General features: G+C 70.0%; 55 protein-coding genes, 1 tRNA gene and 2 CRISPR repeat arrays (1 of these 58 only partly in view). Of the genes, 33 read left to right on the forward strand and 23 right to left on the reverse strand.

All coding sequences use genetic code 11. The features are described 5' to 3' along the window. The first annotated feature begins 155 nt into the window (after positions 1–155). Positions 156–848: a CRISPR direct-repeat array (repeat unit 37 nt; unit sequence GTTGCGACCCTCGGTCGCCCCGAAGGGCGACCGCCAC). A 428-nt stretch (positions 849–1,276) separates the two neighbouring features. The 7 genes from cas3 to cas2 are packed head-to-tail and all read left to right on the forward strand — an operon-like array spanning position 1,277 to position 8,757. Further along, positions 1,277–3,451, forward strand: a complete 2,175-nt coding sequence (gene cas3 / locus ACWEVS_RS35485) for a CRISPR-associated helicase Cas3' (RefSeq protein WP_452555085.1) — start codon at positions 1,277–1,279, stop codon at positions 3,449–3,451. Then, entirely contained in the window at positions 3,448–4,137 is a 690-nt protein-coding gene (gene cas5c / locus ACWEVS_RS35490; RefSeq protein ID WP_452555087.1) for a type I-C CRISPR-associated protein Cas5c, read from the forward strand. Before cas3 ends, cas5c begins: the two co-directional genes overlap by 4 nt. A 3-nt stretch (positions 4,138–4,140) precedes the next feature. Continuing rightward, positions 4,141–5,874, forward strand: coding sequence for a type I-C CRISPR-associated protein Cas8c/Csd1 (gene cas8c, locus ACWEVS_RS35495; RefSeq protein ID WP_452555089.1), 1,734 nt, complete (start codon positions 4,141–4,143; stop codon positions 5,872–5,874). Positions 5,875–5,911: 37 nt separating this feature from the next. Further along, a complete protein-coding gene (gene cas7c, locus ACWEVS_RS35500) occupies positions 5,912–6,772 on the forward strand; it encodes a type I-C CRISPR-associated protein Cas7/Csd2 (protein WP_354919586.1) in 861 nt (286 codons plus the stop codon). Next, positions 6,769–7,434, forward strand: coding sequence for a CRISPR-associated protein Cas4 (gene cas4, locus ACWEVS_RS35505; protein WP_452555091.1), 666 nt, complete (start codon positions 6,769–6,771; stop codon positions 7,432–7,434). Before cas7c ends, cas4 begins: the two co-directional genes overlap by 4 nt. Next, complete coding sequence (gene cas1c, locus ACWEVS_RS35510; protein WP_452555093.1) at positions 7,427–8,455, forward strand: type I-C CRISPR-associated endonuclease Cas1c; 1,029 nt, start codon at positions 7,427–7,429, stop codon at positions 8,453–8,455. The genes cas4 and cas1c overlap by 8 nt, the downstream gene beginning before the upstream one ends. After that, positions 8,455–8,757, forward strand: a complete 303-nt coding sequence (cas2, locus tag ACWEVS_RS35515) for a CRISPR-associated endonuclease Cas2 (protein WP_452555095.1) — start codon at positions 8,455–8,457, stop codon at positions 8,755–8,757. The genes cas1c and cas2 overlap by 1 nt, the downstream gene beginning before the upstream one ends. Before the next feature lie 118 nt (positions 8,758–8,875). Beyond that, positions 8,876–10,806: a CRISPR direct-repeat array (repeat unit 37 nt; unit sequence GTGGCGGTCGCCCTCCGGGGCGACCGAGGATCGCAAC). 420 nt (positions 10,807–11,226) lie between these two features. Here the strand turns inward: cas2 and ACWEVS_RS35520 are convergent. The 3 genes from ACWEVS_RS35520 to ACWEVS_RS35530 are packed head-to-tail and all read right to left on the reverse strand — an operon-like array spanning position 11,227 to position 12,304. Next, positions 11,227–11,550, reverse strand: a complete 324-nt coding sequence (locus ACWEVS_RS35520; protein WP_452555097.1) for a hypothetical protein — start codon at positions 11,548–11,550, stop codon at positions 11,227–11,229. Positions 11,551–11,558: 8 nt separating this feature from the next. Continuing rightward, positions 11,559–12,107 carry a hypothetical protein gene (locus ACWEVS_RS35525; RefSeq protein WP_452555099.1) on the reverse strand — a complete coding sequence of 183 codons (549 nt, stop codon included), beginning with the start codon at positions 12,105–12,107 and terminating at the stop codon, positions 11,559–11,561. Beyond that, complete coding sequence (locus ACWEVS_RS35530; RefSeq protein WP_452555101.1) at positions 12,104–12,304, reverse strand: hypothetical protein; 201 nt, start codon at positions 12,302–12,304, stop codon at positions 12,104–12,106. The genes ACWEVS_RS35525 and ACWEVS_RS35530 overlap by 4 nt, the downstream gene beginning before the upstream one ends. 620 nt (positions 12,305–12,924) lie before the next feature. Between ACWEVS_RS35530 and ACWEVS_RS35535 the strand changes: the two genes are divergently transcribed. Then, entirely contained in the window at positions 12,925–13,143 is a 219-nt protein-coding gene (locus tag ACWEVS_RS35535; protein WP_452555103.1) for a hypothetical protein, read from the forward strand. A 170-nt stretch (positions 13,144–13,313) separates the two neighbouring features. Here ACWEVS_RS35535 and ACWEVS_RS35540 read toward each other — a convergent pair. Next, positions 13,314–13,395 (reverse strand) — tRNA-Tyr (locus ACWEVS_RS35540). Positions 13,396–13,537: 142 nt separating this feature from the next. On the opposite strand from ACWEVS_RS35540, the gene ACWEVS_RS35545 reads away from it, so the two are divergent. After that, positions 13,538–14,029 carry a YajQ family cyclic di-GMP-binding protein gene (locus ACWEVS_RS35545; RefSeq protein WP_452555105.1) on the forward strand — a complete coding sequence of 164 codons (492 nt, stop codon included), beginning with the start codon at positions 13,538–13,540 and terminating at the stop codon, positions 14,027–14,029. Positions 14,030–14,062: 33 nt separating this feature from the next. On the opposite strand, the gene ACWEVS_RS35550 is transcribed toward ACWEVS_RS35545, so the two are convergent. Beyond that, entirely contained in the window at positions 14,063–14,761 is a 699-nt protein-coding gene (locus ACWEVS_RS35550) for a site-specific integrase (protein WP_452555107.1), read from the reverse strand. A 226-nt stretch (positions 14,762–14,987) separates the two neighbouring features. Between ACWEVS_RS35550 and ACWEVS_RS35555 the strand changes: the two genes are divergently transcribed. Beyond that, a complete protein-coding gene (locus tag ACWEVS_RS35555; RefSeq protein ID WP_354919621.1) occupies positions 14,988–16,091 on the forward strand; it encodes a hypothetical protein in 1,104 nt (367 codons plus the stop codon). Positions 16,092–16,102: 11 nt separating this feature from the next. Beyond that, positions 16,103–17,122 (forward strand): UDP-N-acetylmuramate dehydrogenase, encoded by a 1,020-nt coding sequence (locus tag ACWEVS_RS35560; protein ID WP_449914720.1) that lies wholly within the window; start codon positions 16,103–16,105, stop codon positions 17,120–17,122. A 20-nt stretch (positions 17,123–17,142) separates the two neighbouring features. On the opposite strand, the gene ACWEVS_RS35565 is transcribed toward ACWEVS_RS35560, so the two are convergent. Next, positions 17,143–17,514 carry an ester cyclase gene (locus tag ACWEVS_RS35565; RefSeq protein WP_354919626.1) on the reverse strand — a complete coding sequence of 124 codons (372 nt, stop codon included), beginning with the start codon at positions 17,512–17,514 and terminating at the stop codon, positions 17,143–17,145. Positions 17,515–17,701: 187 nt separating this feature from the next. Between ACWEVS_RS35565 and ACWEVS_RS35570 the strand changes: the two genes are divergently transcribed. Beyond that, on the forward strand, positions 17,702–18,268 hold the full coding sequence (locus ACWEVS_RS35570) for a TMEM165/GDT1 family protein (protein ID WP_449914717.1): 567 nt from the start codon (positions 17,702–17,704) through the stop codon (positions 18,266–18,268). 44 nt (positions 18,269–18,312) lie between these two features. Here the strand turns inward: ACWEVS_RS35570 and ACWEVS_RS35575 are convergent, their stop codons facing one another. After that, positions 18,313–21,177, reverse strand: coding sequence for an ATP-binding protein (locus ACWEVS_RS35575; RefSeq protein WP_452555109.1), 2,865 nt, complete (start codon positions 21,175–21,177; stop codon positions 18,313–18,315). A gap of 90 nt (positions 21,178–21,267) precedes the next feature. Continuing rightward, positions 21,268–21,420 carry a hypothetical protein gene (locus ACWEVS_RS35580; protein ID WP_449914712.1) on the reverse strand — a complete coding sequence of 51 codons (153 nt, stop codon included), beginning with the start codon at positions 21,418–21,420 and terminating at the stop codon, positions 21,268–21,270. A gap of 153 nt (positions 21,421–21,573) precedes the next feature. On the opposite strand from ACWEVS_RS35580, the gene ACWEVS_RS35585 reads away from it, so the two are divergent. The 5 genes from ACWEVS_RS35585 to ACWEVS_RS35605 are packed head-to-tail and all read left to right on the forward strand — an operon-like array spanning position 21,574 to position 26,058. After that, positions 21,574–22,626: a hypothetical protein gene (locus tag ACWEVS_RS35585; RefSeq protein WP_452555111.1), complete on the forward strand. Its 1,053-nt coding sequence runs from the start codon at positions 21,574–21,576 to the stop codon at positions 22,624–22,626. Positions 22,627–22,678: 52 nt separating this feature from the next. Beyond that, entirely contained in the window at positions 22,679–23,620 is a 942-nt protein-coding gene (gene deoC, locus ACWEVS_RS35590) for a deoxyribose-phosphate aldolase (RefSeq protein WP_452555113.1), read from the forward strand. 5 nt (positions 23,621–23,625) lie between these two features. After that, complete coding sequence (locus ACWEVS_RS35595) at positions 23,626–25,047, forward strand: aldehyde dehydrogenase family protein (RefSeq protein WP_354919643.1); 1,422 nt, start codon at positions 23,626–23,628, stop codon at positions 25,045–25,047. Further along, positions 25,037–25,213, forward strand: a complete 177-nt coding sequence (locus tag ACWEVS_RS35600) for a hypothetical protein (RefSeq protein WP_354919646.1) — start codon at positions 25,037–25,039, stop codon at positions 25,211–25,213. Before ACWEVS_RS35595 ends, ACWEVS_RS35600 begins: the two co-directional genes overlap by 11 nt. After that, positions 25,210–26,058 carry an aldehyde dehydrogenase family protein gene (locus ACWEVS_RS35605; protein WP_452419031.1) on the forward strand — a complete coding sequence of 283 codons (849 nt, stop codon included), beginning with the start codon at positions 25,210–25,212 and terminating at the stop codon, positions 26,056–26,058. The genes ACWEVS_RS35600 and ACWEVS_RS35605 overlap by 4 nt, the downstream gene beginning before the upstream one ends. 109 nt (positions 26,059–26,167) lie before the next feature. On the opposite strand, the gene ACWEVS_RS35610 is transcribed toward ACWEVS_RS35605, so the two are convergent. The 6 genes from ACWEVS_RS35610 to ACWEVS_RS35635 form a co-directional block, all read right to left on the reverse strand. After that, positions 26,168–26,548, reverse strand: coding sequence for a hypothetical protein (locus tag ACWEVS_RS35610; protein ID WP_452555115.1), 381 nt, complete (start codon positions 26,546–26,548; stop codon positions 26,168–26,170). Then, on the reverse strand, positions 26,545–27,102 hold the full coding sequence (locus ACWEVS_RS35615) for a MarR family winged helix-turn-helix transcriptional regulator (RefSeq protein WP_452555117.1): 558 nt from the start codon (positions 27,100–27,102) through the stop codon (positions 26,545–26,547). The genes ACWEVS_RS35610 and ACWEVS_RS35615 overlap by 4 nt, the downstream gene beginning before the upstream one ends. Before the next feature lie 51 nt (positions 27,103–27,153). Continuing rightward, the gene (locus ACWEVS_RS35620) at positions 27,154–27,423 is read right to left on the reverse strand and encodes a hypothetical protein (RefSeq protein ID WP_449914696.1); all 270 of its coding nucleotides are present in this window, start codon (positions 27,421–27,423) and stop codon (positions 27,154–27,156) included. Between the two features lie 48 nt (positions 27,424–27,471). After that, positions 27,472–27,726: a hypothetical protein gene (locus ACWEVS_RS35625; RefSeq protein WP_449914694.1), complete on the reverse strand. Its 255-nt coding sequence runs from the start codon at positions 27,724–27,726 to the stop codon at positions 27,472–27,474. A gap of 75 nt (positions 27,727–27,801) precedes the next feature. After that, complete coding sequence (locus ACWEVS_RS35630; RefSeq protein ID WP_452555120.1) at positions 27,802–30,264, reverse strand: ATP-dependent RNA helicase; 2,463 nt, start codon at positions 30,262–30,264, stop codon at positions 27,802–27,804. After that, positions 30,264–30,572 carry an ArsR/SmtB family transcription factor gene (locus tag ACWEVS_RS35635; RefSeq protein WP_354919663.1) on the reverse strand — a complete coding sequence of 103 codons (309 nt, stop codon included), beginning with the start codon at positions 30,570–30,572 and terminating at the stop codon, positions 30,264–30,266. The genes ACWEVS_RS35630 and ACWEVS_RS35635 overlap by 1 nt, the downstream gene beginning before the upstream one ends. A 65-nt stretch (positions 30,573–30,637) precedes the next feature. Between ACWEVS_RS35635 and ACWEVS_RS35640 the strand changes: the two genes are divergently transcribed. Both ACWEVS_RS35640 and ACWEVS_RS35645 read left to right on the forward strand, forming a co-directional pair. Next, on the forward strand, positions 30,638–31,771 hold the full coding sequence (locus ACWEVS_RS35640) for an MFS transporter (protein ID WP_452555122.1): 1,134 nt from the start codon (positions 30,638–30,640) through the stop codon (positions 31,769–31,771). Between the two features lie 46 nt (positions 31,772–31,817). Then, positions 31,818–32,189 carry a hypothetical protein gene (locus ACWEVS_RS35645; RefSeq protein ID WP_452419039.1) on the forward strand — a complete coding sequence of 124 codons (372 nt, stop codon included), beginning with the start codon at positions 31,818–31,820 and terminating at the stop codon, positions 32,187–32,189. A 46-nt stretch (positions 32,190–32,235) separates the two neighbouring features. Here the strand turns inward: ACWEVS_RS35645 and ACWEVS_RS35650 are convergent, their stop codons facing one another. Next, positions 32,236–33,060: an undecaprenyl-diphosphate phosphatase gene (locus ACWEVS_RS35650; RefSeq protein WP_449914684.1), complete on the reverse strand. Its 825-nt coding sequence runs from the start codon at positions 33,058–33,060 to the stop codon at positions 32,236–32,238. Between the two features lie 354 nt (positions 33,061–33,414). Here ACWEVS_RS35650 and ACWEVS_RS35655 point away from each other — a divergent pair, with 354 nt between their 5' ends. Genes ACWEVS_RS35655 through lipB form a run of 3 tightly spaced genes read left to right on the forward strand, consistent with a single transcriptional unit; the run spans position 33,415 to position 34,821 of the window. Further along, positions 33,415–33,924: an HAD domain-containing protein gene (locus tag ACWEVS_RS35655; RefSeq protein WP_449914681.1), complete on the forward strand. Its 510-nt coding sequence runs from the start codon at positions 33,415–33,417 to the stop codon at positions 33,922–33,924. A 59-nt stretch (positions 33,925–33,983) separates the two neighbouring features. Then, positions 33,984–34,166, forward strand: coding sequence for a PspC domain-containing protein (locus tag ACWEVS_RS35660; protein WP_354919678.1), 183 nt, complete (start codon positions 33,984–33,986; stop codon positions 34,164–34,166). A 19-nt stretch (positions 34,167–34,185) separates the two neighbouring features. Beyond that, positions 34,186–34,821, forward strand: a complete 636-nt coding sequence (gene lipB / locus ACWEVS_RS35665; RefSeq protein WP_449914678.1) for a lipoyl(octanoyl) transferase LipB — start codon at positions 34,186–34,188, stop codon at positions 34,819–34,821. Between the two features lie 25 nt (positions 34,822–34,846). Here the strand turns inward: lipB and ACWEVS_RS35670 are convergent, their stop codons facing one another. The 4 genes from ACWEVS_RS35670 to ACWEVS_RS35685 all read right to left on the reverse strand — a co-directional run bounded on the left by ACWEVS_RS35670 (position 34,847) and on the right by ACWEVS_RS35685 (position 37,963). Further along, complete coding sequence (locus tag ACWEVS_RS35670; RefSeq protein WP_452555124.1) at positions 34,847–35,233, reverse strand: type II toxin-antitoxin system VapC family toxin; 387 nt, start codon at positions 35,231–35,233, stop codon at positions 34,847–34,849. After that, on the reverse strand, positions 35,230–35,457 hold the full coding sequence (locus tag ACWEVS_RS35675) for a FitA-like ribbon-helix-helix domain-containing protein (RefSeq protein WP_354919687.1): 228 nt from the start codon (positions 35,455–35,457) through the stop codon (positions 35,230–35,232). Before ACWEVS_RS35675 ends, ACWEVS_RS35670 begins: the two co-directional genes overlap by 4 nt. A 63-nt stretch (positions 35,458–35,520) precedes the next feature. Continuing rightward, positions 35,521–37,059 (reverse strand): amino acid permease, encoded by a 1,539-nt coding sequence (locus ACWEVS_RS35680; RefSeq protein WP_452419045.1) that lies wholly within the window; start codon positions 37,057–37,059, stop codon positions 35,521–35,523. A 19-nt stretch (positions 37,060–37,078) separates the two neighbouring features. Next, a complete protein-coding gene (locus ACWEVS_RS35685; protein ID WP_452555127.1) occupies positions 37,079–37,963 on the reverse strand; it encodes a phosphotransferase in 885 nt (294 codons plus the stop codon). 162 nt (positions 37,964–38,125) lie between these two features. Here ACWEVS_RS35685 and ACWEVS_RS35690 point away from each other — a divergent pair, with 162 nt between their 5' ends. Then, the gene (locus tag ACWEVS_RS35690) at positions 38,126–40,558 is read left to right on the forward strand and encodes a GcvT family protein (RefSeq protein WP_452419047.1); all 2,433 of its coding nucleotides are present in this window, start codon (positions 38,126–38,128) and stop codon (positions 40,556–40,558) included. Here ACWEVS_RS35690 and ACWEVS_RS35695 read toward each other — a convergent pair. Continuing rightward, positions 40,527–41,423, reverse strand: coding sequence for a zinc-binding dehydrogenase (locus ACWEVS_RS35695; protein ID WP_452555129.1), 897 nt, complete (start codon positions 41,421–41,423; stop codon positions 40,527–40,529). The genes ACWEVS_RS35690 and ACWEVS_RS35695 overlap by 32 nt on opposite strands. A gap of 83 nt (positions 41,424–41,506) precedes the next feature. Here ACWEVS_RS35695 and ACWEVS_RS35700 point away from each other — a divergent pair, with 83 nt between their 5' ends. Together ACWEVS_RS35700 and ACWEVS_RS35705 are read left to right on the forward strand one after the other, a co-directional pair. Then, positions 41,507–42,028 (forward strand): TetR/AcrR family transcriptional regulator, encoded by a 522-nt coding sequence (locus ACWEVS_RS35700; protein ID WP_452555131.1) that lies wholly within the window; start codon positions 41,507–41,509, stop codon positions 42,026–42,028. A 355-nt stretch (positions 42,029–42,383) separates the two neighbouring features. Then, entirely contained in the window at positions 42,384–43,586 is a 1,203-nt protein-coding gene (locus ACWEVS_RS35705) for an MFS transporter (protein ID WP_452555133.1), read from the forward strand. Positions 43,587–43,812: 226 nt separating this feature from the next. Here the strand turns inward: ACWEVS_RS35705 and ACWEVS_RS35710 are convergent, their stop codons facing one another. Beyond that, positions 43,813–44,346 (reverse strand): type 1 glutamine amidotransferase domain-containing protein, encoded by a 534-nt coding sequence (locus tag ACWEVS_RS35710; RefSeq protein WP_449914660.1) that lies wholly within the window; start codon positions 44,344–44,346, stop codon positions 43,813–43,815. Between the two features lie 97 nt (positions 44,347–44,443). On the opposite strand from ACWEVS_RS35710, the gene ACWEVS_RS35715 reads away from it, so the two are divergent. Then, a complete protein-coding gene (locus ACWEVS_RS35715) occupies positions 44,444–44,713 on the forward strand; it encodes a heavy-metal-associated domain-containing protein (protein WP_449914658.1) in 270 nt (89 codons plus the stop codon). A 132-nt stretch (positions 44,714–44,845) separates the two neighbouring features. Here ACWEVS_RS35715 and ACWEVS_RS35720 read toward each other — a convergent pair whose 3' ends face one another. Beyond that, positions 44,846–45,187, reverse strand: a complete 342-nt coding sequence (locus tag ACWEVS_RS35720; protein ID WP_452555135.1) for a ribosomal maturation YjgA family protein — start codon at positions 45,185–45,187, stop codon at positions 44,846–44,848. 21 nt (positions 45,188–45,208) lie between these two features. On the opposite strand from ACWEVS_RS35720, the gene ACWEVS_RS35725 reads away from it, so the two are divergent. The 7 genes from ACWEVS_RS35725 to ACWEVS_RS35755 all read left to right on the forward strand — a co-directional run bounded on the left by ACWEVS_RS35725 (position 45,209) and on the right by ACWEVS_RS35755 (position 53,810). Next, on the forward strand, positions 45,209–46,840 hold the full coding sequence (locus ACWEVS_RS35725) for an ABC-F family ATP-binding cassette domain-containing protein (RefSeq protein WP_449914656.1): 1,632 nt from the start codon (positions 45,209–45,211) through the stop codon (positions 46,838–46,840). A gap of 122 nt (positions 46,841–46,962) precedes the next feature. Beyond that, a complete protein-coding gene (locus ACWEVS_RS35730) occupies positions 46,963–48,792 on the forward strand; it encodes an ABC transporter substrate-binding protein (protein ID WP_452555137.1) in 1,830 nt (609 codons plus the stop codon). Then, positions 48,792–49,847 carry an ABC transporter permease gene (locus ACWEVS_RS35735; RefSeq protein WP_354919722.1) on the forward strand — a complete coding sequence of 352 codons (1,056 nt, stop codon included), beginning with the start codon at positions 48,792–48,794 and terminating at the stop codon, positions 49,845–49,847. Before ACWEVS_RS35730 ends, ACWEVS_RS35735 begins: the two co-directional genes overlap by 1 nt. Next, positions 49,844–50,728: an ABC transporter permease gene (locus tag ACWEVS_RS35740; protein WP_449914652.1), complete on the forward strand. Its 885-nt coding sequence runs from the start codon at positions 49,844–49,846 to the stop codon at positions 50,726–50,728. The genes ACWEVS_RS35735 and ACWEVS_RS35740 overlap by 4 nt, the downstream gene beginning before the upstream one ends. Further along, the gene (locus ACWEVS_RS35745; RefSeq protein ID WP_452555139.1) at positions 50,725–51,879 is read left to right on the forward strand and encodes an ABC transporter ATP-binding protein; all 1,155 of its coding nucleotides are present in this window, start codon (positions 50,725–50,727) and stop codon (positions 51,877–51,879) included. The genes ACWEVS_RS35740 and ACWEVS_RS35745 overlap by 4 nt, the downstream gene beginning before the upstream one ends. Further along, on the forward strand, positions 51,876–52,862 hold the full coding sequence (locus tag ACWEVS_RS35750) for an ABC transporter ATP-binding protein (protein ID WP_449914647.1): 987 nt from the start codon (positions 51,876–51,878) through the stop codon (positions 52,860–52,862). Before ACWEVS_RS35745 ends, ACWEVS_RS35750 begins: the two co-directional genes overlap by 4 nt. 114 nt (positions 52,863–52,976) lie before the next feature. Beyond that, positions 52,977–53,810: a CPBP family intramembrane glutamic endopeptidase gene (locus ACWEVS_RS35755; RefSeq protein ID WP_452555141.1), complete on the forward strand. Its 834-nt coding sequence runs from the start codon at positions 52,977–52,979 to the stop codon at positions 53,808–53,810. 96 nt (positions 53,811–53,906) lie between these two features. On the opposite strand, the gene ACWEVS_RS35760 is transcribed toward ACWEVS_RS35755, so the two are convergent. Then, on the reverse strand, positions 53,907–55,089 hold the 3' portion of the coding sequence (locus ACWEVS_RS35760; RefSeq protein WP_452555143.1) for an amidohydrolase. It continues 527 nt past the right edge of the window; only the last 1,183 of its 1,710 coding nucleotides appear in the window; its start codon lies beyond the right edge, outside the window; the stop codon is at positions 53,907–53,909.

Below are 55,089 nucleotides of genomic sequence, written 5' to 3' on the forward strand. Positions count from 1 at the left end.
GACCCCGCGACCGGCGAGACGATCGTCAAGCGTAACCTCATCCCCGGCCACAGCATCATCGGCCTGGCCTACCGCGACGGCGTCATCTACGGCACTCGCCCCGAAGGGCGACCGCCACCTCTCCTGGAGCGCGGCCGGCAGCTGGAGCAGACGTTGTTGCGACCCTCGGTCGCCCCGAAGGGCGACCGCCACACTTGTCCAGGACCAGGCCCACGTTGGAGCCCGCAGTGTTGCGACCCTCGGTCGCCCCGAAGGGCGACCGCCACTTGCGGCTGATCGGGTCATCTCTCCGGCCGGGGCCGTTGCGACCCTCGGTCGCCCCGAAGGGCGACCGCCACCCCGGTAACGCGATCACTCCAGACCCGACAAAGTCGTTGCGACCCTCGGTCGCCCCGAAGGGCGACCGCCACGACGTCTCGACGTCTCAGAGAGGAGATACGGCGTGGCCGTTGCGACCCTCGGTCGCCCCGAAGGGCGACCGCCACCCCCACCACTGCCCGGTCTCATGCTGGCCCTCAAAGTTGCGACCCTCGGTCGCCCCGAAGGGCGACCGCCACCGTCCGACTGTTGCTCGATCACGGCATGCCTGAGGTTGCGACCCTCGGTCGCCCCGAAGGGCGACCGCCACATTCGTGCGGGGGGCGTTTTCTTTTGCGCTCACAGTTGCGACCCTCGGTCGCCCCGAAGGGCGACCGCCACCTCTTTCCCGGGCCGCTTTAGAATTCTCTTCAACATCAGTTGCGACCCTCGGTCGCCCCGAAGGGCGACCGCCACTCGGCCGGATCGTCGCCGAACGGCTCGGCGGCGAGTGGTTGCGACCCTCGGTCGCCCCGAAGGGCGACCGCCACGGCATCTGAGCAGGCATGTCGCCTCTCCAGCGCCGACAAGGAAGACCTACGAATTCACTTATCAAGGAACATCAGGGGTGATAACTCCTTAGGAACCTGCCGCGTGTCGCGTGAGCACTTCAGGTTCCGAACCGCAGCCTCGTGCTGTACCGCAGTGATTCCAGCCACGAAGTTACTCCAAGGAGACTTCCCGGGCTGGGCGTCCCAGGAGTAACGGGATGCTTCGCAGCCGCGAGGCTGTGGACTGCAATGATGATCACGGTTGGTCGGGGAGGGATGCGCAGGGAGGTCGATTGCCTGAGCGGCCGACCCTGCACAGCATGTAGCAATCGAGGTTGTTGGCCCTTATTTGGTGGAACGCGGCGAAACTGTCGGTGCTATCTCCTAAAGTTCAGCTCTCGCAGGGATTCTCCGCGTAGGGGGTGTGCATGGCCGAACGCTTGTGGGCACACAGCGCCCGGGACGGCGACAGATTGCGCCATGAGCTCACCGACCATTTGCGGGGAACAGCGTGGCGTGCAGGAGCCTTTGGTGAGGTCTTCAGCGCAGGGGCGCTCGCTGCTCATTGCGGTTTGCTGCACGATGTAGGAAAGGGAACGTGCGCCTGGCAGCAGGGCCTGATCGGCGCGGAACGTCACGGTGGCAGGGTAGGCATCCCGCACAAGCACGCGGGTACATGGTTGCTGGACAAGCAGCGCTTGGGCATCATGTCGGCCGTGGTGTTCGGGCATCACGGAGGGTTGCCGGACTCGACACGCCTCAAGAAGGAGCTGCGTTTCGCGGATACTGATCCGCTGGTCGCCGAGGCCATCAGGCGGGTAGGGGAAATCGTCCCTGAGATTCATCCGCCGGCGCCGATCGCGTTACCTCCCTGGCTGCCCGAGGCCGTAACTGCTGACCCCTATGCGTTGGATCTCCTGGTCCGCATGGTCTACAGCACGGTAGTCGACGCGGACTTTCTGGACACTGAGGAGCATTTCGCGGGCGCCGCACGCCCTTTTCATCCGGTTTCTGCTGCTGGTCTGGCCGAGCGTTTCGAACAGGGACGCCTGGAGTTGCTCAAGAACAAGCCGGAGTCGCCGATCGACGGGTTGCGTCAGGCTGTCTATCAGCAGTGTCTGGAAGCCGCACAGGGACCGCGTGGCATTTATCGCATTCCAGCTCCCACAGGCTCGGGGAAGACGCTCGCGGCGGGCGGCTTCGCCGTCCACCATGCCCGGCTACATGGCATGAAACGCGTTATCGTCGCAGTGCCGTTCATGTCGATCACTGAGCAGAACGCCTCGGTCTATCGCGACCTCTTGGAGGTCGAGGGTGAAGACCCGGTGGTGCTGGAGCACCACAGCGGCATCGATCTGGATGACGGCCGCGCCGGCAGGAGGTGGCAGCGGCTGGCCGCGGAGAACTGGGACGCTCCGTTCGTGGTGACCACCACCATCCGGCTGTTCGAGTCGCTGTTCTCTCACAAGCCCGCAGCGATGCGTCGTGTGCACCGGCTGGCCGGCTCGGTGATCGTCCTGGACGAGGTTCAGGCCCTGCCGGACCGCCTGCTCATCCCGATCGTGTCCGCGCTGCGAAGCCTCACGCAGTGGTTCGGGGTGACGGTAGTGCTGGCCTCGGCGACTCAACCGCCCTTCGAGTTGCTCAGCCCGCTGCGGGAGACGCCGATCAGGGATGTCATCGCCGAGCCGAAGCCGCTGTACAAGGCGCTGAACCGGGTGCGATACCGATGGCTGCTGGACCCCAAACCGACGATGGCGGAAGTCGCCGAGCAGGCCGCGGCGGAGCCTCAGGTGCTGGTGGTGGTCAACACCACCAGGGACGCCGCCTGGATGCATGAGCTCGTGGAGATGCATCGCCGAGCGCTGCACTTGTCGACGCGGATGGCAGCGGCCCACCGGCGCGACACTCTGGAGGAGATCAGGCGGCGCCTCGCGGAAGAGCAGCCGATCGCGGTGGTGAGCACACAGCTGGTCGAGGCAGGAGTAGACCTGGACTTTCCCGCCGGTTTCCGCGCGATCGCTTCCGCTGATTCTCTGCAGCAGGCAGCCGGCCGGGTCAACCGAAGTGGGCGTCTGCCGTACGGACAGGTCACCATCTTCGACCCCGAGGACGGCAACAAAGCGGCCGACATGCTGTACGGCGCCGCCCTGCAGGCCACCCGCGCCAGGTTCGGACCCCACTGCCCGCCGGACGATCTGGACGCGTTGCTGGCCTACTACCAAGCCAGGTTCGACTTCCACAACGTCGAGGCGGCCGGCCGGGAGATCCAGCAGGGACGTCAGGCTCATGACTTCCCTCGCGTGGCAGAGCTGTTCCGCATGATCGACGAATGGACCGTTCCTGTCGCGGTGCGTTATGGCGACACCGAGAAGCTCGACCGGATCCTCGCCCACCTGCGTGCCGGCCATCCGGGCGCAGGGGCGCAGCTGCGTGCTCTGCGTCCCTATCTGGCCTCCTTGCCGCGCGGTGCCGCGCGCAAGGCATTGGACGAAGGACTTGCCACCCCTGTCGTCGGTGACCTCATCGAATGGCTCGGCGACTACCACCCGCATCGAGGCATCGACATAGCCTCTCCCGACCCCCAGGAGCTGGTGTTTTGACCACCCGTCGCGCTCATCACCCGCCCCCGCCGCTTGCCGTGGAAGTCGAAGCGCCTTACGCCTGTTTCACGCGCCCCGAGTTCAAAACCGAGCGGATGAGCTACCCGGTCATGACCCCATCGGCGGCCAAGGGGGTCCTGGAGGCGATCTTCTGGAAGCCGGAATTCAGCTATCAGATCGAGCAGATCGACGTGCTGAAGCCCATCCGCTGGGCGTCGATCCGCCGCAACGAAGTCTCCTCCATGCTGACGCTGGCCTGGGTGCGCGAGGCGATGACCGACACGACTGTGCGTTTCGACGTCGAGGCCGACCGCGACCAGCGCAACATGGTGTGCCTACGCAATGTTGCCTACCGAATCCACGCCCAGGTACGGCTGCGCCCGCACGCCACCGATCCAGAGGCCAAATATCGCGACCAGTTCCGTAGGAGGGTCGAGCGTGGCGCCTGCTTCTCCCAACCATTCCTGGGTGTTCGGGAGTTCTCCGCGTCCTTCCGCCCAGTGAGCGATCGTGGGCCTATCCCGCACGACGAGGTGCTTGGAGTAATGCTGCACAGCATCGTCTACCGCCCCGATGGCGAGCGCTACCGGTGGTTCCACGCCGAACTCAAGCAGGGCCTGTTGGAGGTTCCGCGTGAAGGCATCGAGTTGCCGGGTGCCGGCACGCGTACCGGTGGCAGGCGGTAGCCCATGTTGATCAGACAGCTCGCGGCGCACGCCGGCGACAGGCGTGACCTCCCACCGCCCTACTACCGCAACCGCAACGTGCGCTGGGCGATCGACCTGGACGCGGACGGACGTCCGCGGGGAGACCGCCTGGTCGACCTGAGCACCGCCGATGCCAAGTCCGGGGTTCCGCTCGACACGCCGTACGTGCAGCGCTCCGGTACCGGATCGCTGCCGTTCCTCCTCACCGACACGTTGCAGTACGTACTGGCGATGCCGAAGGACGACAGCGACAGGCAGATCGCCGATGCCCGCCGGCGCGCCGAGGATTTCGCCGAGCTCGTCTATCGATGGGGTGAGGACGAACCGCTGGCCGAGCCGGTGGTCCGTTTCCTGCGACGCGGCGCCTTCTCAGAGGTGGAGATCCCTGCGCAGGCCAAGCCGTCCGACGTGCTGGCGATCCGGACAGATCAGGGTTGGGTTCATGCTCTTCCGTCCGCTGTGCGGGTGTGGGGGCAGATCGTCCGGGAGCGCAAGAGCGCTGCCAGCGGTCAGGGAATCTGCCTGTCGTGCGGGGAACAGGGTCCGTTGCTGGCCACCATTCCCGAGCCGGTCAAACCGGGCGGCATCCCGGTGGCGGGTGGCCGGGGTCGGGACGCGCAGCTCGTATCGATCAACAAGACTGCCCAGGGACGCGGCGGCATCACTCAACTGGCCAACACCCCGCTTTGCGACACTTGCGGCGGGCAGGCGATGTCCACGCTGAACGCGCTCTTGGCGGACCGTCAGCACCACTACCGCGGCGCTGACAGCGTCCTGGTGTGGTGGTTGCGCCGCACGGCGCCCTTCTCCCTGCTCGGTGCTGTACGCGACGCCCAGCCCCAGGACGTCAACGGCCTCATCGAGCAAGTACACCTCCCGCCGGCCCAGCGCGCGGACTGGCTGGACGACAACGACTTCTACGCCGTCACCCTGTCGGCCAATCAGAGCCGCGTGGTGATCCGTGACTGGATCGACGTCCCGTTGATCGAGCTGTGTCAGCACCTCGACACTTGGTTCGCCGACCACGAGATGACCGATCTGTGGGAGGAAGGACCGCAGCGGGTCCCGCTGTGGCGGATGGCGTCCGCGCTCGGCCGGTACGGCAAGCAGGGCTACGTCAAGGACACCGCCCCCCGGTCGGCCGAGCGAGACCTCATGGCCGCAGCCCTGCGCGGCACTCCGCTGCCCTCGAACCTGCTGGCCCGCCTGATTCAGCGCGTCCGTGCCGACAATCGCGTGGACCTACCACGTACCGCGCTGCTGCGGCTGCTGCTCGTCCGCGCCACCCCGGCCATGAAGGAGATCCTTTTGGAACGTCTCAACCTCGACACCCGCGACCCCGCCTACCTGTGCGGACGTGTCTTCGCCGTGCTGGAGGACATCCAGCGCGCCGCCCTGGACAACGTCAACACCACCATCGGGGACAAGTTCTTCGGCGCGGCCATGGCCAGACCACTGCCGGTGCTCACCATGCTGCGCAAGAACGCCACCGGCCACCTTCGGCGGCTGCGCGGCACCAAGAAGGCCGCCGGGTTCGCCCTGGACAAGCGCCTGGACGAGATCTTCCAGAAGTTCGCCGCCGAGATGCCGGCCACTCTGGACCTGGCCGGCCAGGGACGGTTCGTCCTCGGTTACCACCAGCAGCGATCGGCCGACCGGGACGCGGCCCGCGCCGCCGCTGCCGCGCGCAAGACCTCTGCCTCCGAATCCGCCTGACCCGTCGTTCCCATTCTCCCGAAAGGAACTCCTCGGCATGTCCGTCCACCTGGACCCCGCCCGCAAGCATGACTTCGTCTTCCTGTTCGACGTGCGAGACGGCAACCCCAACGGCGACCCCGACGCCGGCGGCATGCCCCGGACCGATCCCGAAACCGGCCATGGCCTGGTCACCGATGTGGCGATCAAGCGCAAGATCCGGAACATGGTGGCCCTGCTCAACGAAGGCGTGGCCGGATACGACATCTACGTCGAGGCCGGTGTCGCGCTCAACGCCCAGCACGAGCGGGCCTACGCCGCTCTGGACCTGGACCCCAAGCAGCGGCGCAAGTCCGAGATCGAGGCACAGCAGTGGATGTGTCAGACCTTCTACGACGTGCGCATGTTCGGCGCCGTCATGTCCACTGGCACGAAGCCGTGCGGACGCGTCCAGGGCCCGATGCAGCTCACCTTCTCCCGGTCCATCGACGTGGTCCTCCCTCAGGAGTACGGCATCACCCGCGTCACCCAGACCCGCGTGGACGATATCGACAAGGGCGAGTCGACCGAGATGGGCAACAAGCACATGATCCCCTATGCCCTCTACCTGGGATATGGCCACTTCAGCGCCCCTCTGGCCCGCCGTACCGGCGTAACCAGCCAGGACCTGGAAACGTTCTGGCGCGCCATGAGTTTGATGTTCGAACACGACCGCGCCTCGACCCGCGGTGAGATGGCCCTGCGCCGCCTGTACGTGTTCAGCCACGACGACCCCTTCGGCCGCGCCCCGGCTCATCAGCTGTTCGATCGCATCAAGGCCGAGGCCAACCAGCCGATTCCGCGCTCGTTCGCTGACTACACCGTCTCTGTCGGGAACGACCTCCCCGACGGAGTCGCCCTCACGACCGTCATCGGGTGAACCGCGCGGCTGGGCAGGCCGACGGCGTTCCCCTCTTACAGGTGACGCTGTCGGCTCTGGAACATCACGCCTACTGTCCACGCCAAGCCGGGCTCATCCTCCTGGAGGACGGATACGCCGACGACGCGGCGACCATCCGCGGGACCCTCATGCACCAGCGCGTCCACGACCCAGGGCATGAGACACGCGGCGCCGTACGCACTCTGCGTGCCCTCCCGGTGTGGCATGACGGGCTCGCGCTGGTCGGAGTATGTGACGTGGTGGAGATTCACCATGACGGCCGCGTCATTCCCGTCGAGCACAAGTCCGGCTCGTACACGGCAGGTGGACCTGCTGACGTACAGGTGGCGGGCCAGGCCATGTGCCTGGAAGCCATGTTCGCGTGCCCGGTTCCGCAAGGCGTGGTCTACTCTGCCGCGGATCGACGCCGGCATACTGTCGCCGTCGATGCTGCTGCCCGCGAGCGGGTCCTCACCCTCGCCGAAGAGGTACGGCAGACGCTGGCCACGGCCACGCTTCCCGGCGCGGCGGCCGATCAGCGGTGCCGGCGCTGTTCGATGCACGACATGTGCATGCCGCGCGTTCTCGCCCGCAAGGACGCCATCACGCACGCTGCGTCCAAGCTGTTCACTCCCCAACCCGAAGCAGCATGGGATGACTGAACTCCTCAATACGCTCTACGTCCAGACACAAGGGACGAGCCTCCATCTCGACCACGACAGCCTAAAGATCATCATGCCGGAAGTGCCAAAAAGGACGCTGCCCCTGCGCCGGCTCGATGGCATCGTCGTCTATGGACATGTGTCCCTGTCCGCCGAACTCCTCGCCCGCTGCGCGGACGACGGGCGGTCTGTGGTCTGGATGAGCCTGTCCGGACGCTTCCTCGGCCGAGTCGACGGACCGACCCGCGGCAACGTCCTACTACGCCACGCCCAGCATCTCTTCCACGCCGACCCTGCTCGGCGCTTACAGATCTCTAGGAGCTGCGTCGCAGGCAAGTTGCAGAACTCCCGGCAGCTCCTCCTGCGCGGAGCACGCGATGCGGCCAACCAGACGCAGGCTTCTCTGCGGTCGCTCGCGCAGGACATCGATGGCCTCTTGGCCCGCGCCGGAGATGCGGGGAGCCTCGACGAACTCATGGGGCTGGAAGGACAGGGGGCTCGCTGCTACTTCGCGGGCCTCACACACATGCTCCGCGCTCCGGCCGACGTCGCGCCCTTCACCAATCGGACGCGGCGTCCTCCCACGGACCCCGTCAACGCGCTGTTGTCGTTCCTGTACGGCCTGACCCGCGCACTCGTCCACGGTGCCGCTGAGCAAGTGGGCCTTGACCCCTACCTCGGATTCCTCCACGGAATGCGGCCCGGCAAGCCTGCCCTCGCCCTGGACCTGATGGAAGAGTTCCGTCCCGTCCACGCCGACCGGCTCGCGCTCAACCTGCTCAACCGTAAGCAACTACGCGCAGAGCACTTCGAGACGCTTCCAGGCGGCGCGGTCCAGTTGACCGAGGACGGCCGCCGCCTTGTCCTCACGGAATGGCAGGCATGGAAGAGCAAGGGCTGGCCGCACAAGCTGCTCGGGCGGAAGGTGTCCGCCTCACTGCTGCCTGTCGTCCAATCCCGCCTCCTCGCCCGGCACATCCGCGGTGAACTGCCTGCTTACATTCCCTGGACGGTCGGCTGATGCAACTGCTCCTCACGTACGACGTGGTGACAACCACGCCGGAGGGCCGCCGCCGGTTGCGGCAAATGGCCAAGCTATGCGAGGGATACGGCCATCGCGTCCAGAAATCCGTGTTCGAGATCACCTGCACGGACGCCGAACTGCTGACCCTGATCGACGCCGCGACGCGGATCATCGAGGCTTCCGATGACTCGGTAAGGGTCTATCGGCTACCAAGCAACGGGTTCGCTACGGTGCGTCGACTGGGCGTCGCCGAGCCCGCTCCCCATCATGACCCGCTGATCCTGTGGTTCGGAACCTGAAGTGCTCACGCGACACGCGATAGGTTCCTAAGGAGTTATCGCCCCCAATGTTCCTTGATAAGTGAATTAGCAGGTCTTCTCACCGGTGTCGGGTAGGCATATTGCCTGCTCGAATGCCGTGGCGGTCGCCCTCCGGGGCGACCGAGGATCGCAACATCTTCGGAGACCTTGACGGTGCCGTACAGCCGGAGTGGCGGTCGCCCTCCGGGGCGACCGAGGATCGCAACCGAACTTGGATGCGAACGCCTCGCTCCAGCTCAACGTGGCGGTCGCCCTCCGGGGCGACCGAGGATCGCAACCGCTCAGCCGTACAAATAGCGCATGAATGGCCGGTGGTGGCGGTCGCCCTCCGGGGCGACCGAGGATCGCAACGGCCACCTCCAGCACCTGATCCTCGGTCAGCCACAGAGTGGCGGTCGCCCTCCGGGGCGACCGAGGATCGCAACCACAAGCAGTGGGGAGAGTACGGCCCCGAAGAGGAGTGGCGGTCGCCCTCCGGGGCGACCGAGGATCGCAACATGATGGCGGGGAGCCTCGCCTACTCGGTTCCCGAGTGGCGGTCGCCCTCCGGGGCGACCGAGGATCGCAACTCGGCGGGGCCTCGCAGGATGCGCGCGGTGTGCCCAGTGGCGGTCGCCCTCCGGGGCGACCGAGGATCGCAACATCGCGCTGAGGTAGGCCGCGTTGCGGTCCAGGCGGGTGGCGGTCGCCCTCCGGGGCGACCGAGGATCGCAACCTTCCCACGGTGGTGCTCGGTCTGCTCGGTGAGCAGAGTGGCGGTCGCCCTCCGGGGCGACCGAGGATCGCAACGGCCACGCGGGAGACCGTTCGGCAGATGGTCACCGTGGCGGTCGCCCTCCGGGGCGACCGAGGATCGCAACCAGGTAGACGAGATCCCCATCGGGATGCGAGCTGGGGGTGGCGGTCGCCCTCCGGGGCGACCGAGGATCGCAACCGCGTAGTAGGAAACTTCCATGAAGTCGTCGGGAGTGGCGGTCGCCCTCCGGGGCGACCGAGGATCGCAACGCCAAGTGGTCGGCGCTCGGATCGCTGCTCCTGGGTGGCGGTCGCCCTCCGGGGCGACCGAGGATCGCAACGACACGCTCAGAGTGCGACCACCCCCGGCCCGCTTGGTGGCGGTCGCCCTCCGGGGCGACCGAGGATCGCAACTCTCCGGGGTCCACGGTGCCGCCGGGCAGTGCCCAGGTGGCGGTCGCCCTCCGGGGCGACCGAGGATCGCAACCATGTGGACGGCGTCGCCAAGCACGGCGTTCTCGGCCCGTGGCGGTCGCCCTCCGGGGCGACCGAGGATCGCAACGGCACGAGCCACGTGGCCGTGCTGAAGCGCATCCGCCAGGTGGCGGTCGCCCTCCGGGGCGACCGAGGATCGCAACAGGGATGCCGATCAGGTGAGCCCGGCCGTTCTCCGGTGGCGGTCGCCCTCCGGGGCGACCGAGGATCGCAACGCCGACGTCACCCCGAAGCGGAGCTGCCCGCGATGTGGCGGTCGCCCTCCGGGGCGACCGAGGATCGCAACATCGCGAGAGGGGCGCTGGTGCTCGCTGGCGCTCGTGGTGGCGGTCGCCCTCCGGGGCGACCGAGGATCGCAACCCCTTCCGAACTCGGTTGAGGTCGGCGACGGAGAGGTGGCGGTCGCCCTCCGGGGCGACCGAGGATCGCAACCGCGAGGCCGCAGCACGGCTCCGCGCCCACGATCAGGGTGGCGGTCGCCCTCCGGGGCGACCGAGGATCGCAACGATCGCTGTGGCGATCTGCTGGGCGGTCTCTCGCCGGTGGCGGTCGCCCTCCGGGGCGACCGAGGATCGCAACTACGACATCACGTTCACCGCGGCCAAGAGCACGAGCAGTGGCGGTCGCCCTCCGGGGCGACCGAGGATCGCAACACGCTGATCCTGGCCGACGTCGTCAAGACCGCGATGTGGCGGTCGCCCTCCGGGGCGACCGAGGATCGCAACAACCAGTCGGAGAACCGCAAAGCGAACGTCCCGAAAGTGGCGGTCGCCCTCCGGGGCGACCGAGGATCGCAACGGGCCGATCGCAAAGTGGTCCACATCAGGACACTTCGCCGTTCGCGCTGGCAAGGAGGACGACGAGCCCGAGAGTGCTGTAATGGTGGATCGTCCGCTTGCAGGTGCAGCCGGGCTCCCAACATGCCCCGGTGGCCCACCAGATGCCCTCGGATCGTTCGATGAGCCAGTCTGGCGCTCGGTACCGCTCGCCGTGCGATCGAGGAGCTGCGTCAACGTGGTCTGGTCGTGACCCTGCCAGCGAAGGGGACCTTCGTGGCCGCGCCTCAGCCTGCGAGTGATGGCGAAGCGGACATGGTCTGATTCTGCGGAGTTCTGCGTGATTGCGCTGAGCGCGGGCGACGCCTGACTGAAAGCCGTAAGCCCCCAGAAGATCGCTCCTCTGAGGGCTTACTGCGGATTGTGCGACGACGTCCCCGTGTCACATCTCGTCGTTGCGAACCTCCGCCGCCAGTGTGACGGTCACGCCCGTCGCCTGATCCACCGCAGAGGCGTGGAGGCGAATGCCGTAGTTCTGCTTGATGCCGTTCGGCCATGCCTCGGTCCCGAGGGCTGACCGCCAGGCCTCAAAGTCGTCCTGTCGTTGAATCGGGTCGACCGCCTCGCAGTGCCCGGCGAGTATCGGTTCGGACTGGGTGCTCGCCACGGTCCAGGCGATGACCGGCAAGTCCTCGCGGGCGGCTCGTTCCAGGAGTACGCCCAGCAGTTCGTACGCCCGACGCTGATGCTCAGAGTGTTCTGCCATGCCTACCCCTAAGCGATCTGTCCATCAGCGATGGTGATGGGCTCCTCGCCGCGTCTCTGGTCGTACATCCCGGCCAGCGCAGGACGGAATGCCGCAAGGTGCTGCCGCCACGTGTCGCACAACGCGTCACGAGCCGAGGAGTCGGTCTGCAGCAGGAATTGCAGGTGGCGCATTCCGTGCAGGAGAACGTCTATGTACCGCGGAATCGGCGCCTCGGTCGCCTCGACCTCGATGGGCTTGCCGACAACGTCGGTCAGGGCCGGGCTGATCGGCTTCGCTTCGGACCACTGGTCGCGGACGTAGTCCAGGCAGTCGATGACCGCGACATAGGTCAGGATGACGGCCTGGCCATCGGCGCGCCATGAAGTCGAGTGCAGAAGCTTCACGCCCGAAGCGGCCTTGTTCGCCTCCAAGAGGTCAGTGACAGCCGTGTGCGGGTCGCTCTCCTGAAGGATGGCCGAGGAGCGCCATGCGTCGCTCCCGCTGATCAGCCAAATTCCGGTGGGGTCCGCCGAGACCGGCCATACCTCTACCCGAACTTCGGTGCGCTCGCTCACTGAGTCTCCTTCGTCGCGGTTCCACGCTGATCAGTGGCGTCCTTCGCCGTCTTGATCAACTGGGCTGCTCGTGCCTTCGACACTCCGATGCGGCCGGCCAGATCGGCCAGCGACATCCGCTCCTGCTCGAAGATGCGGGCGGCGGTAAGCGCGCGATGATCTCCAGAGGCTTCGATGAGCCGTCTGAGCGTCTCCACGAGTTCCGTTGCTCGCCGTACGCACGGTTGGGATCGGGCTCTGCGTCGATCGCAACCACTGCCGCTTCGAAAGCGCGCCCGAGGTCAGCAAGCGCGATTTTGACCGCCTCGCTCACGCCTTCTTCTGTCATGTCAGCCAGCGTAGGAGCTTCGTCAAGGGGGGCCTAGACAACTTGCATGGAGGACCCCCTTGCCGATCGTGCGGGGGCCTATGCGGTCGCCCGAATAGCGGAGTCTACGGGGGGTCAATCCCCTCAAACCGTGGAGACGGTCTTATGCCGCAGCGGCCCTCAGCAGGGCCGATGACGCTTGCCTCTTCTCGATCATCTGCCGCTCGAATGTGACAGGCGGCAGCCCATCGTTGGCGCTGTGTCTCCGCTTGACGTTGTAGAAGTCCGGGATCCAAGTGGCGATCTTCAGCCGGTGCCTACCTGTACGACACCTGTATGGGCAGGCTATTGCCAGGCGCTGACCACGAAGGGATGGTTACCGATGCCTGTCCGACCTCGCCGATTCCTGCCCGCGGTCCTGATGATCCTCGCGGCCTTCTCCGTCGTCACTCAGCCGCAGAAGGCCGCCCAAGCGGTCAACAGCGGGGCGGCACTGGGCTGACGAACCAGATGATCATCGCTGCGGGCGGGGTGAACATGCTGGTCGACGTCAAGGCCGACTACGCCGTGGTCGGCGTGGAACGATCAGGCGCTGCGCAACCCGAGGCCGTCCTGATCGGCGAGAAGATACCCGCCGCTCAGGCCAAGGCCGCCGACACCTTCGCCATCGCGAAGAACAGCCCGCAGCCATGGACAAGCGCGCTTCCTCTCAGTGCCAGAGCTGCCTGATCTGAAATGGGGGACCCCTCCAGCGCTCGCAGCTTTTGGGGCCCAACCAAACTTGGGCACGTATTGGGCACAGCAACTCGTAGACGACCAGCGATCGCCGGAGCGCCTCAGACATGACGAAAGAGGCCCGTCACCGCGTTTTGCTGGTGACGGGCCTCTTTGTACTGCTGTGGCAGGTCCAGGGTTCGAACCTGGGTAGGCTAAGCCGACGGATTTACAGTCCGCTCCCATTGGCCACTCGGGCAACCTGCCGTGTCATCCGCTCGCGGCGACAGACAGAAGAATAGCGGACTTTGGAGGCGCACGTGACATCGGTTTGTCCCGCGCCCGGTCCCCACCCCGGCGCCTCGCGGTCGCTAAGGTCAGAAGGGACGAAGAGAGGACACTCACACCGATGGCCGACAGCAGCTTTGACATCGTCAGCAAGATCGACCGCCAGGAGGTCGACAACGCGCTGAACCAGACGGTCAAGGAGATCGGACACCGCTTCGACTTCAAGGGCACTGGGGCAGCCATCAGCTGGTCCGGGCAGAACAGCATCGAGCTCAAGGCCAACAGCGAGGAGCGGGTCAACGCCGCGCTCGACGTCTTCAAGGAGAAGGTGATCAAGCGTGGCCTCTCCCTGAAGATCCTCGACGCCGACGAGCCGAAGCTGTCCGGTAAGGAGTATCGGATGCTGGTCGCCCTCAAGGAGGGCATCGACCAGGAGCACGCCAAGAAGATCTCCAAGATCATCAGGGATGAGGGTCCCAAGGGGGTCAAGGCGCAGATCCAGGGCGAGGAGCTCAGGGTCAGTTCCAAGAAGAAGGACGAGCTGCAGGACGTCATCGCGCTGCTCAAGGGCAAGGACCTCGACATCGCCCTGCAGTTCACGAACTACCGCTGAAAAACGAGTTGATCACGGCTCTGGCCTGGGGATCTATCGGCGGGATGAGCCGGGAGGGCACATCTGGGGCACACGGCCGAGCGCGCTGTCCACGAGGGCACGCGTCTTCTCGTGTGCCTCGGGCCACTCCCCGACGTACGTGTTGAGCGTGACCATCGGCGACGAGTGACCGAGGGCGAGCTGGACGGTCTTCACCGAGGCGCCCTTGTGGATCAGCAGGGTCGCGAAGTAGTGCCGCAGGCAGTGCAGGCCGATGCGCGGCGGGATGCCGGCCGTACGGGCCGCTGGTGACCAGAATTGCGACCAGGTTGCGCGGTGCACGGGCAGCAGCATGTTCGTGGTGAACAAGAGCTGGGCTGTACGGCGTTGCGGATTGCGCGAATCGGTCTCGTCGTCGATCTCGTTCTCTGGGATGGCGAAGCGCTTCAGGTGCTCGCGCAGGGCCTTGCAGACCAGTTCCGGCAGTTCGATCGTGCGGGCAGAGGTCTTGGTCTTCGGAGGGCCGAGGTACGGCTTGCGACCGTTCACGCAGACGAGCTGCTGGGCGATGTCGACCTCACGACGGTCGAGATCGATGTGATCGAGTTCCAAGCCGAAGATTTCGCCACCCCGGAGCCCGCAGGCGGCGGCGAGGTAGACGACCGTGGCGAAGCGGGCCGGTAGGGCTTCGGCGAGGGCGTGGACCTGTTCGGCCGGAATGAAGTGGCTGTGCTTCTCGATCTCGGGCGCCATCCGTCCTGCCGCAGCTCAGCGTTCGACCCCGTAGCGCGTGACCGTCCTTGCGGGATACGAACAGCGCCGGGCCGTACGCGGACACGGAACCTCCCGGTGATCGGTGAACGCCCGGTGAGAGTGGAGAAGCGCCGCCCCGCGCAGGTACGGCGGTGCCTGCCGAGATTGACATCGAGACACCGGCGGAAAACGGCGTTTCGCCGGATCCAGTGGGTAAGCGTGGAGCATGAGTGATGCGCCGCGACACGTCGTCGAGCTCGCCGAGCGGCGGGCCAAGGCCAGGGCGGAACGGCAGTACGGGGCCGCCGACGCGCTCAGGCGTGAGATCGAGCAGGCCGGCTGGCTGGTGCGCGACACGGCGGCGGGGTTCGAGCTGAGGGAGAAGCCGCTGTTCGAGGTGTGGCCGTCGGTGCGGTCGATCCCCATCAGCGCGGTGACGGACGACCGCGTGGAGGGCCGGCTGCCGCCGATCGATCATTCCCTCGAGTGGGGCGCCGGCGAGGAGGAGAGCGAGGGCGCGCATACCTGGGAGCCGCATCCGGTGGCGGACGCCATGGTCCACGCGCAGCAGATCTGGGACTCCACGCTGGCCGTCAACCGGCTCGACGAGGCGGGCATCGACCTGGAGCGGCAGCGGATCGAGACCCATGAGGTGAAGGTCGGCGTCGGACTGGTGGTGGACGGCTGGGGGGAGGACGTTCGCGAGTGCGTGAGCGCGCTGCTCGAGCACACCACCGCCAAGATCCTCGCGCTGGACCTCGGCGACCTGGAGGGCGCGGGCACGGCGCTCCACGAGCTCGCGGAGGGCCATCACGAGCGCCTCACCGTGTGGCACGTCGCCGAGACGCCGCACTGGCGAGGGGGCACGGCCGAGTGGGGCGCGTGCCGTATGACGCTGATGCGGCTGGACACCTCCGACGTGCACGTCCTGATGGAGACCTCGACCGTGCTGGAGGGCGACGCGCTGACGCCGCTGGTCGCGGCGATCAACGACGGGGCCGTGGCGGCGGGCTGGAAGGGGGTCGAACCCGCGGAGGGCGGCATGGAGTGGCACGAGGCGGGTCCCGGCCGGGTGCGGGGGCTGCTGGGGTATCTCATGGCGGTACGGCGGGGCGCCGCGCTCGGCGCGTTCCCCGAGCAGGCGCGCTACTACCGCAACGCCGACCTGGAGCTGTCGCTCGCGCTGGAGGGCCCGCTGGTCGTCCCCGGCAAGCGCCTGCCGGTACGGCAGGGCCGCCACCACACCTACCACGACGTTTCCCACGACTACCGGGACAGGGAATCGCGCCGGACCTACGACAGGGTGCTGCGCATGCTGCGTTCCTCGTAGGCTTGGGGCTTATGCGAGACCAGAGGCTGCTTGCGCCGTACACGACACTCCGGCTGGGTGGGCCCGCGCGGGCCTACGCGGCGGCGACCTCGGCGGAGGAGCTGGTGTCCCTGGTGGCCGACGCGGACCGGCGGGAGGAACCGACGCTGCTGCTGGGCGGCGGCAGCAACCTGGTGGTGTCCGACGACGGCTTCGACGGCCTGGTGATCAAGGTGGCCACGCGCGGGGTGAGCGTCTCGCGCGACGGCGACCAGGTGGCGGTCGAGGTGCAGGCCGGGGAGGACTGGGATCCGCTGGTGGCCCGCGCGGTGGCGGAGGGCTGGGCGGGCCTGGAGTGCATGTCGGGCATTCCTGGTCAGGCCGGGTCGACGCCCATCCAGAACGTGGGCGCGTACGGGCAGGAAGTGTCGCAGACGGTGCGCTGCGTGCGGGTCTATGACCGGCGCACGCGCGAGGTGCGCGACGTCGAGGCGCGGCGGTGCGGCTTCGCCTACCGAACGAGCGCGTTCAAGCAGGACCTCGGCCGGTACGTGGTGCTCGCTGTGACGTTCTTGCTCGACATTTCGGAAATGTCGGGCGCGTTGACCTATCGGGAACTCGTCACCAGGGTCGGCGAGCGGGCGCCGCTCGCAGAGGTGCGCTCGGCCGTCCTCGGCCTGCGCAGGGGCAAGGGCATGGTGCTCGACCCCGCCGACCCCGACACCCGCAGCGCGGGCTCGTTCTTCACCAACCCGATCATCTCCGCCGAGCAGGCCGCCGCGCTCGGCGCCGGCACCCCTCGGTGGGAGATGCCCGGCGGCACCGTCAAGGTGTCCGCGGCCTGGCTGATCGAGCAGGCCGGGTTCCCCAAGGGCTACGCGCGCGGCCCCGTCCGCATCTCCACCAAGCACACCCTCGCCCTGACCAACCCCAACGGCGAGGGCACCACCGCCGACCTGCTCGCCCTGGCGCGGGAGGTGCGGGAAGGGGTGCGGGAGAAGTTCGGCGTCACGCTCGTCAACGAACCCGTGATGGTCGGCTGCGCGCTCTGAGCGCCGGGAGGCCCGCCGTCCTAGCCGTGTATCCAGCGGGTGTCGGAGATCACCCAGTACTCGACGAACCTGCCGTTCTCCGCGCGGAGGATGTCGTGCCCGCTGAAGGTGATCCTGGTCACGCCCACGCCCGGGATGACGCCCGTGTGGTCGCCGGTGAACGTCCAGCGGGCGGCCACGGTGTCACCGTCGACGATCGGCCCCACGTCCAGCGTGACCGCCACGTTCGCGAACGGCTCGAACCCCTGCGCCAGCGCGCCTTTCAGCCCCTCGGGGCCGTGCACGTCCATGCCCGGCCAGTGCCCCACGAAGTCGGGCGAGACCAGCTCGTCGGCGAGATCGAAGTCGCCGTTCCACATCTCCAGCAGCCAGCGACGGTAAAGCTCGTCCATCGGGTAAGCTCGTTTCCGTATTCCGAAGGGGAGTAGTCCTCAATTCGCGCGGTCGACATGCTGGCATCTGCCCGGTCGCGCGGGCCTGTAACAGGCGGACGAGACCTTCGGCCTGGCAACCCTGCCGGGCCGAAGTCGTGCTGCCCTCGTTGAGTCGCTTCCGGTCCGGCCGTTTGGAAGAGGACCTGTGGAAGCTTTCTGGATCAGCCTTGCGGTGATCTTCGTCGCCGAGCTGGGCGACAAGAGCCAGTTGATGGCGATGACGTTCGCCACCCGATTCAAGCCCTGGCCCGTGCTGGCGGGCATCACGATCGCGACGACGGTGGTCCACCTGGTGAGCGTCGCCGTCGGCGGGCTGATCGGCGACGCGCTGCCGACCACCGCCATTTCCATCGCCGCGGGCGTCGCGTTCCTCGGGTTCGCGCTCTGGACACTCCGCGGCGACGAGCTGACTGAGGAGGAGTCGCAGAAGGCCAAGCGCGCCACGCGCCACGTGCTGATCGCGGTGACCGTGGCGTTCTTCCTGAGCGAGCTGGGCGACAAGACGATGCTGGCCACGATCACGCTGGCGACGCAGCACGGATGGCTCGGCACGTGGATCGGGTCGACCGTCGGCATGGTCGCCGCCGACGCGCTGGCGATCGTGGTCGGTCGGCTGCTCGGCCGGCACCTGCCCGAGAAGGCCATCCGGTACGGCGCGGCCGCCGCCTTCGCCCTGTTCGGCGTGCTGCTACTGGTGGAGCCGCTCCTCTGACGGCCCGAGCCGTCGATCCCGGGGTCGAGCCGTCGGCCCCGGGTTCAGACGGTTAACAGGGCCAGGCGGTGGGCCGCGGCCGTCGCCTCGCCGCGGGTCGAGACGCCCAGCTTGCCGAGGATGTTCGACACGTGCACGCTGACCGTCTTCGCCGAGATGAACAGCTCCGTCGCGATGTCCCTGTTGGTCCGCCCGAGGGCGACCAGCCGCAGCACCTCCAGCTCGCGCGGCGTCAGCAGGTCGGGCGCGGGCCCGCTCTCCTCCACGAGCCCGACGCCGAGGCGGCGGGCCAGGTTCTCGATCTCGATCACCAGCGGCGCCGCGGACAGGCCGCCGGCCAGGGGATAGGCGGTGCGCAGCCGCGCGGCGGCGCCGTCCTTGTCGCCGGTCTTGGCGAGTGCCGTGGCGGCCCGCAGGAGTGACTTGGCGTGCGCGTGGGGCCGGTCGAGCCGTTCCCACGCGACGGCGGCGGCGTCGAAGTCGCCGGTGAAGGTGAGGCGGTAGGCCTCGGAGACAGGGCCGATGACCACGAGCGACGCGGCCACCTCGGCGGCCATGGCGCGGACGGCGGCGGCCCGCTCGGGCACGGCGGGTGCCGCGGCGTCGCAGACGGCGCCGATGAGGGCCAGCAGCCGCCAGACCAGCCCTGCCTTGCTCGCCTGGCTGGGCCTGCTGAGCATCCGTTCGGCGACCGCGAGCGCGTGGTCGGGTTCGCCCCTGAGCAGGTGCCAGCCGATGTGCAGGCGGGTGCTGTTGGTGATGTCCTGCACGAAGGTCTCGGGGCGCTCGGTAAGCACCCCGAGTTCGGACAGGATGCTCTCCACCAGGTCCAGCTCGCCGCGGGCCATCGCGATGTCGGCGCGGGCGCGCAGGACGTGGTGGCGGACCCTGATGGTGGGGCCGAGGGTGAGCGCGTACTCGATGACCTGGACCGCCTCGTCCCACCGGCCCAGCGCCTCCAGGCACTCGGCCAGGTTGTTGAGGATGAAGGTGCCGGAGGTCCTGATCCTGCCGTACTTCTTGGCCAGCAGCTCGCCCTCGTGGGCCAGCTCGATGGCCTCGGCGGAGCGGCCGAGGTCGTTCAGCGCGTCGACGTTGTTGGCCAGCGCGCGCAGGATGACCTGGCCGGAGCCCACCTGCTCGCCGATGCGCATGGCCCGCCGGTTGCTCTCGAAGGTGCGCTCGATGTCGCCGTCGAGGGAGTAGCCGAGGGCCAGGTTCATGATCAGATCGGCTTCGATGACCTGGAGTCCGAGCGTCCTGGCCAGCTCCAGGCCCTCCTCGGCGAGCGCGGTGCCCTCGGCGAGCTCGCCCTTGAGCATGAGGTGGCGGCTGAGCTTCACCAGCACGTCGGCGCGGGCCGGACCGGGCTCGGGCACCAGGCTGAGCGCGTGCCTGAACTTCTCCTGCGCGCCGGGCTTGGCCTTGGCCAGCTGGAAGTTGCCCCAGCGGACCAGCAGCGCGGCCACCCGCTCGGGTTCGGCGTGCTCGTCGAGCTGGTCGAGCGCGGCCTTGACGAACTTGACGCCCTTGTCGATGTCGCCGCAGGCGTGGCTGGCCTCGGAGGCGCGTTCGAGCACGGCGGTGTGGTCCACGCCGATGTCGCCGCAGGCGCCCGGCACCTTGTCCCACAGCATGAGGACGCGTTCGAGCAGGGGGATGGCCTCGGTGTAGGCGAAGGCGCCGAACGACTTCTGCGCCGCCTCCCAGGCCGAGATGAGCGCCCACTGGTCGTTGCGCGCGCCGTACCAGTGGTGGGCGATCTCGACGGCCGCCCTGCCGGGCGGCACGAGGCCGCGGTCGCGGGAGATCTCCTCGGCGTAGCGCCCGTGCAGGCGCTGGTGCTCGCCGGGCAGCAGCTCGTCGTGTACGGCCTCGCGGATGAGCGCGTGCCGGAAGACGTAGGCCCGGTTGTCGGCGATCTGGAGCACGTTGCCCGCGATGGCGGGACGCAACGCCGTCTCCAGGTCGATGTCCGACAGCCCGCTGACGGCCGAGAGCAGAGCGTGGCCGACGCGGATGCCGCCCGCGGCGGCGATGCGCAGGACGCGCTGGGTCTCCTCGGGCAGCCGTTCGACCGAGCCGAGGATGAGGTCGGTGAGGGAGTCGGGCACCTCCCCGGCGCCGTCGTCGCAGTCCATCAGGGCCTCGACGAACAGCGGGATGCCCTGGCTGCGCTGGTAGACGGTCTCGATGCGGGAGTACAGAGGGGGAGCGCCGAGGATCCCGGCCATCTGCTCGGCGACCTCGTCGCGCGACAGGCGCGGCAGGTCGAGCCGGATCACGCCCGCGACCCGCCCGAGCTCGGCCAGGACCGGCCGGAGGGGGTGCTGGCGGTGCAGGTCGTCCGAGCGGTAGGTCAGGACCATGAGCAGCTGCGACTCGCGCAGGTTGCGGCTGAGGAAGGCGATCAGGTCGCGGCTGGACCGGTCGGCCCAGTGGATGTCCTCGATGACCAGCACGACGGGCCGCGACTCGGCGAGCCGTTCGAGCAGGGTGAGGAACTGCTCGAAGAGCCTGGCCCGGCCGGTGTCGGTATCGCCGTCGGCGGACGGCTCGCCGAACTCGGGAAGCAGCCTGGCCAGGTCGCGCTCCGCGCCGTCGGGCAGCAGCGCGCCGATCCTGGCCGTGCCCATCTCCCTGACGAGCTGGCGGAGGGCGGCGGTGAAAGGGGCGTAGGCCAGCCCGTCGGTGGACAGCTCGACGCAGCCACCGAACAGAACCTGCGCGCCGTCGTTCGCGGCGCGCTCGGCGAAGCTCTGCACCAGTCTGGTCTTGCCGACTCCCGCTTCCCCGCCCAGGAGCACGGCGGTGGCCGCGCCCTTGCGGGCTTCGTCGAAGGACTCGGTCAGGACTGACAGCTCTGCTTCCCGTCCTACGAAGACGGGACTTACGGAACGCCCCAACACGTCCTCAAGCATGACATATGACCCTTACCGGTTAGGGGGGTTGAGAGGCCCGGCCGCGAGGGAGGATGCGGCCGGGCTCTCGTGACATGGTCATGACTTGCGGAGCTTGCCGAAGACCGAGCGGTGGCGACGCTCGGACTCACCGGACCGCTGGGCCTCGCGTACTCGGCGGTGTGCCGCGGCGGCCTGGCGGAGCTCCTGGGCGTGGGTCTGCATGAGCTGGTATTCGATCTCGGGGTTCATGGCTACTTTCTCCTGTCTTTGCCGACATGTTTAGGTTCGGGCTAAGGCCCACCCCGTCACATCGGTCGGATGCCTTATCTCTGCCGAACCATCGGCTTAGGACTACCTAGGACACGCCTGGGCATCGCCTTAGACAGGCCACGATGGTGCGCCGTGAGGCTATGGATGATCACCGCGGTGGTCGGCGCGTTGCTCGTCGCGGGCTTTCCCGTCGCAGCTCAGGACCATGAGTGGCGTGTCTCGGTCACGGCTGAGGCGAACATGTGGGGCGGTCTCGGCGAGGTCGGCGCCGGCGGGCCCGACGACGCCTGGGTGGTACGCGCGGGCCTGCCGGTCCTGCGCTGGGACGGCACGGCCTGGCAGGACGAGATCGACCAGCCCGTGCCGTACCTGGTGACGCCGGCCGGACCGGGGGTGAGCTGGAGGTTCGAGGAGCACCCCGACCACATCGAGGTCCGCCGCCACGCGGCGGGCGGGTGGACCAGCCTGCCGATCGCGGTGGAGTCCGCGCACGTGACGGCGGCCGCCGCCACCGGCGCCGACGACTGCTGGGCGGCCGGGCTGCGGTTCGGTCCGTACGGCATGACCGACGAGCTCTGGCACTGGACGGGTACGGCCTGGCGGACGGTGCCCGCACCGCTGCCGATCAGCGACTTCGCGGCGGTGCCTGCGCGGCGGGTGTGGGCGCTGAGCAGCCCCGGCGAGGACAAGCTCGGCTACGACGGCGAGCGTGTCGCCTCGATCATGCGGTGGACCGGCACGGAGTGGGCGCGCACGCCGCTCCCGCGCGTCGACCTGCCCGAGGGCGGCTACCTCGAGCTCAACGACATCGTCATGCCGTACCCGGGGCTGGGGTACGCGGTGGGGGCGATCACGGTGGGCGGCCTGCCGCGCGAGGCGGTGCTGCTGCGCTGGAACGGCAGGGCGTGGCGGTTCCTCCGCCACCGGGCGCCCGCCACCGCCTACACCCGCGTGGCCACGGACGGAGGCAGCGGGCTGTGGCTGGCCGCGGCCCGGCCGGGCAGGCCCGACGCGCTCGTCCGCTTCGTGGACGGCGCCTGGACGGAGATCGTCGTGAGCCCGCCGGGCACGGCACGCGCCGAGATCAGGGGTCTGGCCAACGTGCCGGGCACCACGCGGATGTGGGCGACGGTGGAGGAGAGCGCCCCCACGGGGGTACGGCAATTGGTGCTGACCTATCAATGAACATTCCGGCAGGTCCGGTTTGGAACTACCCGTCCGGGTCGGCGATGCTGTGATGGTGTCAACTGTGACTACCTCGCTCGCGGACGTGGCCTCCTCGGACGCCACGCTGCGCGCCTTCCTGCACGGCCTGCCCGGTGTCGACCGGGTGGGCGCGGACCAGCGGGCTGCCATGCTCTCCACCCGCTCCATCAAGACGACCGCCAAGGCCCAGGCCATCGACCTGGCCATCTCGATGGTCGATCTGACCACCCTGGAGGGCGCCGACACCGCCGGCAAGGTCCGGGCGATGTGCACCAAGGCGATGTACCCGGGCGCGGGCGCGCCGCAGGTGGCCGCCGTCTGCGTCTACCCCGACCTGGTGCCGGTGGCGGTCGAGGCGCTGCGGGGGTCGGGCGTGAAGGTGGCCTCGGTGGCCACGGCGTTCCCCAGCGGCCGATCCTCGCTCGAGGTCAAGGTGAGCGACACCGCGCTGGCCGTCGCCGCCGGCGCGGACGAGATCGACATGGTGATCGACAGGGGCGCGTTCCTGTCCGGCGGCTACCTGAAGGTGTTCGAGGAGATCGTCGCGGTGAAGGCGGCCTGCGGCGAGGCCCACCTGAAGGTGATCCTGGAGACGGGCGAGCTGGCGACCTACGACAACGTACGGCGCGCCTCGTGGCTGGCCATGATCGCGGGGGCCGACTTCATCAAGACCTCCACCGGCAAGGTCGCCCCCGCGGCCACGCTCCCGGTGACGCTGGTCATGCTGGAGGCGGTGCGCGACTTCCGCGACCGGACGGGCCGCCAGGTCGGCGTGAAGCCCGCGGGCGGGATCCGCACGACCAAGGACGCGATCAAGAACCTCGTGCTGGTCAACGAGACCGCCGGCGACGACTGGCTCACCCCCGACTGGTTCAGGCTCGGCGCCTCCTCGCTGCTGAACGACCTGCTGATGCAGCGGCAGAAGCTCGCCACCGGCCGGTACGCCGGTCCCGACTACTTCACCCTGGACTGATCACGATGGTGTTCGAGTACGCCCCCGCACCCGAGTCGCGCGACGTCGTCGACATCCAGCCGTCGTACGGGCTGTTCATCAACGGCGAGTTCGTGGACGGCTCAGGGCCCACGTTCAAGACGGTCAACCCGGCCACCGAGGAGACGCTGGCCGAGGTCGCCACCGCCACCTCCGACGATGTGGACCGCGCCGTGCAGGCCGCCCGCAAGGCCTTCGGCGTCTGGTCGTCGCTGCCCGGCGCCGAGCGGGCCAAGTACCTGTTCAGGATCGCCAGGATCATCCAGGAGCGGGCCCGCGAGCTGGCCGTCCTGGAGTCGCTGGACAACGGCAAGCCCATCCGCGAGTCGCGGGACGTCGACGTGCCGCTCGTCGCCGCGCACTTCTTCTACTACGCCGGGTGGGCCGACAAGCTCGCCTACGCCGGCTTCGGCGACCGGCCGCTGGGCGTGGCCGGCCAGGTCATCCCGTGGAACTTCCCGCTGCTGATGCTGGCCTGGAAGATCGCCCCCGCGCTGGCCTGCGGCAACACGGTCGTGCTCAAGCCCGCCGAGACCACGCCGCTGACCGCGCTGCTGTTCGCCGAGATCTGCCGGCAGGCCGAGCTGCCGCCGGGCGTCGTCAACATCGTCACGGGCGCGGGCGAGACCGGCGCCGCCGTCGTCGCGCACCCCGACGTCAACAAGGTCGCCTTCACCGGCTCCACCGAGGTCGGCAGGATCATCGCCCGTACGGTGGCCGGCACGTCGAAGAAGCTCACGCTCGAGCTCGGCGGCAAGGCCGCCAACATCGTCTTCGACGACGCCGCCATCGACCAGGCGGTCGAGGGCATCGTCAACGGCATCTTCTTCAACCAGGGACACGTCTGCTGTGCGGGCTCCCGCCTGCTGGTGCAGGAGTCGGTGCAGGACGAGCTGCTCGACTCGCTCAAGCGGCGGCTGTCCACCCTCCGTCTCGGCGACCCGCTGGACAAGAACACCGACATCGGCGCGATCAACTCCGCCGCGCAGCTCGCCAGGATCAGGGAACTGTCGCAGGCCGGGGAGTCCGAGGGCGCCGAGCGCTGGTCGCCGGCGTGCCCGCTGCCCGACAAGGGCTTCTGGTTCCCTCCCACGATCTTCACCGGCGTGGCGCAGTCGCACCGCATCGCCCGGGAGGAGATCTTCGGCCCCGTCCTTTCCGTGCTGACCTTCCGCACCCCCGCCGAAGCGGTCGAGAAGGCGAACAACACCCCCTACGGCCTGTCCGCGGGCGTGTGGACGGAGAAGGGCTCGCGCATCCTGTGGATGGCCGACCGGCTCCGCGCCGGAGTCGTCTGGGCCAACACCTTCAACAAGTTCGACCCGACCTCGCCCTTCGGCGGCTACAAGGAATCGGGCTACGGCCGTGAAGGCGGCATCGCGGGGCTGGAGGCCTACCTTGACGTGTGATCATCGCCTGCGGCGCAGGCGGGCCCGGCGCGCCTACGCCACCCGCGGTCACGCCTACGCCCGCGCGGGCCGCCCCGTGCGGACCGGCTGGTTCGCCCACCGCTGCGGGGTCAGCCGCTGCGGCCAGATCTTCGTTCCCGTACGGCCGGCGGAGGAGAAGCGATGACCAGGTTGACCGTCCGCAAGACCTACAAGCTGTTCATCGGCGGGGCGTTCCCGCGTTCCGAGAGCGGAAGGTCGTACGTCGTGGCGTCCCCCAAGGGAGACTTCCTGGCCAACGCTTCCCGCGCCTCACGCAAGGACGCGCGCGACGCCGTGTCGGCCGCGCGCAAGGCGTTCCCTGGGTGGTCGGCGGCCACGCCGTACAACAGGGGGCAGATCCTCTACCGCGTCGCCGAGATGCTGGAGGGCCGCCGCGGCCAGTTCGCCGACGAGATCGTCGGCCTGGGCAAGAAGGCCGCCCTCGAGCAGGTGGACGCCGCCATCGACCGCCTCGTCTGGTACGCGGGCTGGTCCGACAAGATCGCGTCGGTGCGCGGGTCGGCCAACCCCGTCGCGGGGCCGTACTTCAACCTGTCGTCGCCCGAACCAACCGGCGTGGTCGCGGTGATCGCGCCCGCCGACCCGCTGCTCGGGCTCGTCTCCGTCGTGGCGCCGGTCATCGTCACCGGCAACACGTGCGTGGTCGTGGCGTCGGAGAGCTCGCCGCTGGCCGCGATCACGCTGGCCGAGGTCCTGGCGACCTCGGACCTGCCCGGCGGGGTGGTCAACATCCTCACCGGGCACCAGGCGGAGATCGCGCCCTGGCTGGCGGCGCACATGGACGTCAACGGGCTGGACCTCACCGGGGTGGCGGACGCCGACCTGGCGCTGCGGTGCGAGCAGGACGCGGCGGAGAACCTCAAGCGGGTGGTACGGCCCGCGGCGGTGGACTGGAACGCGGACCCGGGGATCGGCCGGATGACCGCGTTCCTGGAGACCAAGACGGTCTGGCACCCGGCGGGGGTCTGACCGTCGACGGCTCCCGCCCGCCGACCACGCGGTTCGGTGGGCGGGCTGCCGGGCGGACCGGCGGTAGGCGGCCACGGGAGACGCGCGCCAGGCAGGCGCGCGTCTCGTCTCATGGCTCGATCTGGGCCTTCATCGACTGCCAGGGTGCGGCGTCGAACACCAGCATGATCGAGACGATCTTGCCGTCGGCCAGGCGGAAGTGCTCGGCCGTGCGCTGGGTGCCGGCCGGTGTCGCGGTGTGCACGTCGTACACGAGCGTCGCCTCGGCTTCGCCGTACAGCTCGCTGATGAGCTCGACGCCGGTCACGATCGACACGAACCCCGGCAGGGTCGCCAGGTGGCCGGTCCGGTCGTCTGAGCTGATGAACGGGCTGTGGAAGCGGAACGGCTCACCCAGGTGCGCCGCGGCCGCGGGCACGTCGCCGCGGAAGCGGGCTTCGTGGTAGCCGCGGACGGCGCGGCGAGTCCGCTCCTGTGCGGTCATGGTCATGGCCGGGATCCGCTCTGGGCCAGGTGGTCGGCCAGGCGATGCTGGTTGGCGGCCAGCCGCAGGCACATGTCACGGAAGACGACCAGCTCCTCGGGCGTGAACCCGTCGAACATCGCCCGCATGGCGAGCTGCGCCGGCCTGCGGAACGCCTCGACCCAGGCGCGCCCGGCAGGCGTGATCTCGGCCAGGACGGCGCGCCGGTCTCCCGGGTCGGGGACCCGGCGGACGAGCCCGTCGCGTTCGAGCGTGTCGACCAGGCCGGTGACGTTGCGCGAACTGACGCCCGCGGCTCGGGCGAGGTCGCCGATGCTGATCCCCCGCTCGGCGGCGCTCAGCCGGACGAGCAGGTCGAGGGCGCCCGCGCTGACCCCTCTTCCCTCGGAGCCGTGGGCGCGCATGCGCTCGACCGCGTGATAGGCGGTGCGGACGGCCGCGGCCGCCTCCAGCGGCGGCAGGCCGTCCTCGTGGTCGGTGAACTGGGTCATCGCCGCTCTGACGCGGGGGTCGTAGAGATAACCGGCGGAGTCGGACTGGTAAATATGTACGTCCTTCATAGTAAGAAGGGAGATTAGTACCTACTTCCAGATCTGGCCAGTCCCGGGGTGTCAGTCATGCTTGTGGACCGTGACGGCCTGGATGGCCCACAACACGATCGTGTGCACGGGAGATTCGTGCCGGGTCACAGCGGCGCCGTGCGCGTACTCGTCCAGGACGAGGACCTCGTTGACGCGGTCGAACTCGACGACGACGCCCTTGAGTGACTGGCCGCCGAGCAGGTGGACCGTCACGCGCTGCGGGCTTCCCTGCATGTCGGACAGCAGGTCCCGCCACACCTTCGCGGCGGCCATCCGTCGCCCTCTCTCGGACTCGGCCATGCGCTCACTTCCCTTCGGGGCACACGCACGCGCGGGCGGGGCTCACCGCTATTCGATCGGCGTGTCCGACCAGCGGAGCAGGAAAGCCGCGGCGTCCCATCCGGTGTAGGCGATGTGGCGGATGATCTCGTCGCCGCGGTGGACGACGACCTGGAAGACGAAGTCCTTGTCGCCGAACTCGCCCATGATGCTGACCGTGGTCTCCTCACCGGGCCGGATGGGCTGGTCGGGCCAGGCCATGGCGGCGGCGTTGGCGGTGAAGCGCGCCAGCATCGCCTTGACGATGGCCACGTCGTCGGTCATGAGGCCAGCCTGCCAGCGGCGTGGGCAAGAACCGGCAAAACCGGCTGCCCCACCCGCGCGGGCGGCGGCAGGGCGCTAGCGGGGTTTGGCGCGGCGGGTGGGCTGGGCGGTGAGCGGGTCCTCGGGCCACGGGTGCCTGGGGTAGCGCCCGCGCAGCTCGGCGCGGACGGCGCGGTAGCCGTCCCGCCAGAAGGAGGCCAGGTCGGAGGTGACGGCGGCGGGCCGTCCTGCGGGGGACAGCAGGTGGATCAGCAGCGGCACCCCTGATACGCGGGGCGCCTCCTGCCAGCCGAACAGCTCCTGCAGTTTGACCGCCAGCACCGGCTGCTCGCCCGAGTAGTCGACGCGGATCCGCGAGCCGCTGGGCACCTCGATGTGCGAGGGCGCGTCGTCGTCGAGGCGGCGGTTCCACGGGACGAGCCGGCGCAGCGCGCCGGCCACGTCGAGGCGTTCGAGGTCGGCGCGGCGGCGGGCGCGGGACAGCTCGGGTTCGAGCCACTGGTCGGCGAGGCCGATCAGGTCGTCCATCGGCGGCCACGGGTCGCCGACGGCGCGACGGCAGAAGGCCATCCGGTCCCGGACGGCGACGGCCTCCCTGGTCCAGGTGAGCACGTTGTCCGTGCGCAGGCCGTGCAGGAGGGCGGGCCGGACGTCGGCGTCCTTCAGCGGGCCCGACGACAGCTCGATGGCGCCCAGCCGTTCGACGACGCGGGCGCTGACGTCGCCGCGACGCCAGGCGACCTCCTCCTGGACGGTCACCGGCACGACCCGCCGGGCGAGGACCTCGTCGATGACGACCGCCTGCCTGATCCTGGCGGACGCGGCACCGGTGGGGCGGTCGGCCACGGCGATGGCCAGCCATTCGGCGGTGCCGAGCCGGGAGCCCTCGGGCAGCTGTGCCCTGGTGCCCGAGGCCATGAGGAAGCCGCCGCCGCTCCTGCGGGCCACCCGCTCGGGGAAGGCCAGGGCGACCGCCAGGCCCGCGACCTCGTCGTCGGGGCCCTCGATACGGGCGCCGGTGAGCCGCCTGACCTCGCGCAGCCAGCGCGGGTCGCGGTCGCGGGCGGCCTTCCGCCAGACGTCCACGAGGTCGTCGCCGGCGTCCTTGGGGAGCTGCTCGGACAGCAGCGCCACCACCCCCGCGGCGCGCGGGCCCGCGTCGAGCAGGGCCCTGGCCAGGCGCGGATGCAGGCCCGCCATGGCCATCCGCCGTCCCCTGTCCGTCACCCGCATCCGCCCGCGCGCGGGATCCCCTCCGGCGGCGTGGGGGAGGGCGGGACCGTCGTCACCCGGCGCGTCGCCGGCCGGGGGCGCGGCGATGCCGTCACCCGGAAGACCGGCCCCGTCGAGCGGTTCGACCGCGCCGAGGGCGCGGAGGGTGCGGACGGCGACCGACATCGCCGCCGCGGGCGGCCGGTCGAGCAGCGCGAGGCCGGCCGCGTCGGGGGCGCCCCAGCACGCCGCCTGCAACGCGAACTCCGTCAGGTCGGCCAGCAGGATCTCCGGCTGGGCCTGCGGGGCCAGCCTCGCGTGGGCGGCCGAGGTCCAGCACCGGTAGGCGGTTCCCGGGCCTTCCCTGCCCGCCCGGCCGGCCCGCTGGTCGGCCGCGGCGCGGGAGACGTGGACGGTGGTCAGCGAGCCGAGCCCGCGGGCGTGGTCGGTGCGCGGCTCCCTGGCCAGCCCCGAGTCCACCACCACACGGACGCCGGGCACCGTCAGGCTGGACTCCGCGACCGCGGTGGCCAGCACGACCCGCCGGGTGGCCGACGGCCTGAGCACCGCGTCCTGGACGTGGGCCGGGGCCTGGCCGTGCACCTGGAGGACGTCCACGGCGGTGCCGAGCATCGCGGCCACCCGGGAGATCTCGCCGACTCCCGGCAGGAAGCACAGCACGTCCCCCTCGCGCTCGGCCAGCGCGCGCCGTACGACGTCGGCCACGTGCGCCAGCAGCGCCGGGTCGACGCGCAGCCCGTGCGGGGGCGCGACGGGCCGTGGCGGCGGCGCCCACACGATCTCCAGGGGATGGGGGACGCCGGAGGCGGAGACCACCGGCGCGTCGCCGAGCAGCCGCGACCACGGCCCCGTGTCGGCGGTCGCGGACGCGGCGACCAGGCGCAGGTCGGGCCGGAGCGCCTCGCGGACGTCGAGCAGGAACGCCAGCGCGGTGTCGGCGTCGAGGTGGCGTTCGTGACACTCGTCGATCATGACGGCGTCGACGCCCGGAAGTTCCTGGTCGCGCTGGAGGCGCTGCAGCAGCACGCCGGTGGTCACGACCTCGACGCCGGGCCTGCGGCCCTCGCGGTGCTCGCCGCGGATGGTGTAGGCGACGTCCATCCGGCGCGCCGCCGCCCGTACGGCGAGCCTGCGCGGCTCGGCGACCAGCACGTTCATGCCGGCCTCCGCCAGCGCGAGCGGCACGACCGTGGTCTTGCCGGTGCCCGGCGGCGCGGTCAGGACGGCGCGCCCGCAGTCGTCGAGCGCCCGCAGCAGCGCGGGCAGCGCGCCGTGGATCGGCAGCGGGTGACCGGCCGGAGCCATCAGCCCGCCGCGCCGATGACCGAGTCGAGCAGGCCGGGGAAGCGGTCGTCGAGATCGCCCTTGCGCAGCGTCATGAACTTCTGCCGGCCCTCCTGCCGGGTCGAGACGACTCCCGCGTCGCGCAGGACCCGGTAGTGGTGGGACAGCGTCGACTTGTGCAGCCCGATCGCCTCGCCGACGCCCCGGCACGTCAGCTCGACCTCGGTCGCCAGCTTGACGACGACCTCGAGCCGCGCGGGGTCGGCGAGTGCGTGCAGCACCTCGGTGAGCTGGATGTCCTCGATCGCCGGTTGAGGTAGCAGGCGCATACCGTCACCCTGCCGCTTCGTTGGAAGGTTTGACAACAATCCAACTATACGCGAGCTTGGTCCCCATGACCCACAAGCTGTACGCCCTGGCCCTGGGGAACTTCTCCGTGGGCACCGGCATGTTCGTCACCGCCGGGCTCGTGCTCCCCATCAGCCATGACCTCGCCATCTCCCCCTCCGCGGCGGGCCAGCTCATGACCGTGTTCGCGCTGGCGTACGCGATCCTGTCGCCGATACTGGCCGCGCTGACCGCCCAGCTGTCCAAGAAGCGGGTGCTGCTCATCGGCTTGGGCGTGCTGGCGGCGGGCAACGCGTTGACGGCACTGGCGCCCACGTTCGGCCTCATGCTGGGCACGCGGGTGATCGCGGCCGCGGGAGCGGCCATGGTGACGCCCGTGGCCTCCGCCGTGGCGACCGCGTTGACCGAGCCCGAACGGCGGGGCCGCGCGCTGTCGGTGGTGATGGGCGGCCTGACGGTGGCGTCGGCGGTCGGCGTGCCGCTCGGGACGTGGATGGGCGGCGCGGCGGGCTGGCGCGCGGCGGTGTGGCTGGTGGTGGTGCTCGCCGTGATCGGCTTCGCCGCCGTCGCGCTGGTCGTGCCGGACGTGCGCATGCCCGCCTCGACCAGGATCCGCGACCGCTTCACCCCGCTCGCCGACAGGGGCGTGCTGGCCGTCCTGCTGACACAGTTGCTGATCTTCGCGGCGGCCTTCACCGCCTACACCTACATCGGCTCGCTGCTCGACCTGCCGCTGGCGGCCGTGCTGTGGGCGTGGGGCATCGGCGGGGTGGTCGGGAACGCGGTCGGCGGCCGGCTGACCGACGCCTACGGCCCGCGCAGGATGGTCTTCCTCGGCATCGCGGGGGCGACCGTGCTGCTCGGCCTCATCCCCGTGGCGAACCTCAACCTCGCAGTGGCGCTGGTGTGGGCGTTCGCGTGGGGGGCGCTGGGTTGGCTGATCGGCCCCTCGCAGCAGTTCAGGACGGTGGCCGCCGTCCCGGACAACGTGCCCGTCGGGCTCGGCCTGCTGGCCTCCAGCCAGTACCTCGGGCTGTTCGTGGCGGGCATCGCGGGCGGTGTCGCCCTCGACTGGTACGGCAGGACCGGCGTGGTCGTGCTGGCCACCGCGCTGGGCGCGCTGACGCTGCTGTTCACGCTGGCGACCTACCGCCCCGCCAGGCAGGCCGTGGCGGCATAGACCAAAGGCCGATGCGCGGGCCGGGGCGGCTCGCCAGACTGGGATCGTGACCGATCCACGTGACGAGCCCGCCCCGTTCGGCACGATCGTGCTGCTGACGACCCTGTCGGCGGTGGCGGTGGCCGCCCTCCAGTACTTCGTGGCCGAGCGGCTCAACCTCAAGCTGCTGCTGGTCGGCCCGATCGCGCTGGTGGCCTTCGAGGTCGTCGTCCACGAGGTGTGGTGGCGACGCTGGTGGGGCGCCGTCCCCGGCGCCCTCGCGGGCCTGGTCCTCTACTTCGAGGGCCGCCAGATGGTGGCCGAGCCCGTGGCGTACGTCGCGGCGTGGGCGCTGTTCGCGGTGGTCTTCTGCCTGGCCAGCCGGATCCCGCTGGGCGGCCTGGAGGAACGGCGGGCGGGCCAGGACCCGGTCGACTGAGATGGGTGGATCTGGGCGGGGGACCGGCCGGGCCGGCCCCGAGGGGTCAGGCGGGGATCCAGTCGAGTGACACGGCGGCGATGACGAAGATGCCCAGCAGGATCCGGTAGATGACGAAACCGGTGAAGCGGTGGGTGCTGATGTACTTCAGGAACCAGGCCACCGCCGCGTAGCCCACCACGAACGAGATGAGCGTGGCCAGGATCGTCGGCCCCCAGTCGGGCGCCTGCCCGCCACCGATCTCGAAGAGCTCCAGCAGGCCCGACGCCAGCACCGCGGGGATGGCCAGCAGGAAGGAGTACTTGGCCGCCTCCTCCCTGCGGTAGTCGAGCAGCAGGCCCGCCGTGATCGTGCCGCCCGACCTGGACACGCCGGGGATCAGCGCGAGCGCCTCCGCGAAGCCGTAGACCAGGGCGTGGGTGGTCGACAGGTGCTTCTCCAGCGTCAGCTTGGCGCGCGCGGTGCGGTCGGCGAACCAGAGGATGATCCCGAAGACGATCAGGGTCGTGCCGATCAGGCGCAGGTCGCGGAAGACGGTCTCGATCTGGTCCTTCAGCGTCACGCCCAGGACGGCGATGGGGATCGTGCCGAGGATGACGTACCAGCCCATCCGCGCGGGGAACAGCCGGCGAAGCTCGGGTCGCCACAACGAGCGCGTCCAGGTGGAGATGATCTCCCAGAGTTCCTTGCGGAAGTAGATGAGCACGGCGGCCTCGGTGCCGAGCTGGATGACCGCGGTGAAGGCCGCCCCCGGGTCCTCCCATCCGAAGAACGCCGAGACGACCCTGATGTGCGCGCTCGAGGAGATCGGCAGGAATTCCGTGAGTCCCTGGAGCAGCCCGAGGACCACCGCTTCGAACCAGCCGATCACGAGACACACCTTCCGTAGACAGTCGTGCAGGCCGAACGACTCCTGAGTGTGGCATGTGATCGCCGAACTCGTGTCATGGGCCGGCAGAGCACGGTGGCGCCTTGCGCGGGCCCACAACCGCTCGCGCGGAACGGCCGGCTGGTGGGGGAGGAGGCCGAGCGGCTCTTGCCGCTGGAGTCTATGGCCGGGAACAGGGCGTCGGAGACGATCGTGCCGGTCAGCGGCTCGGCGGTGGGCCGGGCTGGTCGAGGTGTCCGGGCCCGTGAGGGGCCGCATGGCCGGCCCACGCACCGGGAGCCGGGGTCGTGCCCGCAGAACGTGCGGATCGATGAAGGGCGCCCTAGGGTGAATCGGGTGAGGCCCCTGCTGCTCGTGGACGTCGACGGCGTGCTCAACCCGTTCGGCCGCCCCAATGCGGACTTCAGGCGATATACCTGCACAATCGGTGCAGACTCCTACACCGTCCACCTCAACGCCCGCCATGGCGCCAGGCTCATGGAGCTGGCCATCAGGACGCGCGCCGAGCTGGTGTGGGCGACCACCTGGGAGCACAGCGCCAACGAGTGGATCGCCCCGAGGATCGGCCTGCCCCAGCTGCCGGTCGTCTCGATGGAGCACCGGCGGCCGAGCGAGCGGGGCGAGTCGTTCAAGACCCCCTGTGTCGCCGACTACGTCCGGGGCAGGCCGTTCGTCTGGTTCGACGACCACCTGTGGCACGCCGACGAGGAGTATCTCCGCAGGCATCAGGGTGTCGACGACTTCCTGCTCGTGCCGGTCGACCCGCGCCACGGCCTGACCTTGCGACATCTGGCCATGGCCGAGCGGTGGCTGACCCTGTCAGGGTTCAATCAGGGTCGCGGCTAGGAACGTCGATCGTGGGCAGCTCCGTTGAACGGGTGAAACGACACCACACGGAGGACTCGATGCACCGCTCGAGAGAACACCGCATCATCGCCGGCGTCTGCGGCGGGATCGCCGACCGTCTGGGCCTGCCGCCCACCCTCGTCAGGATCCTGTGGCTGCTGCTCTCCCTGATCCCCGGACCGCTGTGGGTCCTCTACGTCATCCTCTGGATCCTCATGCCCAACGGACCTGAGCGCCACTGACCCCGCCTATGCTCGAAGCATGAGGGAACGGTCGCTGACGCTCATCCAGGACGAACTCGTCGACTACGACAAGGCCATGGAACGCATGGCGGAGCTGGTCGACGAACGCCAGCGCGACGCGCGTCCCGACACGCTGTGGCTGCTCAGCCACCCCTCGGTCTTCACCGTCGGCAGGCGCACCCCGCTGCACCACCTGCCCGACCCCGCCCGGGGCATCCCCGTGGTGGAGACGGGCAGGGGCGGCCAGCTCACCTACCACGGGCCCGGCCAGCTGGTCGGCTACCTCATCGTCAAGCTCGGCGACGACGAGGGGATCGTCGACTACGTGCGCGAGGTCGAGCTGCGCCTGGTCGCCGCCCTGGCCGAGCTGGGGCTGTCGGCCGAACGCCGCGACACCCCGCCCGGCTCCGAACTGCTCACCGGCGTCTGGACCACCGAGACCCGCCGCAAGATCGTCTCCATCGGCATGCGCCAGTCGCGCGGCGTCACCAGCCACGGCTTCGCCCTCAACGTCGACGGCGACCTCGAGCCGTGGACGTGGGCGGTCCCGTGCGGCATGCCCGAGGCCGACATGACCTCCCTCCTGCGCGAGCGGGGCTCCGCCGACATGGCCCAGGTCCGCACCGCCGTGGCCGGCGCCTTCGACGCCTCCTGAGCGCCTTCGCGCTCCGCGCTCGACCTCAACGGGAAAAGACCCGCACCTCGGCGTCGTGGGCGTTGCCTACCAGCTTGCCGTCGCATGTGATCAGTGGCGCTTCGAGGGCCTCGGCGAGGGTGAGGTAGTAGGCGTCATAAGCCGTGTAGTTGTGTCGCAACTCCCACACCCGTTCCGCGAGTCCTTGGAGTTCGTAGCGGGAGATGCGGAGGGCGAAGTAGTCGATGCGGGCCTGCTCGGCCGCCTCCCGGGACAGTTTTCCGGCCAGTGCGAGCCCACGGAGCGTGGAGAGAACCTCGACGTCCAGCAGATGAGGCGCGTGGATGCTGCCCCGGAGGGCGTCGAGGAGTTCGCAGTCGGCATCGCGACCGGTGAGGGCCTCCACCATCGCCGACGAGTCAATGACAATCATCGCCTGCTCTCCGAGACGGCCTCGAGGATGTCGGCGGTTGAGGGACCGCCGCTGCGATCCCGCGACTTCAGACGGTTGACGATCTCGGCATTGGTCGGCCGGGCGGCGAGATCGGCAAGCTCCCTGGCGACATACGCGGACAGGGACATTCCTGCTTCTGCCGCCCGCTCCTTGAGCGCTTCCGCAACGGCTTCGGGCACATCTCGAATGTAGAGGGTGGCCATGGAGTCATGCTAGCAATTTGCAAGCATCGGGGGTACGGCGGGCGCCGCCGTACCCCCGGTGGCTCAGCCGACGGTCTCGTCGATGGCGCCGTCGACGGTTTCCTCGATGGTGCGGCGAGGGCCGGTGAACCACTTCCTGGCCGACAGCCGCCACCACAGCGCGATGCCGATCAGGACCCCGCCCACGGCGATGGGCGAGTAGTTCACCGCCGTCCAGGTGAAGTCCGGGCTCCAGGGCACGCCCGCGGGCGAGAGCGGCATGATGAAGTAGATCGAGATGATCACGATCTCGGCGACGGCGATCCAGCCGAGCACCTTGTACTTCGGGCCCAGCGTCCACGGGCCGGGCACGAAGCCGTCGCCCATGCGCAGCCGCAGGTAGATCGGGATCAGGAAGGCCAGGTAGAGGCCGATCACCGCCATCGAGACGACGGCGTAGAAGGCGATCGGCGTGCCGAGGCCGGCGGGCGCGTAGAGGGCGGGCAGCGTGATCAGCCCGGCGGCGACGCAGCCGGCGATGATCGCGTTCACCGGCGTGCGGTTGCCGTCCACCTTCGACCACAGCCGCCAGCCGGGGACGGCCCCGTCGCGGGAGAAGGCGTAGGTCATGCGCGACATCGAGGTCACGCAGCTCATCCCGCAGAAGAACTGGCCGATGGTGGAGATGGCGAAGACCGCCGTGGCCAGGTTCGCCGGCAGCGCCGTGTCGAAGATGGCGCCGACGAAGCCGAACTGCTTGTTGATCTCGTCGACGTTCGTGGCGGCGAACAGGAACGATAACAGCAGGACCCAGCCGCCGACCGCCGAGTAGAAGATCGACTGCCACAGTCCCTTGGCCGCCGACATCGACGCCCCCTGGGTCTCCTCCGAGACGTGCGCGCACGCGTCGAACCCGGTGATCGTGTACTGCGTGAGCAGGAAGCCCAGCGGCAGCACGAACCACCAGAACGTGGAGTCGGAGAAGCCCGAGTTGTTGATCGTCTCGGTGAACACGAAGCCGAGCGTCTGGTGCTCGCTCGGCGCGAAGACCAGGATGGCGACCACGATCGCCGCGCCTGCCACGTGCCACCAGACCGAGATGTTCTGCAGCAGCGAGATGAGCCGGTGGCTGAAGATGTTGATCAGGGCGTGCAGCACCAGCACGATCACGAACAGCAGGAACGCCTGGGAGAGCGTGGCCTCCCAGGCGCCGCCGGTCAGGCGGTTGAGCGTGATGTTGAGGAACGTCGCGCAGCCGTAGTCGACGGACGCGGTGACGGCGACGAGCCCGATGAGGTTGAGCCAGCCGGTGAACCAGCCGTGGATCGGCTTGCCCATCCTCGCCGCCCACCAGTAGATGCCGCCCGCCGTCGGATACGCCGACACCAGCTCCGACATGCAGAAGCCGATGATCAGGATGAACATCGAGATCAGCGGCCAGCCCCAGGAGATGGCGATCGGACCGCCGTTGTTCCATGCCTGGCCGAAGGTGGTGAAGCAGCCGGCCAGGATCGAGATGATCGAGAAAGAGATGGCGAAGTTGGAGAAACCGCTCCAGGTCCTCGACAGTTCCTGCTTGTAGCCGAGCTCGGCGAGCCGCCTGGAATCCTCGTCTAATGTCATGGGATCTCCTCGGGTTGTGCTAGTGCCTCCGGACGTCGTCGATCAGGCGGCCGACGCCGTCCAGGTCTCGTACGGCTCGCGCGAACTTGCCCGCCGCTTCGGCCTCGTAGTCGAAGTCGGCCTGCCGTACGAGCAGGCCGTGGTGGACGGAGAACCACAGGGTCCACGTCACGTTCGACATGATCTTGAAGAGCTGGACGCGGGAGTCGTGGTCGCCGCTGTTGAAGTAGGCCCTGGCCAGGCGTGCGGTCTGGTCGGGGTCGAGGTCCGCCTCGGCCGCTATGTCGCCGAGCTCGAAGGCGGGGTCGTTGTTGCCCGAGAGTTGGTAGTCGACGATGCGGATCTCGTCGTCCTGGGCGATGAAGTTCTCGGCCAGCAGGTCGTTGTGGCACGGAACGGTGGGGAACGCGGGGATCGCCCGCTCGATGTCCGCCACCGCGGGAAGGATGTCGTCGTAACCGGGCGGAACCGCCAGGTCATGAGCCTGGCAGCGGGCGCGGAACTCGCGCAGCTTGGCGAAGATCGAGAAATCGTTGACGAAGCGGGGTCCGGCGTGGAGGCGCCGGCAGGCCAGCGCCACCTTTTCGAGATTTTTGTTGATTTGTCCGGCGTTAAGGGTGATGCCGTCCAGGTATTCGATCAACAACGCGTGCACCTCGGGAAAATGGCGCAGCACCGCGGGCCCGACGCCGGTCTCGGCGGCCCTGATCGTGTTCTCGATCTCCTGCTCGATCGGAATGCCCAGGCCGGCCGCGCACACCGCGGGATCCAGCACGCGCAGCAGCCATCGCTCGCCGTCCCCCGTCTCGACCTTGGCGATCAGGTGGCTGAGGCCGCCCTTGATGGGGGTCTGCCTGACCGGCCGCCCGGCCCAGTCGGAGACCAACTCGATCACGTCTGGCATACGCGACTCCCTTTGGCCTACATTTAGACCATTCCGCTGCTGTGGGCAAGGTGACTCATGAGAAATGCGCCCATCAGACCTCCGCCACCCCTCCGCGCCAGATCCGGGTTCTGGTGGCGGTCCACCTAGCGCGTTTCTCATACGTACAGGGCGGTTTCGATCATGGACATACCCGATTCGGCACAGGCGATCGTGATCGGCGGGGGTGTGGCCGGTTGCAGCGTGGCCTACCACCTGGCCCGCCTCGGCTGGCGTGATGTCGTGCTCGTCGAGCGGCACGAGCTGACCGAGGGCACCACCTGGCACTCGGCCGGGTTCGTCGGGCAGCTGCGCTCCACGGTCACGCAGACACGCATGATCATGTATTCGGCCGGACTCTACCCCGAGCTGGCCGAGCTCACCGGGCTCGATCCCGGCTGGCACGGCGTCGGCGGGTTGCGGCTGGCGACCACGCACGAGCGGGTGGAGGAGCTGGTACGGCAGGCCGGCGCCGCCGAGACCTACGGCCTGGAGATGTCGCTGCTGTCCGGCAGGCAGACCCATGACCTGATGCCCATGCTGAACGACGAGGACGTCCTCGCCTCGCTGTGGCTGCCGGGCGACGGGTGGCTGGACCCTGCCGCGCTGGCGCGTGCCCTGGCGGAGGGGGCGGCGAAGCTCGGCGTCCGGATCGTCACGGGCGTGCGCGTCACCGGGATCGACGTGGCCGCGGGCGCGGTCCGCGCGGTCCGCCTGGCGTCCGCCGCGGGAGGCGAGGAGACCTGGACGGTCACCACCGGGACGGTCGTGAACTGCGCGGGCGCGGCGGCGGGAAAGGTGGGGGCACTGGCGGGGGTGGACGTCCCGATCGTGCCCATCAAGCACCAGTACGTCGTGACGCACCCCGCCGGCATCCCCGCGGCCACGCCGACGGTGCGCGACCCCGACAACATCGTCTACTTCCGGGAGCACGAGGGCGGGATCCTGGTCGGCGGCTACATCCGCACTCCCGAGATCTGGGACGCGGCCGACCCGCTGGCCGAGTCGAGGATGCTGTTCGAGCCGAACCTGCCGAAGTTCAGGGAGTCGTGGGCGGCGGCCAGGCACCGGCTGCCGGTCGTCGCAGAGCGCACCACCGACGACTTCGACCCGTCGCAGGTGGCGCGGATCGTGCACGGGCCAGAGGCGTTCACCCCCGACGGCGAGTTCCTGCTGGGGGAGACGGCGGTGCGCGGGTTCTGGGTCGCCGCGGGCTTCTGCGTCCACGGGCTGGCGGCCGCCGGCGGCGTGGGCAAGGTGATGGCGGAGTGGATCGTCGAAGGGGTGCCCGAGTACGACCTGTTCGGGATGGACGTCCGGCGGTTCGGAAGCTACGCGGGGTCGGGGCGGTGGGCGCGCGCCAAGGCACTCGATTCCTACGCGAAGTACTACGACATCGTCTATCCGGGCGAGGAGCGCGTCGCCGCCAGGCCGCTGCGCCGCTCGCCGGCCTGGGCGCGGCAGGCCGGGCTCGACGCCGAGTTCGGGGAGAAGGCCGGATGGGAGCGGGTCAACTGGTACGGCTCCAACGCCACCGGCGACGGGCCGCGACCGCTGGGCTGGGCGGGCCGGGTGTGGTCGCCTGCCGTACGGGAGGAGTGCCTGGCCACGAGGGACGCGGCGGGCCTGTTCGACCAGACGTCGTTCGCGAAGCTGGAGGTGTCGGGGCCGGGCGTGCTCGACCGGCTCCAGTGGCTGTGCGCCAACGAGATCGACAGGAACGTCGGCGCGGTCGTCTACACCCAGCTGCTCAACCGGCGGGGCGGCATCGAGGCCGACCTGACCGTCACCCGGCTCGGCGAGGACAGGTTCCGCCTGGTCACCGGCACCGCGTACGGCACGCACGACGCCGCCTGGCTGCGCCGCCACGGCCTCGACGTCACGGACGTGACCTCCGCCTACGCCTGCTACTGCCTGTGGGGCCCGCAGGCGGGCGCCGTCCTGGAGCAACTGTGCGACGACGACCTCGGCTTCCCGTACCTGCAGGCCCGGCGGATCAGCGTGGCGCACGTGCCGGTGCTGGCGCAGCGGGTGACGTTCGTGGGCGAGTACGGCTGGGAGCTGTACTGCCCGGCCGAGTACGGCCTGACCCTGTGGGACGCGCTCGTGGCGGCGGGCATGCCGTACGGCATGCGTCCCGGGGGCTACCGGGCCATCGACTCGATGCGCCTGGAGAAGGGCTACCGGATCTGGGGCCTGGACATCACTCCCGAGACGACGCCGTACGAGGCGGGGCTGGGCTTCGCCGTCCAGGCGGGCAAGGACTTCCTCGGCAAGGACGCGCTGGATCCCGCGCCGGAGCGGACGCTGCGGTGCCTGCTGCTGGCCGATCCGCGGCGGGTGTGCCTGGGCGGTGAGCCCGTGCGGGTCGACGGCGCGCCCGCCGGCAGGGTGACCAGCGGCGGGTACGGGCATCGGGTGGACGCCTCGATCGCCTACGTGTACCTGAGCGGGCGTCCGGAGAACGTGACCGTCGGTGTGGACGGCACCTGGGTGGCGGCCACGGTCGAGCAGCGCCCGCCGTACGACCCGGGGCACGAGCGGATCAGGTCACGTCCAGCACGATCTTCCCGCTGATCCGGCCGCCGAAGAGCGCGTCGGCGGCCTCGCCGACGCGCTCCCACGAGCCGCGCCAGCCGATCTCGGGCGACAGCAGGCCGCGGGCCACGAGGTCGACGAGGATCGCCAGGTCGGGGCCGGGGTGAGAGACGTCGCCGAACGAGTGGATCGATCGGGCGGCGCCGAGCGCGAACAGCGAGGTGAACGCGGCCGGCTCGCCCGAGGCCCAGCCGATGCTCTGCAGGTTGCCGCCGGGCGCGAGCAGCTCCCATGACCTGACCAGATGCGGGCCGCCGAGCAGTTCGAGCACGACGTCGACCGGGTCGACCGGGTCGATCGGGTCGACCGGGTCGATCGGGTCGATCGCGTCGAGTGCCTCGAGTGCCTCGAGTGCCTCGAGTGAGGAGATCACCTGGTCGGCGCCCAGCTCGCGCAGCCCTTCGCCGCGGCGGGCGACGGCGATCACGTGCGCGCCCGCGCGGTGGGCGAGCTGGACGGCGATCCTGCCCACGCCGCCCGAGGCGCCGGTGACCAGCACGCGCCGGCCGAGCAGCGGCCCGGCCGCGCGGAGCGCGCGCAACGCGGTGAGGCCCGCCATCGGCAGGGCGGCGGCGTCGGCGAGGTCGACGCCGTCGGGGACGGTGGCCACGGACGACTCGGGGAAGACGGCCCGCTCCGCCCACGCGCCGGCGCCGAACGCCACGACCCTGTCGCCCTTGCGCGGGCCGTCCAGCACGATGCCGGCGGCGTCGTGGCCGCCGATGTGCGGGTACTTGAGCTCGCCGTGGTTGGCCGAGACGTGGCGGACCTCGACCAGCACCTCTCCCGGCCCGGGTACGGGCTCGGGCGCCTGGACCGGCTTCAGCTCCTTCAGCGCACGCATGACGCTCCTTCGAGACGAAACGGACTGTCGGTCCGGTTGATAGTATGGGGACCGTCAGTCCGTTTACAGGAGGGGCGTGGGGCGTGCGATCGGACGCGACCAGGAACCGCGAGGCGATCCTGCGGGCCGCCGAGGAACTGCTCGCCGCGGGCGAGAGCGTCTCGCTCGACCGCGTCGCCGAGGCGGCGGGCGTGGGCAAGGGCACGGTGTTCCGCAGGTTCGGCAGCCGGACGGGGCTGTTCCAGGAACTGCTGGCCGAGCGGGCCGAACGGCTGGCCGCGCGGATCGCCGCGGAGGACCGGGCCGTCCCGGCCAGGGAGCGGCTGCTCGGGTTCCTCGACGAGCTGGCCGACCTGGCGGGGCGCAACATCGCGCTGTTCGCGGCGCACGAGCGGGCCTGCGCGGAGGACAAGTACGCCGATCCGACCTACCTGCGCTGGCACACGCATGTCACGGCGCTGATCGCCGAGGCCCGGCCGGACAGGGACGCCGCTTTCCTCGCCCACACGGTGCTGGCCTCGTTCGACGGTGAGCTGGTGCGCCTGCTGGGCGTCGAACGGCTCAAGCGCTCGGTGCGCGAGCTGGCCACGGCCTTGACGGCGTGATCTCCCCCCAGCGCTGCCGGCGGGGGATGGCGCGCTGGGGTGGCTCACCGTTCGCCGGGTCCCGAGGTCCGGCTGACGTGCGGGGCGGGGGTGTACGGCTGGCGAGGCCAGCCGTACGAGGTGGTTGGCCGCCGGTCAGGTCCAGGAGACTCCGCGCTGCACGGTGCCACCCCCCTTCCCCTCGGGATGCCCACAGCATGAATCGTGATTTTTCGCTCGTTATGGTGATAAAGCGATCCAGGCTGCGTTCGTAATGATCGACACTTGCCCGGGGTATTTCAAGTCCTTGATCTCTTCACTCGATCTTGTTAGGTTGCAACCGTTTGCGATCTCTGGATACGGGTGGCGATGATCCATGGGAAAGCGGTCAGTGGGCTTCCGGGAGGTCTTCTCCGTCGCGGAATTCCGCCGTCTCTGGGGCGCGGCCGTCATCTCCGAACTGGGTGACCAACTGGCCCGAGTGGCGGTGGTCGTCCTGGTCTACCAGCGGACGTCGTCGGCATGGCTGACCGCGCTGTCCTACGCGCTCACCTATCTTCCGGCGATTATGGGCGGCTCGCTGCTCGCGGTTCTCGCCGACCGATATCCGCGCAGAAATGTGATGGTTTCCGCGGATCTCGCCCGAGCGATTCTCGTCATCCTGGTCGCCATCCCCGGAATGCCGCTGGTCGGGCTTTACGTGTTGCTCTTCGCCGTGCAGGCGCTGGAGTCGCCCGCGCGCGCCGCGAGGGCCGCCATCCTGCCCCAGATGCTCGACGGTGACCGCTACACCGTCGGCGTGGCCGCCTACCACGTGACCAACCAGGTCACCTACGTCGCCGGCTTCCTGGTCGGCGGTCTCGTCGTCGCCGCGACGGGGCCGGGGGCCGCGTTCGTGATCGACGCCGGCACGTTCGCGCTCTCGGCGACGCTTCTCGCCGGCCTGGCGGCGTACCCGCCCTCGGAGCCGGCGCGGGCCGAGAAGGCGCGGCTGCGCGACCGCGTCGAGACGATCACCGGGCATCCCCGGCTCCGGTGGCTGGCCATGCTGGCGCTGCTGGCCGCCTTCTCGATGACGCCGCTCGCGCTCGCCGTGCCGTACGGCAGGCAGATCGGGCTGGACGAGGACCTGGCGAGCCTCCTCATGGCCGCCATCCCCGCCGGGTACGTGGCGGGGACGTTCGTGCTGACCACGAGGGTGCGGCCGGAACGGCGGGCGCGCCTGCTCGGGCCGCTCGCGCTGGCGAGCTTCGTGCCGCTGCTCGGCGCCGCCGCGCTGCCGCCGCTGGCGGTGATGCTGGTGCTGCTGGTGGCCTGCGGGGCGCTGACCGCCTACCAGGTGGTGGCCAACGCCGAGTTCGTGGCGCTGGTGCCCGACGAGCGGCGCGGCGGCGCGGTCGGTGTCATCGCGGCCGCGCTGACGGCGGCGCAGGGGCTGGCGATGGTGGTGGCGGGGATCGTGGCCGAGTTCACGGGCGCGGGCGGCGCCATCGCGATCTTCGGTACGGCAGGCGCGATCGCCGCGCTGGCCCTGCTCAGAGGCCCGCGCGTGGCGGCCGGCCACGCCCTCACCGGCTGACCAGCCGACCCGGCGCACCCCGCCGTGTGGCCCGGTGCGCCCGGCCGTGCGGTTTACGGCGCGCTCGGCTTCCGGCGTGCCCCGCCGTGTGGTTCGCGGCGCGCCCGCCGTGTGGTTCGCGGCGTGCTCGGCTTCCGGTGTGCCTCGCTGTGCGGTTCCGGTGTGCTCGGCGCCTGCCGGGCGGCTCCCGGCGTGCTCGCTCGGCGCGCTCGCCCGGTGGTCGCGGTCAGCTGAAGGCGTCGACGGTGGCCTGGTCGAAGGCTTTCAGGTCGTCCGGTTTGCGGCTGGTGACCAGCGTGCTGGGGCCGGCCGTGCAGACGACGACCTCCTTGTCCTCCCAGGTTGCGCCCGCGTTGCGCAGGTCGGTCCTGAGGCTGGGCCACGAGGTGAGCGTGCGCCCGCGGACCACGTCGGCCTCGATGAGCGTCCACGGCGCGTGGCAGATGGCGGCGACGGGCTTGCCCGCGTCGAAGAAGTCGCGCACGAAGCGGACGGCATCCGGTTGCATGCGCAGGAAGTCCGGGTTCGCGACGCCGCCGGGCAGGACGAGTCCGTCGAAGTCGGCGGCCGAGACCTCCGACACGGTGGCGTCCACCGGGAATTCGTCGGCTTTGTCGAGGTGGTTGAAGGCCTGGATCTGGCCGGATCGCGTGGAGATGAGCTGCGGCGTGCCGCCGGCCTGCGTGATGGCCTTCCACGGTTCGGTCAGTTCGATCTGCTCGACGCCTTCGGGGGCGACGAGGAAGGCGATGTTTCTCATGCTCGTCGCCGTGCCCTGAGGAAGGGGATCTATGCGCATAAACCCCTGGGGGGTATATAGTGATGCGCACGGGCTTCCCAGCAGTGAGGAGAGATCGATGACCGTTACCACGTATCAGGTCGAGGGTATGACCTGCGGACACTGCGTCAGCTCGGTGACCGCCGAGGTGGGCAAGGTGGCCGGGGTGAGCGAGGTGCAGGTGGACCTGGCGAACAGGGCCGTCACCGTGACCAGCGCGGCGCCGCTGGATGACGCGCTGGTGGAGGCCGCCGTCACGGAGGCGGGCTACGAGCTGGCCGGTCGCCAGGACACGATCATGCTGGCCCAGGCGGGCGGGTCGTGCTGCGGCTCGGGCGGCTGCCACTAGGGGCCGGCTGCGGCTCGGAGACCTGCACGCCGGGTGGATCACGATGTGAAGCCCGGCGCGCGGCCTTGTGGTCAGGGGTTCCGCCGCGAGTTCCTTCTCGGCCGCGGCATTCGACAGCAGGAGCCGAGAAGATCACTCCCGGGTGGCCGGACGGTGGCGGACCAGGTGGTGGAAGGCGCAGGCGCCCGCCGCGCCCACGGCGTACCAGAACAGGTCGGGCGGGTTGAACGTGCTGCCCAGCACCGGCGCCAGCACCCGCGGCAGGTTCAGCAGCTGCGCGAACTCGATCGCCCAGCTCGCCGCCAGCGCCACCCCCGCCGCCACCACGGGCCGCACCCGCGGGACGGCGAACACCGCGATCCAGTACAGCAGCACCATGTAGAACGCGTCACCCGCGTACTTCGAGAAAGGCCTGGTCACGAGGCCGAGAATGATCGTGACGACGGCGAGCAGCGTTATGCGGGTGCGCGGCATGCGATTACGCTAACGGGTCTTATGAGCGCAACACTTGTCGCGAAAGGTCTCGCCGCCGGCCACGGCGATCGGGTCCTGTTCTCCGGGCTGGATCTCGTGGTCGCCCCCGGCGACGTCATCGGGCTCGTGGGAGCCAACGGCGCGGGCAAGTCGACGCTGCTCCGTCTCCTCGCCGCGATCGACCAGCCGGAGAGCGGTTCGATCCGGCTCAGTCCGCCCACGGCGGTGGTCGGCCACCTTCCCCAGGAGCCGGAGCGGCGCCAGGACGAGACGGTGCGGCGCTTCCTCGCCCGCCGTACCGGGGTCACGAAGGCGCAGGCCGATCTCGACGCCGCCACGCAGGCCCTGGTGGAGTCGCGCCCCGGCGCCGACGACGCCTACAGCGTCGCGCTGGAGCGCTGGCTGTCGCTCGGCGGCGCGGACCTGGAGGAGCGCGCGGACGAGGTGGCGGCCGACCTCGGGCTCGCGATCGACCTCGAACAGCCGATGACGTCGCTGTCCGGCGGCCAGGCCGCCCGCGCGGGGCTGGCTTCGCTGCTGCTCAGCCGCTACGACCTGTTCCTGCTCGACGAGCCGACCAACGACCTCGACCTCGACGGGCTCGACCGGCTCGAGGCGTTCGTGAAGGGGCTGCGGGCGGGCACCGTGGTGGTCAGCCACGACCGCGAGTTCCTGGCCAGGACGGTCACCTCGGTGCTGGAGCTCGACCTGGCCCAGCAGCAGGTCCACCTGTACGGCGGCGGCTACCAGGCCTACCTGGACGAGCGCGAGGTCGCCCGCAGGCACGCCCGCGAGCGCTACGAGGAGTACGCCGAGACGCGCTCCGAGCTGGAGCTGCGCGCCCGCACCCAGCGTGCCTGGATGGAGAAGGGCGTCAAGAACGCCCGCAGGAAGCAGCGGGACAACGACAAGATCGGCCGCAACGCCCGCGTCGAGACCACGGAGAAGCAGGCCGCCAAGGCCCGGCAGACCGACAAGATGATCGAGCGGCTGGAGGTCGTCGAGGAGCCGCGCAAGGAGTGGGAGCTCCGGATGGAGATCGCGGCGGCTCCGCGCGCGGGCGCGGTGGTGGCCACGATGCGCGGTGCCGTGGTCAGGCGGGGCGCCTTCACGCTCGGCCCGATCGATCTGGAGATCGGCTGGGCCGAACGGGTGGCGATCACCGGCGCGAACGGCTCGGGCAAGACGACCCTGCTCGGTGCCATGCTCGGCAGGCTGGCGCTCGACGCCGGCCACGCGGCGCTCGGCCCCGGCGTCGTGGTCGGCGAGGTCGACCAGGCCCGCAGGCTCTTCGAGGGGTCGGCGCCGCTGGTCGAGTCGTTCTCCGACGAGATGCCGCCCGGCGAGGTGCGGACGCTGCTGGCCAAGTTCGGGCTGAAGGCCGACCACGTGCTCCGGCCCGCCGACACGCTGTCACCGGGTGAGCGGACCCGTGCCGCGCTGGCCCTGCTGCAGGCCAGAGGGGTCAACCTGCTGGTGCTCGACGAGCCGACCAACCATCTCGACCTGCCAGCGATCGAGCAGCTGGAGTCGGCGCTCGCCGGCTACCCCGGCACGCTGCTGCTGGTCACCCACGACCGCAGGATGCTCGACGCCGTACGGGTGGACCGGCGGCTGCGGGTGGACGGGGGTCAGGTCACCGAGACCGGGTGAAAAATAACACCGCGAATGGAAACGAGAGTGAAACAATTTTCCGACTCTCGTTGACACGTGATGTTGGGATGGTGTGCCTTTCTCTACAACAGGTCTCCCCCCTGCCTGAGAGTGAGGCACCAATGGGTAAATGGCTCGCGCGCCTGACGGCGCTCGGGGTGGCTCTAGCACTGGCGGCGCCGGTCACCGCCGCCCAGGCAGATCCGGCTACGACGGGCAAGAAGACGGTCAGGATCGGTTCCATCCAGTCGGTCGACTCGATGAACCCCTTCCTCGCGGTACGGCTGATCGCAGGCCAGCTCCAGCGGTGGACGTACCTGTTCCTCACCACGCCCGACCCCAAGACCCTGCAGCCCAGCCCCGACCTGGCGGAGTCGTGGGAGTCCTCCGACGACGGGCTCACCTGGACCTTCAAGATCCGCGACACCAAGTGGTCGGACGGCCAGCCGGTCACCGCCCACGACGCGGCGTGGACCTTCAACAAGATCATGACGGATGACGCGGCCAAGACCGGCAACGGCCCGGCCGTGGAGAACTTCGCCTCCGTCACCGCGACCGACGACCGGACCCTGGTCATCAAGACCAAGGCGCCGCAGGCGTCGATGCTGTCGAACCCGATCCCGATCGTGCCCAAGCACGTCTGGGAGAAGGTCGGCGACATGGCCACGTTCGAGAACGAGGTCTACCCCGCGGTCACCAACGGCGCGTACATCCCGATCGAGCACAAGAAGGACAGCTACGTCAAGCTCAAGGCGAACCCGAACTACTGGCAGGGCAAGCCCAAGATCGACGAGCTGCAGGTCATCTTCTACGAGAACCCCGAGGCCGCCATCGCGGGCCTCAAGAAGGGCGACATCGACCTGATCGGCCGCCTGGCCGCGCCGCAGTTCGAGGCGGGCGCCGGCGACCCGAACATCATGCAGTGGAACACCCCCGGCCGCCGCGCCGCGTACCTGCAGATCAACCACGGCGCCACCACCTCCGACGACAAGCCGGTCGGTGACGGCCACCCGGCGCTGAAGGACCCGAAGGTCCGCCAGGCCATCCACTACGCGATCGACAAGAAGACCCTCGTCGACCAGGTCCAGAACGGCCTGGCGGTGCCGGCCGACGGTTCGATCGTGCCCCCGATGTACACCAACTTCTTCTGGCAGGCCGAGGGCGAGGAGAAGGTCACCTTCGACCTGGCCAAGGCCAACCAGATCCTCGACGAGGCCGGGTACAAGAAGGGCGCCGACGGCGTCCGCACGATGCCCGACGGCAAGCGGAAGCTGGAGATGCGCTTCAGCATCCACACCGACACCCCGACCGAGGACAAGCTCGCCCAGTTCCTCACCGGGTGGTTCAAGGAGATCGGCATCACGCTGACCACCCGCAAGCTCGACTCCAACAAGTTCACCGAGGAGACCGGCAGCACCGCCCTGTTCGACATCGCGATCAGCGGCTGGTCGGTCAACCCCGACCCCGAAGAGGTCCTGGCCACGCACCTGTGCAGCAGGCGGCCCACCCCCTCGGGCGAGGGCGGCGGCACCGAGTCCTTCTACTGCGACAAGGAGTACGAGGGGCTGTACCAGTCGCAGCTCAAGGAGCTCGACACCGCCAAGCGGGCCGACATGATCAAGCAGATGCAGCGTCGCCTCTACACCGACGCGCCGGTCATCGCGCTCTACTACCCGAACAACCTCGAGCTGTACCGCAAGGACAGGATCACCAGCATCACCCCGGTCCCGGCCGGCAAGCAGGGTGAGGGCATCCTGTACGGCGGTGTCAGCGGCTACCCGATGGTCACCCTCGACGCCAAGGCCGCGCCCGCCGGCGGCTCGGGCGGCGCCGGCGGCGGCTCCAACACCGGCCTGATCATCGGCATCGCGGCGGCGGCCGTGGTGGTCCTCGGCGCCGGCGGCTTCCTGCTGTCCAGGCGGCGCAAGACCACGTCGGACGACCGCGAGTAATGGCCACCCCGCTCGAAACCGAACCCGCCGCCGTCCAGGCGGCGGCGGGTCCCGGCGAGGACCGCCCCACCTCCCGGGGCACGCTCAGATACGCCCTGACCAAGCTCGGCGGGGCGCTGCTCAGCATCGCGATGGTGATCGTCGCGACGTTCTTCCTGTTCCGCCTGATCCCCGGCGACCCGGTCATCGCCTACACGCGCGACGTACCGCTCAGCCCCGACCAGATCGAGCTGCTGCGCCGGCAGATGGGCCTGGACAAGCCGCTCATGCAGCAGTTCGCCGACTTCGTGCTGCGCACCCTGCAGTTCGACCTCGGCACCTCCTACGAGTACAAGCGGCCGGTGACGGACCTCATCGGCGAGCGGTTCGGCCCCACGCTGCTGCTGACCGGCGTCGGCCTGCTCATCGCGGTGGGCCTCGGCCTGTGGCAGGGCACCCGCGCCGCGTGGAACCACGGTGGCCGCCTCGACCGCTTCTCCACGGGCGCCTCGCTCGTGCTGTGGTCGGTGCCGACCTTCTGGCTCGGCCTGCTGCTGCTCATGGTCCTCGGCGCGGGCATCGGCCCGATCCCCGGCCTGTTCCCCACGCGCGGCATGGAGAGCGTCGACGCTCCCGACGGCTTCGGCTACGTGCTCGACGTCGCCCACCACATGGTGCTGCCGTGCCTCACGCTGGTCGCCGTCGTCTACGCGCAGTACCTGCTGGTCATGCGCTCGTCGCTGCTCGACGAGATCGGCCAGGACTACGTGACCACCGCGCGCGCCAAGGGGCTGCGCGACGACCTGGTACGGCGGCGGCACGCCGTACCGAACGCGCTGCTGCCGACGGTGACGCTCGTCTTCATCCACATCGGGTTCGTGGTCGGCGGCGCCGTCTCCGTCGAGACCGTCTACTCCTGGCCCGGCCTCGGCCTGCTGTTCTACGAGGCGATCAAGGGGCCCGACTTCGCGGTCATGCAGGGCACGTTCATGGTCGTCTGCGTCGCCGTGATCATCATGAACACGCTGGCCGACGTGGCCTACCACGTTCTTGACCCGAGGGTGAGGTCGGCATGAGCGCCGTGACGTGGGCGCGCAGGCGCGCGTCGCTGACCCGGTTCTGGCAGCAGTACCGCCGGCAGCGGGCGGGCGTGGTCGGGGCCGTCGTCCTGGCGGTCTTCGTCGTGCTCGCGCTGGTCACACCCCTGGTCACCGACCCCACCGGCATGGACGTCACGAAGGCGACCGGCGCCAAGATGGCCCCGCCGAGCCTCGACTTCCCGCTCGGCACCGACGAGTCGGGACGCTCGATCCTGCTGATGGTCCTGTGGGGCTCGCGCGTCTCGCTGCTCATCGGATTCATGTCCGCGCTGCTCAGCATGGTGATCGGCACGATCGTCGGCATCGCGGCGGGCCACTTCAGGGGCTGGGCCTCCGCGGCGCTGATGCGGATCACCGACTGGTTCCTCGTGCTGCCCTCGCTGGTGCTCGCGCTGGTGCTCTCGGCCATCCTCGGCGGCAGCACCTCCACGATCATCCTGGCGATCGGCGTCACCTCGTGGGCCTCCACGGCCCGGCTGATCAGGGCCCAGACGCTGGCCGTCGAGGCCAGGCCGTACATCGAGAGGTCGCGCGCGCTCGGCGCAGGACACTGGCACGTGATGAGCCGCCACGTGCTGCCGAACGTCGCCCCGCTCGTCCTGGCCAACACCACCCTGCAGGTGGCCAGCGCGATCGTCGCCGAGTCGACGCTCGCCTTCCTCGGCGCCGACTCCGGCAAGGCGTCGTGGGGCCAGCTGCTGCGCGGATCCTACGACTGGGGCGCGGCCACGGCGGGCGCCTGGTGGTACATCCTCGCTCCCGGCCTCTGCATCGTCGCGGTCGTGCTGGCGTTCACGCTGTGCGGGCGGGCGATGGAGGCCGTGCTCAACCCACGCCTCCGGGGGGTCAGCCGATGAACGTGTTGTCACTCGAGGACGTCTCGGTGACGTACTCCATCGCCTCTGGGCAGGTGCCCGCCGTCCGCGGCGTGACCCTGTCGCTGGCGCCCGGCGAGGCGCTGGGGATCGCGGGCGAGTCGGGGTCCGGCAAGTCGACGCTGGCCATGGCGCTGCTGCGGCTGCTGCCGCGCGACGCCCGCGTCGACGGCAGGATCCTGCTCGACGGCGAGGACGTGCTGTCCATGAAGTGGGGACGGCTGCGCGCGGTGCGCTGGGCCGAGGCCTCCATCGTGTTCCAGGGCGCGCAGCACGGGCTCAACCCCGTGCGGCGCATCGGCGAGCAGATCGCCGAGCCGCTGCTGGTGCACGGCGTGGCCCAGCCGTCCCAGGCACGTACGCGGGTGGCCGAGCTGCTGGAGCAGGTGGGGCTGCCCGCGTGGCGGGCCCGCAGCTACCCGCACGAGCTGTCGGGAGGACAGCGGCAGCGGGTGATGATCGCGATGGCGCTGGCGTGCTCGCCGCGCCTGATCATCGCCGACGAGCCGACGACGGCGCTGGACGTGATGGTCCAGGCCCAGGTCCTCACACTGATCAAGGACCTCATCGCCACGCACGGCATCTCCCTGGTGATGATCTCCCACGACCTGTCGGTCCTGGCCGACATGTGCGACCGGCTGGCCGTCATGTACGCGGGACGGCTGGTCGAGAACGGCCCCGCGCACGAGGTGTTCCACGCGGCCCGGCACCCCTACAGCAAGGCGCTGGCCGCGGCGTTCCCGACCGTCGGCGACCCCGCCTCCCGCATGGCGCCCAAGGGGCTCGGCGGCGATCCGCCCGACCCGATGGACCTGCCCTCGGGGTGCGCGTTCCATCCGCGCTGCCCGGTCGCGCTGGACATCTGCTCGACGCTGGACGTCGAGCTGTGGCCGGCGGACGGCACCGAGGCGGCCCCGCACACCGCCGCCTGCGTCCGCGTCCGCCCCGACCTGACCGCGAGCGCGTCCCCCTCCGGGGCGGCGGCGTCCGCTTCAGCGGAGGCAGCGGCTGCCGGGGAGGACCCGTCCCCCTCCGGCGAGGACCCGTCCCCCTCTGGGGAGGACGCGTCAGCCTCCGGCGAGGACGGTACCGAGGAGAAAGTCGCCTCCAGCGGCGGCAAGGAGATCTCATGACCACGACGCTCCTCGAAGCGCGGGACCTGCGCGTGGAGTTCACCTCGCGGGGCCGGCGCGCCCGCGCCGTCGACGGCGTCAACCTGGCCGTCGGAGAGGGCGAGATCGTCGCCCTGGTCGGCGAGTCGGGCTGCGGCAAGACCACGCTCGCCCGCACCCTGCTCGGCCTCGAGCGCCCCACCGAAGGCACCGTCCTGTACGGCGGGCGGCCCCTCACCTACACCACCAAGGCGCTCAAGGCCTACCGCCGCGAGGCCCAGCTCGTCCTCCAGGACCCCACCGGCTCGCTGAACCCCCGCCACACCGTCTACGAGGCGGTCGCCGAGGGCCCGCGCATCCACGGGCTGCCCGACGAGTCGCAGGTCGTCGCCGAGGCGCTGGCCAGAGCGGGCCTGCGGCCCCCCGAGCGGTTCTTCCTCCGCTACCCGCACGAGCTGTCGGGCGGCCAGCGCCAGCGCGTGGTCATCGCCGGGGCGCTCGCGCTGAACCCCCGCCTGCTGGTCGCCGACGAGCCGGTCGCCTCGCTCGACGCCAGCGTCCGCGGCGAGATCCTCGCGCTGCTCCTCAAGCTGCGCGCCGACCTCGGCCTCTCCGCGCTGGTCGTCACCCACGACCTCGGCCTGGCGTGGAACATCGCCGACCGCGTCGCGGTGATGTACCTCGGCAGGATCGTCGAGTCCGGCCCCGTCGAGGAGGTGCTGAAGGAGCCGAAGCACCCCTACACGCAGGCGCTGCTGTCGGTGCTGCCCGAGTCGCCCGAACGGGTGGTGCTGACGGGCGAGCCGCCGGACCCCACGCGCATCCCCGGCGGGTGCCGCTTCCACGCCCGCTGTCAGGTGCTGGCGTCGGGCGCGGCGGCCTCGGCGGGAGTGGACGGCAGGTGCAGGTCGGAAGCGCTGCGGGTGCTGCCGGCCGTACCGGAGGCGCAGGCCGCCTGCCACTTCGCCAACAGGCCGGTGTCGGACGAGGTCGCCCTCGGGTGACCCCGACGAGGGCCCGGGATCGCTCGATGGCGCCCGACTGTCAATACAAAGGATGACATCGGACTGATTCCCCCGCAGGAGGAAAAGGGCCGGCAACGGGTCGATCATGAACCCATGTCGAGAACCGGCCTCCTGACGGGGGCGGGCTTGGCGGTGTTCGTCGTGGCCTACGCGTCGCTGATCCTCACCGGCACCACCGTGATCCGCCAGTCGGCCGACCCCGGCGCCACGGGCGTCTCGCTGTGGGCGGCGCTGCTGCCACCCCTGGCCGCGATCGTCCTGGCCGCGCTCGTCGCGCCGCGCACGGCCGTACCGCGGCCGCTGGCCGGACTGCCGCGGCCCCGGCTGGTGAAGGAGACCTGGCTGCTGCTGGCGGCGGCGCTCGCCTTCCCCGTCGCGGTCGCGCTCGCCGGCCGCGGCCTGCTGTACCCCGTCGCCAAGATCCTCCTTCTGCTGGTGGTGCCACTGGTCGGCTTCCGGCTGATCAGGGGCCGAGGGCCGGTCGCGAGGTCGATCCCGGCGCCCGTGACCTGGCTGGCGCCGCTGCCCGCGTTCGCCGCGTGGTTCCTGCTGGCGGAGGTCAGCCCGCTGTCGCCGCCGCTGACGCAGCAGCTGCCGGACCCCGTCACGCTCGCCGTCGGCTCGCTCATCACCCTGCTGACGGCGAGCGTGCTGGAGGAGATCTTCTACCGGGCGTGGCTGCAGACCAGACTCGAGGCCCTGTACGGCACGCCGCCCGCCGTGCTCGCCACCGCGCTGCTGTTCGCCGCGATGCACGTCAGCCACATCGACCCGGCGGCCGTCGGCGTCGGGGTCGCCTCCATCGTGGCGGCGCAGGGGATGTTCGGCCTGATGCAGGGCTACCTGTGGGCGCGCTACCGCAACATCTGGGTGATCATCCTCATCCACGTCATCGTCAACCTCGTCTACGTCGACATGCTGCTCTAGGACCCCAGCCCTCCCTCCTGGAACCCGCGCCGGCCGGGCGGCCGTATCCCTCGGGGCCTGGCGCTTCCGGAACCCGTGCCGGCTCGCGGCGGGCGGTCAGAAGGTGGGCGTGCCCTCCAGCCAGGTGCCGCGGACCTCGATGCGGCGCAGCTCCAGCGGGTCCACCCGGCGCGGGTCGGCCGACAGCCACACCAGGTCGGCCGCCTTCCCCGGCTCCAGCGTGCCGCGGTCGGCCTCGGCGAACGCCTGGTAGGCCACCCCCGCGGTGTAGGCGCGCAGCGCGTCCTCCAGGGAGAGCCGCTCGCCGGGCGTCCAGGCCGGCGTGCCGTCCACGGTCTGCCGTGTCGTCGCGATCTGGACGCCGAGCAGGGGCTCCTGCGAGCTGACCGGCCAGTCGCTGCCGAACGACAGCGCCGTGCCCAGGGCGCGCAACGTCTCCATCGGGTACTGCAGGTCCGCCCGGTCGGGGCCGAGCCTGGGCACCGTCAGCTCGGTCTGCAGCGGGTCGAGCTGGGCCCACAGCGGCTCGAAGTTCGCGATGACGCCCAGCTCGGCGAAGCGCGGCAGGTCGTCGGGGGCGACGAGCTGCGTGTGGGCGATGACGGGGCGGCGGTCCCACGCGGGGTTGTCCCGTACGGCCCGCTCGATCGCGTCGAGCGCGGCCCTGACGCCGCTGTCGCCGATGGCGTGGATGTGCACCTGGAAGCCGTCGGCGTCGAAGGCGGCCACCGCCTCGGCCAGCGCGGCCGGCTCCCAGACGGGCATGCCGCAGGAGTGCGGCGCGTCGACGTACGGCTCCAGCATCGCCGCGGTGCCGCCCTCGATGACGCCGTCGGCGAAGAACTTGACGGTGTTCGCGGTCACGAGTTTCGCCGGGGCGGCGTGACGGCGGGGACCGGAGTCCTGCTGGAGTGGCGTGTCCGGACGGGCGGTCAGCGGTGACCGCGAGGGGCTCGACCCGGCGTGCCGTACGGGGGAGGGCTGCTCGCCCGCGGCCACGGATCGAGCGTCGACCTCGGCGCGCAGCGCGGAGAAGCACGCGCGCTGGGCGGTCCAGGTGTCGGGGTCGGCGCGGAAGCCCAGGTTGGCGCGGAAGCCGAGCCGTCCGCGCCGCGCGGCCTCCAGGTAGGCCTCCACCATGTACGGCTCGACCCACGCGTCCTGCACCCAGGTGATCCCCGCGGCGGCCATCGCCCCGCTCGCCTCGGCCAGGCCCTCGACCAGCTCGTCGAGCGACTTGGCGGGCACGAGGTCGAGCACCAGGTCGCAGGCGTGCCAC

The sequence above is a fragment of the Nonomuraea sp. NPDC003754 genome (genome assembly GCF_053605785.1).

Coding starts and splice junctions, on each gene's coding strand:
- cas3 (WP_452555085.1), top strand. CDS start 1,277: ATGGCCGAACGCTTGTGGGCACACAGCGCCCGGGACGGCGACAGATTG.
- cas8c (WP_452555089.1), top strand. CDS start 4,141: ATGTTGATCAGACAGCTCGCGGCGCACGCCGGCGACAGGCGTGACCTC.
- cas7c (WP_354919586.1), top strand. CDS start 5,912: ATGTCCGTCCACCTGGACCCCGCCCGCAAGCATGACTTCGTCTTCCTG.
- cas1c (WP_452555093.1), top strand. CDS start 7,427: ATGACTGAACTCCTCAATACGCTCTACGTCCAGACACAAGGGACGAGC.
- cas2 (WP_452555095.1), top strand. CDS start 8,455: ATGCAACTGCTCCTCACGTACGACGTGGTGACAACCACGCCGGAGGGC.
- ACWEVS_RS35520 (WP_452555097.1), bottom strand. CDS start 11,550: ATGGCAGAACACTCTGAGCATCAGCGTCGGGCGTACGAACTGCTGGGC.
- ACWEVS_RS35535 (WP_452555103.1), top strand. CDS start 12,925: ATGATCATCGCTGCGGGCGGGGTGAACATGCTGGTCGACGTCAAGGCC.
- ACWEVS_RS35545 (WP_452555105.1), top strand. CDS start 13,538: ATGGCCGACAGCAGCTTTGACATCGTCAGCAAGATCGACCGCCAGGAG.
- ACWEVS_RS35550 (WP_452555107.1), bottom strand. CDS start 14,761: ATGGCGCCCGAGATCGAGAAGCACAGCCACTTCATTCCGGCCGAACAG.
- ACWEVS_RS35555 (WP_354919621.1), top strand. CDS start 14,988: ATGAGTGATGCGCCGCGACACGTCGTCGAGCTCGCCGAGCGGCGGGCC.
- ACWEVS_RS35560 (WP_449914720.1), top strand. CDS start 16,103: ATGCGAGACCAGAGGCTGCTTGCGCCGTACACGACACTCCGGCTGGGT.
- ACWEVS_RS35565 (WP_354919626.1), bottom strand. CDS start 17,514: ATGGACGAGCTTTACCGTCGCTGGCTGCTGGAGATGTGGAACGGCGAC.
- ACWEVS_RS35580 (WP_449914712.1), bottom strand. CDS start 21,420: ATGAACCCCGAGATCGAATACCAGCTCATGCAGACCCACGCCCAGGAG.
- deoC (WP_452555113.1), top strand. CDS start 22,679: ATGGTGTCAACTGTGACTACCTCGCTCGCGGACGTGGCCTCCTCGGAC.
- ACWEVS_RS35595 (WP_354919643.1), top strand. CDS start 23,626: ATGGTGTTCGAGTACGCCCCCGCACCCGAGTCGCGCGACGTCGTCGAC.
- ACWEVS_RS35605 (WP_452419031.1), top strand. CDS start 25,210: ATGACCAGGTTGACCGTCCGCAAGACCTACAAGCTGTTCATCGGCGGG.
- ACWEVS_RS35610 (WP_452555115.1), bottom strand. CDS start 26,548: ATGACCATGACCGCACAGGAGCGGACTCGCCGCGCCGTCCGCGGCTAC.
- ACWEVS_RS35615 (WP_452555117.1), bottom strand. CDS start 27,102: ATGAAGGACGTACATATTTACCAGTCCGACTCCGCCGGTTATCTCTAC.
- ACWEVS_RS35620 (WP_449914696.1), bottom strand. CDS start 27,423: ATGGCCGAGTCCGAGAGAGGGCGACGGATGGCCGCCGCGAAGGTGTGG.
- ACWEVS_RS35625 (WP_449914694.1), bottom strand. CDS start 27,726: ATGACCGACGACGTGGCCATCGTCAAGGCGATGCTGGCGCGCTTCACC.
- ACWEVS_RS35630 (WP_452555120.1), bottom strand. CDS start 30,264: ATGGCTCCGGCCGGTCACCCGCTGCCGATCCACGGCGCGCTGCCCGCG.
- ACWEVS_RS35635 (WP_354919663.1), bottom strand. CDS start 30,572: ATGCGCCTGCTACCTCAACCGGCGATCGAGGACATCCAGCTCACCGAG.
- ACWEVS_RS35640 (WP_452555122.1), top strand. CDS start 30,638: ATGACCCACAAGCTGTACGCCCTGGCCCTGGGGAACTTCTCCGTGGGC.
- ACWEVS_RS35660 (WP_354919678.1), top strand. CDS start 33,984: ATGCACCGCTCGAGAGAACACCGCATCATCGCCGGCGTCTGCGGCGGG.
- lipB (WP_449914678.1), top strand. CDS start 34,186: ATGAGGGAACGGTCGCTGACGCTCATCCAGGACGAACTCGTCGACTAC.
- ACWEVS_RS35670 (WP_452555124.1), bottom strand. CDS start 35,233: ATGATTGTCATTGACTCGTCGGCGATGGTGGAGGCCCTCACCGGTCGC.
- ACWEVS_RS35675 (WP_354919687.1), bottom strand. CDS start 35,457: ATGGCCACCCTCTACATTCGAGATGTGCCCGAAGCCGTTGCGGAAGCG.
- ACWEVS_RS35680 (WP_452419045.1), bottom strand. CDS start 37,059: ATGACATTAGACGAGGATTCCAGGCGGCTCGCCGAGCTCGGCTACAAG.
- ACWEVS_RS35685 (WP_452555127.1), bottom strand. CDS start 37,963: ATGCCAGACGTGATCGAGTTGGTCTCCGACTGGGCCGGGCGGCCGGTC.
- ACWEVS_RS35690 (WP_452419047.1), top strand. CDS start 38,126: ATGGACATACCCGATTCGGCACAGGCGATCGTGATCGGCGGGGGTGTG.
- ACWEVS_RS35695 (WP_452555129.1), bottom strand. CDS start 41,423: ATGCGTGCGCTGAAGGAGCTGAAGCCGGTCCAGGCGCCCGAGCCCGTA.
- ACWEVS_RS35705 (WP_452555133.1), top strand. CDS start 42,384: ATGGGAAAGCGGTCAGTGGGCTTCCGGGAGGTCTTCTCCGTCGCGGAA.
- ACWEVS_RS35710 (WP_449914660.1), bottom strand. CDS start 44,346: ATGAGAAACATCGCCTTCCTCGTCGCCCCCGAAGGCGTCGAGCAGATC.
- ACWEVS_RS35715 (WP_449914658.1), top strand. CDS start 44,444: ATGACCGTTACCACGTATCAGGTCGAGGGTATGACCTGCGGACACTGC.
- ACWEVS_RS35720 (WP_452555135.1), bottom strand. CDS start 45,187: ATGCCGCGCACCCGCATAACGCTGCTCGCCGTCGTCACGATCATTCTC.
- ACWEVS_RS35725 (WP_449914656.1), top strand. CDS start 45,209: ATGAGCGCAACACTTGTCGCGAAAGGTCTCGCCGCCGGCCACGGCGAT.
- ACWEVS_RS35730 (WP_452555137.1), top strand. CDS start 46,963: ATGGGTAAATGGCTCGCGCGCCTGACGGCGCTCGGGGTGGCTCTAGCA.
- ACWEVS_RS35735 (WP_354919722.1), top strand. CDS start 48,792: ATGGCCACCCCGCTCGAAACCGAACCCGCCGCCGTCCAGGCGGCGGCG.
- ACWEVS_RS35740 (WP_449914652.1), top strand. CDS start 49,844: ATGAGCGCCGTGACGTGGGCGCGCAGGCGCGCGTCGCTGACCCGGTTC.
- ACWEVS_RS35745 (WP_452555139.1), top strand. CDS start 50,725: ATGAACGTGTTGTCACTCGAGGACGTCTCGGTGACGTACTCCATCGCC.
- ACWEVS_RS35750 (WP_449914647.1), top strand. CDS start 51,876: ATGACCACGACGCTCCTCGAAGCGCGGGACCTGCGCGTGGAGTTCACC.
- ACWEVS_RS35755 (WP_452555141.1), top strand. CDS start 52,977: ATGTCGAGAACCGGCCTCCTGACGGGGGCGGGCTTGGCGGTGTTCGTC.